The organism is Pelomonas parva (assembly GCF_043555835.1).
GTDB lineage: Bacteria > Pseudomonadota > Gammaproteobacteria > Burkholderiales > Burkholderiaceae_C > Pelomonas > Pelomonas parva.
The window spans coordinates 1-57,671 of the sequence record NZ_JBIGHV010000002.1 but is presented as its reverse complement, the minus strand read 5'-3'; the positions used below and the strand labels follow the sequence as shown (position 1 = coordinate 57,671).

The 57,671-nt window shown below is 67.6% G+C and carries 36 protein-coding genes (1 of these 36 running past the window's edge); 24 read left to right on the top strand and 12 right to left on the bottom strand.

The window, feature by feature from the left end:
• The 6 genes from ACG00Y_RS04135 to ACG00Y_RS04110 form a co-directional block, all read right to left on the bottom strand.
• Positions 1-819, bottom strand: partial view of a ribonucleotide-diphosphate reductase subunit beta gene (locus ACG00Y_RS04135; protein WP_394476260.1) — the 5' portion only. It extends 354 nt beyond the left edge of the window; 819 of the gene's 1,173 nt are visible here — the first part of the coding sequence; it begins with the start codon at positions 817-819; its stop codon lies off the left edge, out of view.
• Positions 820-975: 156 nt separating this feature from the next.
• Positions 976-3,885, bottom strand: coding sequence for a ribonucleoside-diphosphate reductase subunit alpha (locus ACG00Y_RS04130; RefSeq protein WP_394476258.1), 2,910 nt, complete (start codon positions 3,883-3,885; stop codon positions 976-978).
• Between the two features lie 497 nt (positions 3,886-4,382).
• Positions 4,383-5,840, bottom strand: coding sequence for a sigma-54-dependent transcriptional regulator (locus ACG00Y_RS04125; protein ID WP_394476256.1), 1,458 nt, complete (start codon positions 5,838-5,840; stop codon positions 4,383-4,385).
• Positions 5,837-7,522, bottom strand: a complete 1,686-nt coding sequence (locus ACG00Y_RS04120) for a sensor histidine kinase (protein ID WP_394476254.1) — start codon at positions 7,520-7,522, stop codon at positions 5,837-5,839. The genes ACG00Y_RS04125 and ACG00Y_RS04120 overlap by 4 nt, the downstream gene beginning before the upstream one ends.
• Before the next feature lie 3 nt (positions 7,523-7,525).
• Entirely contained in the window at positions 7,526-7,780 is a 255-nt protein-coding gene (locus ACG00Y_RS04115) for a PP0621 family protein (RefSeq protein ID WP_394476253.1), read from the bottom strand.
• Positions 7,777-8,643 carry a cytochrome C assembly family protein gene (locus ACG00Y_RS04110; protein ID WP_394476251.1) on the bottom strand — a complete coding sequence of 289 codons (867 nt, stop codon included), beginning with the start codon at positions 8,641-8,643 and terminating at the stop codon, positions 7,777-7,779. Before ACG00Y_RS04110 ends, ACG00Y_RS04115 begins: the two co-directional genes overlap by 4 nt.
• A gap of 55 nt (positions 8,644-8,698) precedes the next feature.
• Between ACG00Y_RS04110 and ffh the strand changes: the two genes are divergently transcribed.
• Positions 8,699-10,081 (top strand): signal recognition particle protein, encoded by a 1,383-nt coding sequence (ffh, locus tag ACG00Y_RS04105; protein ID WP_394476250.1) that lies wholly within the window; start codon positions 8,699-8,701, stop codon positions 10,079-10,081.
• Between the two features lie 65 nt (positions 10,082-10,146).
• Here the strand turns inward: ffh and ACG00Y_RS04100 are convergent, their stop codons facing one another.
• Positions 10,147-11,670, bottom strand: a complete 1,524-nt coding sequence (locus tag ACG00Y_RS04100) for an MBOAT family O-acyltransferase (RefSeq protein WP_394476248.1) — start codon at positions 11,668-11,670, stop codon at positions 10,147-10,149.
• A 13-nt stretch (positions 11,671-11,683) separates the two neighbouring features.
• Positions 11,684-12,823 (bottom strand): hypothetical protein, encoded by a 1,140-nt coding sequence (locus ACG00Y_RS04095; RefSeq protein ID WP_394476246.1) that lies wholly within the window; start codon positions 12,821-12,823, stop codon positions 11,684-11,686.
• Between the two features lie 558 nt (positions 12,824-13,381).
• On the opposite strand from ACG00Y_RS04095, the gene ACG00Y_RS04090 reads away from it, so the two are divergent.
• Positions 13,382-13,912, top strand: coding sequence for a hypothetical protein (locus tag ACG00Y_RS04090; protein WP_394476245.1), 531 nt, complete (start codon positions 13,382-13,384; stop codon positions 13,910-13,912).
• Here the strand turns inward: ACG00Y_RS04090 and ftsY are convergent, their stop codons facing one another.
• Complete coding sequence (ftsY, locus tag ACG00Y_RS04085) at positions 13,913-15,037, bottom strand: signal recognition particle-docking protein FtsY (protein ID WP_394476243.1); 1,125 nt, start codon at positions 15,035-15,037, stop codon at positions 13,913-13,915.
• Positions 15,038-15,161: 124 nt separating this feature from the next.
• Between ftsY and ACG00Y_RS04080 the strand changes: the two genes are divergently transcribed.
• The 5 genes from ACG00Y_RS04080 (at position 15,162) to ACG00Y_RS04060 (ending at position 24,563) form a co-directional block, all read left to right on the top strand.
• Positions 15,162-19,073 carry a beta-galactosidase gene (locus tag ACG00Y_RS04080; protein WP_394476241.1) on the top strand — a complete coding sequence of 1,304 codons (3,912 nt, stop codon included), beginning with the start codon at positions 15,162-15,164 and terminating at the stop codon, positions 19,071-19,073.
• 37 nt (positions 19,074-19,110) lie between these two features.
• On the top strand, positions 19,111-20,274 hold the full coding sequence (bglB, locus tag ACG00Y_RS04075; RefSeq protein ID WP_394476239.1) for a beta-galactosidase BglB: 1,164 nt from the start codon (positions 19,111-19,113) through the stop codon (positions 20,272-20,274).
• A gap of 98 nt (positions 20,275-20,372) precedes the next feature.
• The gene (locus ACG00Y_RS04070; protein ID WP_394476237.1) at positions 20,373-22,034 is read left to right on the top strand and encodes an MFS transporter; all 1,662 of its coding nucleotides are present in this window, start codon (positions 20,373-20,375) and stop codon (positions 22,032-22,034) included.
• An 11-nt stretch (positions 22,035-22,045) separates the two neighbouring features.
• Entirely contained in the window at positions 22,046-23,299 is a 1,254-nt protein-coding gene (locus tag ACG00Y_RS04065) for a rhamnogalacturonan acetylesterase (RefSeq protein ID WP_394476236.1), read from the top strand.
• 16 nt (positions 23,300-23,315) lie between these two features.
• Positions 23,316-24,563, top strand: coding sequence for a serine hydrolase domain-containing protein (locus ACG00Y_RS04060; protein WP_394476234.1), 1,248 nt, complete (start codon positions 23,316-23,318; stop codon positions 24,561-24,563).
• A 308-nt stretch (positions 24,564-24,871) separates the two neighbouring features.
• Here ACG00Y_RS04060 and ACG00Y_RS04055 read toward each other — a convergent pair whose 3' ends face one another.
• The gene (locus tag ACG00Y_RS04055; protein WP_394476232.1) at positions 24,872-26,017 is read right to left on the bottom strand and encodes a M12 family metallopeptidase; all 1,146 of its coding nucleotides are present in this window, start codon (positions 26,015-26,017) and stop codon (positions 24,872-24,874) included.
• 300 nt (positions 26,018-26,317) lie between these two features.
• On the opposite strand from ACG00Y_RS04055, the gene ACG00Y_RS04050 reads away from it, so the two are divergent.
• Entirely contained in the window at positions 26,318-28,144 is a 1,827-nt protein-coding gene (locus tag ACG00Y_RS04050; RefSeq protein WP_394476230.1) for a rhamnogalacturonan lyase B N-terminal domain-containing protein, read from the top strand.
• A 164-nt stretch (positions 28,145-28,308) separates the two neighbouring features.
• Complete coding sequence (locus ACG00Y_RS04045; protein ID WP_394476228.1) at positions 28,309-28,974, top strand: hypothetical protein; 666 nt, start codon at positions 28,309-28,311, stop codon at positions 28,972-28,974.
• A 429-nt stretch (positions 28,975-29,403) separates the two neighbouring features.
• Here ACG00Y_RS04045 and ACG00Y_RS04040 read toward each other — a convergent pair whose 3' ends face one another.
• Both ACG00Y_RS04040 and ACG00Y_RS04035 read right to left on the bottom strand, forming a co-directional pair.
• Positions 29,404-30,774: an FGGY-family carbohydrate kinase gene (locus ACG00Y_RS04040; protein WP_394476227.1), complete on the bottom strand. Its 1,371-nt coding sequence runs from the start codon at positions 30,772-30,774 to the stop codon at positions 29,404-29,406.
• A gap of 20 nt (positions 30,775-30,794) precedes the next feature.
• A complete protein-coding gene (locus tag ACG00Y_RS04035) occupies positions 30,795-31,673 on the bottom strand; it encodes a DeoR/GlpR family DNA-binding transcription regulator (protein WP_394476225.1) in 879 nt (292 codons plus the stop codon).
• A gap of 461 nt (positions 31,674-32,134) precedes the next feature.
• Here ACG00Y_RS04035 and ACG00Y_RS04030 point away from each other — a divergent pair, with 461 nt between their 5' ends.
• The 15 genes from ACG00Y_RS04030 to ACG00Y_RS03960 all read left to right on the top strand — a co-directional run bounded on the left by ACG00Y_RS04030 (position 32,135) and on the right by ACG00Y_RS03960 (position 57,267).
• Positions 32,135-34,243: a bifunctional rhamnulose-1-phosphate aldolase/short-chain dehydrogenase gene (locus ACG00Y_RS04030; protein WP_394476224.1), complete on the top strand. Its 2,109-nt coding sequence runs from the start codon at positions 32,135-32,137 to the stop codon at positions 34,241-34,243.
• Positions 34,244-34,257: 14 nt separating this feature from the next.
• On the top strand, positions 34,258-35,556 hold the full coding sequence (rhaI, locus tag ACG00Y_RS04025) for an L-rhamnose catabolism isomerase (protein ID WP_394476223.1): 1,299 nt from the start codon (positions 34,258-34,260) through the stop codon (positions 35,554-35,556).
• Positions 35,556-36,938, top strand: coding sequence for a glycoside hydrolase family 28 protein (locus tag ACG00Y_RS04020; RefSeq protein WP_394476222.1), 1,383 nt, complete (start codon positions 35,556-35,558; stop codon positions 36,936-36,938). The genes rhaI and ACG00Y_RS04020 overlap by 1 nt, the downstream gene beginning before the upstream one ends.
• Before the next feature lie 18 nt (positions 36,939-36,956).
• Positions 36,957-37,280, top strand: a complete 324-nt coding sequence (locus ACG00Y_RS04015) for an L-rhamnose mutarotase (protein WP_394476220.1) — start codon at positions 36,957-36,959, stop codon at positions 37,278-37,280.
• Positions 37,244-37,999, top strand: coding sequence for a DUF6250 domain-containing protein (locus tag ACG00Y_RS04010; RefSeq protein ID WP_394476219.1), 756 nt, complete (start codon positions 37,244-37,246; stop codon positions 37,997-37,999). Before ACG00Y_RS04015 ends, ACG00Y_RS04010 begins: the two co-directional genes overlap by 37 nt.
• Entirely contained in the window at positions 37,996-39,531 is a 1,536-nt protein-coding gene (locus tag ACG00Y_RS04005; protein WP_394476217.1) for an alpha-N-arabinofuranosidase, read from the top strand. Before ACG00Y_RS04010 ends, ACG00Y_RS04005 begins: the two co-directional genes overlap by 4 nt.
• Entirely contained in the window at positions 39,528-41,363 is a 1,836-nt protein-coding gene (locus tag ACG00Y_RS04000) for a glycoside hydrolase family 2 protein (RefSeq protein ID WP_394476216.1), read from the top strand. Before ACG00Y_RS04005 ends, ACG00Y_RS04000 begins: the two co-directional genes overlap by 4 nt.
• A 99-nt stretch (positions 41,364-41,462) precedes the next feature.
• Entirely contained in the window at positions 41,463-44,186 is a 2,724-nt protein-coding gene (locus ACG00Y_RS03995; RefSeq protein WP_394476214.1) for an exo-rhamnogalacturonan lyase family protein, read from the top strand.
• Complete coding sequence (locus ACG00Y_RS03990; RefSeq protein WP_394476212.1) at positions 44,183-45,562, top strand: glycoside hydrolase family 28 protein; 1,380 nt, start codon at positions 44,183-44,185, stop codon at positions 45,560-45,562. Before ACG00Y_RS03995 ends, ACG00Y_RS03990 begins: the two co-directional genes overlap by 4 nt.
• A gap of 664 nt (positions 45,563-46,226) precedes the next feature.
• Complete coding sequence (locus tag ACG00Y_RS03985; RefSeq protein WP_394476210.1) at positions 46,227-49,217, top strand: glycoside hydrolase family 2 protein; 2,991 nt, start codon at positions 46,227-46,229, stop codon at positions 49,215-49,217.
• Positions 49,214-51,607, top strand: coding sequence for a glycoside hydrolase family 95 protein (locus tag ACG00Y_RS03980; protein ID WP_394476208.1), 2,394 nt, complete (start codon positions 49,214-49,216; stop codon positions 51,605-51,607). The genes ACG00Y_RS03985 and ACG00Y_RS03980 overlap by 4 nt, the downstream gene beginning before the upstream one ends.
• A complete protein-coding gene (locus ACG00Y_RS03975) occupies positions 51,604-52,644 on the top strand; it encodes a glycoside hydrolase family 43 protein (protein ID WP_394476207.1) in 1,041 nt (346 codons plus the stop codon). Before ACG00Y_RS03980 ends, ACG00Y_RS03975 begins: the two co-directional genes overlap by 4 nt.
• On the top strand, positions 52,641-53,411 hold the full coding sequence (locus ACG00Y_RS03970; RefSeq protein ID WP_394476205.1) for an alpha/beta hydrolase: 771 nt from the start codon (positions 52,641-52,643) through the stop codon (positions 53,409-53,411). The genes ACG00Y_RS03975 and ACG00Y_RS03970 overlap by 4 nt, the downstream gene beginning before the upstream one ends.
• A gap of 176 nt (positions 53,412-53,587) precedes the next feature.
• Positions 53,588-55,807, top strand: coding sequence for a type I secretion system permease/ATPase (locus ACG00Y_RS03965; protein WP_394476203.1), 2,220 nt, complete (start codon positions 53,588-53,590; stop codon positions 55,805-55,807).
• Between the two features lie 26 nt (positions 55,808-55,833).
• Positions 55,834-57,267 carry an HlyD family type I secretion periplasmic adaptor subunit gene (locus ACG00Y_RS03960; protein WP_394476201.1) on the top strand — a complete coding sequence of 478 codons (1,434 nt, stop codon included), beginning with the start codon at positions 55,834-55,836 and terminating at the stop codon, positions 57,265-57,267.
• Positions 57,268-57,671 lie beyond the last annotated feature (404 nt).

Sequence of the window (57,671 nt, the reverse complement as noted above, 5' to 3'; positions counted from 1 at the left end):
GCAGTGCATGGACTCGTCGCGAAGGATGTATTGGTACTGCTCCGCGGCACCGGTCATCTTGTTCTGGCGACCCATCGCGAGAATCTGCGTGAAGCCAACGTAGAAGAACATGCCCTCCATCAGGCAGGCGAAGACGATCAGGCTCTTCAGCAGCGTCTGGTCGGTCTCGGGCGTGCCGGTGTGGAAGTGCGGGTCCATGATCGCGCCGATGAAGGGGATCAGGAACTCGTCCTTGTCACGGATGGACTGGACTTCGTTGTAGGCGTTGAAGATCTCGCTCTCATCCAGCCCGAGCGACTCGACGATGTACTGGTAGGCGTGCGTGTGGATCGCTTCCTCGAAAGCCTGGCGCAGTAGGAACTGGCGGGCCTCGGGTGCCGTGATGTGGCGGTAGGTGCCCAACACGATGTTGTTGGCGGCCAGCGAGTCGGCAGTGACAAAGAAGCCGAGGTTGCGCTTGATGATGCGGCGCTCGTCTTCGGTCAGGCCGTTGGGGTCCTTCCAGAGCGCGATGTCGCGGCTCATGTTCACTTCCTGCGGCATCCAATGGTTGGCGCAGGTGGCGAGGTACTTCTCCCAAGCCCACTTGTACTTGAACGGCACCAGCTGATTGACATCGGTCTGGCCGTTGATGATGCGCTTGTCGGCGGCCTTCACGCGACGCGCGGTGACGGGTTCCCCGGACAACTGGGGAGCAGGGATAGCGACGCTGGGGGCTCCGTGCGCAGACGCCGATGCAGGCGTCGCCGAAGGCGTGACCGCGAGAGGTTTCGCGGTGTGGGTATCAGTGGACTTCAGGTCTTCGTCCCAATCCAGCATGGTGTCTTTCCAATCACTTCGAATTATCGGTAGCGCTTGCTTAAATCAACAAGGTCTGGCTACAGCTATTTGCATCTATCGCGCAATGTTTGTTGCGCGAGGGCATCGAAACACAGGGTGCGCACTTGTCTATACAAGTTCGCACCCCTACCTCATTTACTGGCAAGCCTCGCAGTCCGGATTGTCGATCGAGCAGAACTTCATGTCCGTCGCCGGCAGTTCGGGCTCGACGACAGCGACAGGCGCAACCGGTGCAGCGGCCATCGCTGCGGTGCTGTTGGACACCGAGTTCAGCTGACCCGAGCGCGTGACCGTGCTCTTCTCGGCCTGCGTCGCGCTGGTGGTGCGCAGGTAGTAGGTCGTCTTCAAGCCGCGTTGCCACGCGAGTTTGTAGGTCTCGTCGAGCTTCTTGCCCGAGGCGCCGGCCATGTAGATGTTCAGACTCTGCGCTTGGTCGATCCATTTCTGGCGGCGTGCGCCGGCTTCGATCAACCAGCTGGTGTCAACTTCGAAGGCGGTCGCGTACAGCGCCTTGATCTCTTCGGGCACGCGGTCGATGCGGCGCAGCGAGCCGTCGAAGTGCTTGAGGTCCATGACCATCACGTCGTCCCACAGGCCCAGCGCCTTCAGGTCACGCACCAGCGATTCGTTGATGACGGTGAACTCGCCCGACAGGTTGGACTTGACCGACAGGTTGCCGAAGCAGGGCTCGATGGACGCGTCCACGCCGATGATGTTGGAGATGGTCGCGGTGGGCGCGATGGCCACACAGTTGCTGTTGCGCATGCCGTAGGTGGCGATGCGGCCGCGCAGCGCGTCCCAGTCCAGCGTCGTCGAACGGTCCACGTCGACATAGCCGCCGCGGGCGTCGGCCAGCAGGTCGAGCGAGTCGATCGGCAGGATGCCGCGGTCCCACAGCGAGCCCTTGTACGAAGAGTAGCGGCCGCGCTCTTCAGCCAGCTCGGTCGAGGCCCAGTAGGCGTGATAGCAGACGGCTTCCATCGAACGGTCGGCGAACTCGACGGCGGCCTGCGATGCGTAAGGCGTGCGCAACTGGTACAGCGCATCCTGGAAGCCCATGATGCCCAGCCCCACCGGGCGGTGGCGCAGGTTGGAGTCGCGGGCCTTCTTGACGGCGTAGTAGTTGATGTCGATGACGTTGTCGAGCATGCGCATCGCCGTGCGCGTCGTCTTCTTCAGCTTGGCCTGGTCGATCTGACCGTCCTTGATGTGCTGGGCCAGGTTGACCGAGCCGAGGTTGCAGACGGCAATCTCGCTGTCGTTGGTGTTCAGCGTGATCTCGGTGCACAGGTTGGAAGAGTGCACGACGCCGACGTGCTGCTGCGGGCTGCGCACATTGCAGGCGTCCTTGAACGTGATCCAGGGGTGGCCCGTCTCGAACAGCATCGACAGCATCTTGCGCCACAGGTCCTTGGCGGGCATGCGCTTGAAGAGCTTGATCTCGCCACGGTCGACCTTGGCCTCATACGCCGTGTAGGCCACTTCGAAGGGCTTGCCGAACAGGTCGTGCAGGTCCGGGCAGGTGGATGGGCTGAACAGCGTCCAGTCGCCGCCTTCGATGACGCGGCGCATGAACAGGTCGGGAATCCAATTCGCCGTGTTCATGTCGTGCGTGCGGCGGCGGTCGTCGCCGGTGTTCTTGCGCAGGTCCAGGAACTCTTCGATGTCCAAGTGCCAGGTTTCCAGATAGGCGCAGACGGCGCCCTTGCGCTTGCCGCCCTGGTTCACGGCGACGGCCGTGTCGTTGACGACCTTCAGGAAGGGCACGACGCCCTGGCTCTTGCCGTTGGTGCCCTTGATGTGCGAGCCGAGCGCGCGCACCGGCGTCCAGTCGTTACCCAGGCCGCCGGCAAACTTGCTCAGCAGCGCGTTCTCTTTCAGCGCCTCGTAGATGCCGTCCAGGTCGTCGGCCACGGTCGTCAGGTAGCAGCTGGACAGCTGCGAGCGACGCGTGCCGGCGTTGAACAGCGTCGGCGTGCTGGACATGAAGTCGAAGCTGGACAGCACTTCGTAGAACTCGATGGCGCGGGCTTCGCGATCGATCTCGCCCAGCGCCAGGCCCATGGCCACCCGCATGAAGAAGGCCTGCGGCATCTCGATGCGCTCATCGGCGATGTGCAGGAAGTAGCGGTCGTACAACGTCTGCAGGCCAAGGTAGTCGAACTGCAGGTCGCGCTCGGCCTTCAGTGCAGCGCCCAGCTTGGCCAGGTCGTACTGGCCCAGCTTCTCATCCAGCAGCTCGGCCTTGATGCCCTTCTTGATGTAGCCGGGGAAGTACTCCGCATAGCGCGCGGTCATCTCGCCCTGCAGCACTTCACCACCGAGGATCTCCCGGCGGATCGTGTGCAGCAGCAGGCGGGCCGTCGCGCGGCTGTAGCCGGGGTCCTTCTCGATCAGCGTGCGCGACGCCAGGATGGCGGCCTTGTAGACCTCGTCGATGGCAACGCCGTCGTACAGGTTGCGCATGGTCTCGGCCAGCACGGGGGCGGGCTTCACGTCGGCGCCGAGGTTCTCGCAGGCCGAGGTGATCAGCGACTTCAAGTGTCCCAGGTCCAGCGGCCGGCGCTCGCCGCGGTCCACCACCATCAGCGCCGGCTCGGCGGCGCGCGAGGCTTCACCCTGGGCGGCGCGTTCCTGCGCGCGACGTTCGCGATAGAGGACGTAGGCACGGGCGACTTCGTGGTTGCTGCTGCGCATCAAGCCCAGCTCGACCTGGTCCTGCACGTCCTCAATGTGGAAGGTGCCGCCGCTGGGGCGCGAACGCAGCAGCGCGCGCACGACGTTCTGCGTCAGCTGCTCGACCGTCTCGCGCACGCTGGCCGAGGCCGCGCCGGTCGTGCCATGCACGGCCAGGAAGGCCTTCATCAGCGCCACGGCGATCTTGCTCGGCTCGAACGAGACCACGGCGCCGTTGCGGCGAATGATCTGGTAGGCCTGATAGCTCGACGGCGTGGGCGCTGCTTGAGACGGCGCGTCGGACCCAAACGCGGTCGGGGAGAGAGCGGCGGCGGGGGCGGCCTGGCCCGTGGCGGCTTCATGCAGCATGAGGAATCCTTGTCAAGAAATTCGAGAAATGACGGGCAAACGCGCGGCAACAACCCTGGGGAGGGTCGACGCATCGTGCGTTGCTTCAATGGGGGTATTTCGTCCCTGCCGGTCCATTGCCCGACCGGCATTCCGGCGGGGTCCTCGGCTGCGCTGCTGCGGGCGGCAAGCCACGTCAAACAGCGATTCCAAGGGGAGGGTCATGGGGTCGACTGGGTTAGCAGGATATCACGAAGGGACACTATATCTATGGCCCGACGCCCCCTCAAGCACTACCCCTAGTGTCAAACCCTGTCGGCGATTCCGCTGGAAAAACGCTCTGCGCGCGCCGTGGGCCGATCAGATCGGGGATGTCCGTGCGAGACCCGCATCAGCACTGGGCTGGCGGGCCGAACCTGCCCGCAAAGCCGCGCCGATGCTGGCGTTGCGGCGACGCGGCCACAGCCGTGCTCGGTGGCCGAGAAGTTCAAGCAGGGCAAATACCGAGCAGGGATTTCTCAGCTGTCGTCTGCGGAAATCGCCAGCCGCGCCATGCGGTAGCGAATCTGCCGCAGCGACAACCCCAGGCTGGCCGCCGCCGCCGTGCGGTTGAAGCGGTGCGCCTCCAGCGCCCGCAGCAGGATGGCGCGCTCGACCTCGTCGAGGTAGCGCGCCAGGTCGCTCGGCAGTTGCTCGGGCAGCGACAGCCCTTCGGCCACCGGCGCGGCTGCCAGCGGCGTGTCCAGCGCCGCGAACTGCGACTCGCTGCGGCCCTCGTCCAGCAGCGTGTCCGGCAGGCCCAGGTCGTCGGCGTCTATCCACTCGCCGCCGGCCAGCGCCAGCGCGCGGTGCAGCAGGTTCTCCAGCTCGCGCACATTGCCCGGGAAGGCATAGCGCGCCAGCGTCTGCAGCGCGCCGGTCGTCAGCCGCGGCGTGGGCGACACGCCGGCATCCTGCGCGATGCGGGCCAGCACGCGGTTGCTGATCAGGCCCAGGTCCTCCAGCCGCTCACGCAGCGGCGGCACGCGGATCTGGATGACGTTAAGCCGGTAGAACAAGTCCTGGCGGAAGCGGCCCGCCGCCACCTCGGCTGCCAGGTCCTTGTGCGTCGCGCTGACGATGCGCACATTGATCGGCGTCTCGGCCGTGGCACCCACCGGCCGCACCGAACGCTCCTGGATGACGCGCAGCAGCTTGCTCTGCATCGCCAGCGGCAGGTCGCCGATCTCGTCGAGGAACAGCGTGCCGCCGTCGGCCGCCTGGAAGAAGCCTTCGCGGTCCTCATTCGCGCCGGTGAACGCGCCCTTGCGGTAGCCGAAGAACTCGGCCTCCAGCAGGTTCTCGGGAATGGCACCGCAGTTGACGGCGACGAAGCGCTGGCCGGCGCGGGTGCCATGGTCGTGGATGGCGCGGGCCACCAGCTCCTTGCCGGTGCCCGACTCGCCCTGCACCAGCACCGGCGCCATGCTGCGGCCCACCTTGTCGACCAGGGCCCGCACGGCGCGGATGGCCGGCGACTCGCCCACCAACCGCAGCGCCGAAGCGGACGCCGTCGACGCGGCCTCGGCGGCCGGCGCGGGGTCCGGCGCGCGCGCTGCCGGCTGACGGCCCAGCGCCGAGCCGACGACGAGGCGGAACTGGCGCAGGTCCACCGGCTTGGTCAGGTAGTCGAAGGCGCCGGCCTTAAGCGCCTCCACCGCGTTCTCGGCCGAGCCGAAGGCCGTGATGACGATGGCCTTCTCGGGCCGGCCCGCCTGATCCAGCCAGCGCAGCAGCGACAGGCCGGAGCCGTCGGGCAGCTTCATGTCCGTGATGACGGCGCCGTACTGCTCCGCCTGCAAATGCGCCAGCGCCTCGGCGACGGAGCCGGCGCTGTCGATCTCATAGCCCTCGCGCAGCAGGGTCAGCTCGTACAGCGTGCGCAGGTCCGGCTCGTCGTCGACGACCAGCAGGCGCGCAGGGGAGGCAGCGTTCATGTCGGCTCGGACTCGGGGATGGGCTTGGGCGTGCGCAGCCGCACGCAGAACTCGTTGGCCGCCGCATCGGCAGCGCGCCGGAACTCGATGCGGGCACCATGACGCTCGCACAACTCGCGGCAAATATAGAGGCCCAGGCCCGAGCCGCGGCTGCGCGTCGAGAAGAAGGGCTCGAAGAGATGCCGCTCGACATCCGCCGGCACCGGCGCGCCGGCGCTGCGCACGACGAGATCCAGCGCATCGCCCTGGCGCTGCAGCGACACGCGGATCGCACCCGCGCCGTCATCGGCATGGCGCTGCGCGTTGTCCAGCAGGTTGACGAGCACGCGGCGCAGATGCTCGGCATCGAACAGCCCCGTCAGGCCCGCTGCGGCGATCTGCAGGCGGAAGCGGCTTGTCGCACCGGCCTCGATGCCGTTGACCACGACCCAGTCCACGCAGGTCTCGTGCACCAGGGTGCTCACGTCCAGCGCCTGCGTGTCGGGCTGCATGCCGGGCGCGATCTCGGTCACATCGTCGACCAGCCGCTTCAGCCGCTGCACGTTCGACGCGACCATGCGCGTCAGCTGCTCGGCGCGCATGCCGGCCACGTCCTCGGCGATCAGCGCATTGGCCTGGGCGATGGCCGCCAGCGGATTGCGGATCTCGTGCGCGATGCCGACCGACACGCGGCCCATCGCGGCCAGCTTTTCCTGCCGCGTGCGGGCCAGCAGCGCGCGGTTGTCCTCGACGAACATCACGCACAGCTCCTCGCTGCCCTCGCGCTGGCGCGTGAAGCGCAGCCGCAGGCGCAGGCTGCGCGTGACGCCGCCGTCCAGCGGCAAGGCCACGTCGATCTCGGTGCCCGCGCTGGTCGCGCCGCCCGCATAGGCCCGCTCCAGCGCCTGCACCAGAGCCTGCCAGTCGGCCCGGCCGCGCAACTGCCAGCTCAGTTCACCGTCTGCGGCGCACAGCAGCGCGCGCGCCGCCGGGTTCATCGCCCGCACGCGGCCGCGGCGGTCGACGACCAGCACACCCTCCTGCATCTCGTCGATGACGAGGCGGTTCAGCGACTCTTGCTGGCGGGCGAGCGCCAGGCTGCCGCGCGCAGCCTTCTCCTCGCGGGCCAGGCGGGCGCTCAGCTCACCGGCCAGCAGGCTGACGGCGAACAGGCCGCTGCCCACCAGCCCAGCCTGAGTCGTCTTCAGCCCCACATCCACGCCGCTCAGCAGCGACCAGGCCGCCGCCGCCAGCAGGCCCAGCGTGGCCATCGCCGCCGTCGCCAGCGCCAGCCGGCGCGGGCACAGCACGGCGGCCATCAGCACCGGCATGACGAACAAGGCGCCGTAGTTGACGCCGCTCGGGTCCAGCGCGTGCAGCACGCCGAACAGGATCAGGTCCATGCCGACGGCGCTCCACCAATGCGGGCTGCTGATACGCGCCAGGCTGCGCGCCGATGCGCCTCGGCGCAGTTGCGGCAGCAGCCACAGCGCGACGGCGGCGGCGGCATAGGAGGCACTGAGCGCCAGCGTGGAGGGTGCAGGCGGCGCCGACAGTACCGAGGCGATCAGTTGGGCGCCGATCAGCGCCAGGCCCAGCGCCGCGCGAGCGGCCAGGAAGGCGCGGTAGAGGCGGTCGAAGGCAACGCTGCTCTCGGCCGGCTCGGCCGGCGGGGCTTCGACGAACCAGCTGCCCGGGACCACCCTTCAGCCCCGGCCCTCGCGGGCCTCGAAGCTGTTGCGGTGACCCGCGCTGCAGAACACACCGCCCTTGCCGGGCAGGGACTCGTCGGCCGGCAGGTGCATGCCGCACTCGGCACAGCGCAGCATGGCCTGCGGCGCATCGGCTGCCTTGGGCGAGGGTGGCTTGCTGCGCACCTCGGGCTCGCGCGGCCGACCGCGCTTGACGCCGATGATGAAGATGATCAGCGCCAGCACCGCCAGCCACAGCAGGTACTTCATGCGCCCCCCCCCCCGCCCAGGCCGCGCTGCAGGATGACTTCGAACACGAAGCGCGAACCGGCGTAGGACAGCAGCAGCAGCGCCGCGCCGGCATAGAGCCAGCGTGTCGCACGACGACCGCGCCAGCCGTAGATGCGCCGGCCGACCAGCAGGCCGGTCAGCACCAGCCAGCCCAGCACGGCGAGCAGGTTCTTGTGGTCCCACTTCCAGGCCGGCGTGAACCACCAGCCCAGCAGGATGGCCAGCGACAGCACGCCCACGCCGGCAGCGACGAACTGGAAGGTCAGCCGCTCCAGTTGCAGCAGCGGCAACCCCCCGGGCGTGGCCTGCTTGTGGCGCAGGCGGTTCTCGGCGCGGTTCATCAAGGCCGCATGCAGCACCGCCACGCCGAACAGGCCGTAGGACGCCAGGCCCAACACCCAGTGCAACGGCGCCCAGGGCGAGGCCGCCTGCGGCCGGCTCTCGCCCGGAAAGCCCCAGGCCAAGAGCACGGCGGCCGCCGCCAGCCAGGCCAGCACGCGGCGAACGCTGTGCAGCGGCAGGAAGCGGCTTTCGATCAGATAGACAGTCAGCACCAGCCAGGCCGTCATCGACAGCGCGGGCGCAAAACCGAAGCGCGCGCCCGGCGTGGCCAGGCCGAAGCCGCTGATGTCGATGAACAGGGCGACGAACTGCGCCGTCCAGGCCAGCGCCATCGGCGGCACCGAGCGCAGCGGCGGACGTGCCGCTGAGTCCACCTCACCGGCACGGGCGCGCAGCAGGCCGACCCAGACATAGCCCAGCAGCGCCAGGCCGCTGGCGACGGCCAGCGCGACGCCCGGCCCGACGACGGGGTCTCCTGGGAGAGCGGGCGATAAACTCATGGCCGCAGTGTACTTTTGGGCTCCGCGCGTTCTGCCGGACCGCCCCTCCAATTCCATGGCTTCCAACCTCACCGACCGCCTGAGTCGCCTCGTCAAGACGATGCGCGGGCAGGCCCGCATCACCGAGACCAACGTGCAGGACATGCTGCGCGAGGTGCGCATGGCCTTGCTGGAGGCCGACGTGGCCCTGCCGGTCGTGCGCGACTTCATCGCCCGCGTGAAGGAGAAGGCACTCGGCCAGGAGGTCGTCGGCTCCCTGAACCCGGGCCAGGTGCTGGTCTCGGTCGTCCACAAGGAACTCGCCGCGACCATGGGCGAGGGCGTGGCCGACATCAACCTGGCCGCCCAGCCGCCCGCCGTTATTCTGATGGCCGGCCTGCAGGGCGCCGGCAAGACGACGACGACGGCCAAGCTGGCCAAACACCTGATCGAGAAGCGCAAGAAGAAGGTGCTGACGGTCAGCGCCGACGTCTACCGCCCCGCCGCCATCGAGCAGCTCAAGACCGTCACACGCCAGGCCGGCGCCGAGTGGTTCGAGTCCACGCCCGACCAGAAGCCGCGCGACATCGCGCTGGCCGCGCTGGACTACGCCCGGCGCCACTACATCGACGTGTTGCTGGTCGACACGGCCGGCCGCCTGGCCATCGACGACGTGTTGATGGCCGAGATCAAGGACTTGCACGCCGTCCTGAACCCGGTCGAGACGCTGTTTGTCGTCGACGCGATGCAGGGCCAGGACGCGGTCAACACGGCACGAGCCTTCAAGGAAGCGCTGCCGCTGACGGGCGTCATCCTGACCAAGCTGGACGGCGACTCGCGCGGCGGCGCGGCGCTGTCGGTGCGGCAGATCACCGGCGCGCCGATCAAGTTCGCCGGCGTTTCGGAAAAGATCGACGGCCTGGAAGTGTTCGACGCCGACCGCCACGCCGGCCGCGTGCTGGGCATGGGCGACATCGTGGCCCTGGTCGAGCAGGTCACGGCCAACGTCGACATGGCATCGGCCCAGGCCATGGCCGAAAAGCTCAAGAGCGGCAGCGGCTTCGACCTGAACGACTTCCTGCAGCAGATTGCGCAGATGAAGAACATGGGCGGCCTGGGCGGCCTGATGGACAAGCTGCCGCAGAACATGATGGGCAACAAGCAGCCCGGCCAGGCCGACATGGACCGCGCCGAGCGCGACATGAAGCGCATGGAAGGCATCTTGCGGGCGATGTCGGCCAAGGAGCGCCGTCAGCCCTCACTGCTGATGGACGGCAAGAGCAAGGCCAGCCGCAAGCGCCGCATCGCCGCCGGTGCCGGCGTGCAGATCCAGGACGTCAACCGCCTGCTGAACCAGTTTGACCAGATGCAGCAGATGATGAAGAAGATGAAGGGCGGCGGCCTGATGAAGATGATGAAGCGCATGGGCGGCATGAAGGGCTTGCCGGGCATGGGCTGACGGGCACGCAGCGTTGGGCTAGCGACGCCGGCATGGCCGCATGCCAACGGCGGAAACGCGCTGGATCAGAACTGAAAATACAGAAACTCGCGCACCCGGTTGATCAACAGGCAGCACGGGAGCGCAAGTCCCACGACGATCACCAGCCGCCACGTGTCGTGCTGAAACGCCGCAAGCGCGGCCCGACGCACGCGGCCGCCCGCGCCATCCGCTCGGTCAGCCACAAGCCCCGCGAGAGCCTGAGCGTTTGGCAGGAACAGCGCGACCCAGGCTGCCACGGCAACCAGCACCGGCTGTGCAGGCCAACTCAGCGCCAGTGTTCCGCCATATCGCTGCGCCAGATCGACCGGCAGAGCACTCAACAAGCCGATCGGCAACACGACGCCATGGAGCCCCGCCATCCCGCCCAGCACCATCCACGCCCGGTCGATGGAGTCCGCGCGGAAAAACACCCAGCCAACAACCACAGCCAGGAAGGTCAGCGCCCAGAACACCCAGCGCGCGAGCGGGCCATCGCCGGCCTGTGCGGGCCACCACCGAGACTGCACGGCCCGCCAGGCGTGATTGACCAGCAGGTACGAGCCATGCAGGCAGCCCCAGACGAGGAAGGTCCAGCCGGCACCGTGCCATAGACCACCGAGGACCATCGTGATCATCAAGTTGCGATAACGCGTCAGCGCCCCCTTCTTGTTGCCTCCTAGCGGCACGTACAGGTAATCGCGCAGGAAGGTGGAGAGCGTGATGTGCCAGCGCCGCCAGAAATCAATGATGCTGACGGATTGGTAGGGCGAGTCAAAGTTGAATGGCAATCGAACGCCAAAGATCAACCCAAGCCCCACAGCCATGTCGGAGTAGCCCGAGAAATCGAAGTAGAGCTGGAACGTGTAGGCCAGCGCCGCCGCCCAAGCGTCAATCAGATTGGGGGCTACGGGCACGTCGAACACCGGGCCGACGAAGACCGACAGTTCATCGGCAAGCAACAGCTTCTTCGCCATGCCGATGACAAACAGCGTGACTCCGAGATCGATGCGGCGCCAGTCCACCCGGTAGGTGTCGTCGCTCTCGAACTGCGGAATCATCTGTGCGTGATGCAGGATAGGCCCCGCGACCAGATGGGGGAAATAGGTCACGAACAGCGCATAGTGGATCGGGTTGCTGTGCTTGACCTTCCCTTGATACGTATCGACCAGGAAAGCGATCTGGGTGAACGTGAAGAAGGAGATGCCGACAGGCAATTCGGGCGCCGGCGGGATGCCCGAGAACAGACCCACCGACGCCAGCGCGCTCGCCGCAAACGCGACATACTTGAACCAGCCCAGCAGCAGCAGATTCCCGATGATGGCCACCACCAGCGCAAAGCGGCGCATGCTGCCGGAGGCGGCAGCGATCCAGTGGCCAAGCGCGAAGTTCGAAATGATCGATGCGACGAGCAGCGGCAAGCTCTTTGCATCCGACAACGCATAGAAGGCGAACGAGCACAGGGCGAGCAGCGCCGCTGCCCATGACTTCGAATGGCGACCCACACCGTAGTGGCAGATGAGGGCAATCGGAAGGAAGACGAACAGGAAGTCAAACGAGTTGAAGAGCACGTCGACGCCCCTGTCAGTGTTTCCGGACGACCGACAACTGCTCCGGACGCGTCGCCAGGAAGGCAGCGCGGTCCAGGGCCAGTCGGCTCAAGTAGCGGTCAATGTTGTTGGTGCCAAGTTGCAGTGGCCAGCCGAAGCTGTCTGGCGCCATCGACTCCAGGATGGGTTGCAGTGCCAATCGCCCGAGTTCGGCCTTGAAGTGCGAGGTCTCGACATGCCACTTCATCGTGCCGCTCACATCCGTCTCGGCAGGAATCGGCTCCATGCTTCGTTCGTCGTAGGTGAAAGCGGCCCACAGACGAAACTTGCTGCGCGACTGGCAGTCGGCCGCTGCTTGGTCACGCACGTCCAGAAGTGTTCTAAGCAAGCTTTCGAAGAAGCGCGCGCCATACGCGTAGTTGAATGCTTCCTGCAGTCGCACGTGATAGGGCATGACGAGCAGGTCGACGGAGACGCCGCGCCCGCACGACAGACTCAGCATGCGTTTCAGCGCATCGACATTGGCCTGCACCCTCGGCTGCATCGCATGCGCCGGTATCGGCACAAGGGACTTCTCTGCTCTCAAGCTCGCATGCCGGACATTGCGCTGGCCCGTACCGGGCGCAGCCTCCGAACCGAGCGGAATCGCATTCAGCCGATGCTCCAATTCGGCCCAAACCATCACGCCATTGATGGACAGCTTCAACGCACGCCACATGTCCAGCGCCGGCCCGCCAGGCTCGCCGATGTTCAGCGTTCTCAGTTGAGGCAGGACGCTTTTCGTGGTGAACATCTGCGGATCGAGACCGACGATCAGCCGGCTCGGCGCATGACGCAACAACATTTCGCGGAACAGCAGTTCCGTTTCGACCAAGTTGAAACCTGGTGCCGCTACGTTAAGCATGCCGCCAGCCACATGCTGGTCTTCCGCGCGAAAACCCACACTAGACCTTGAGTTTCCCAACACAAAGGTGTCCGCCGATGCGCCTCGAATCTGCTGGATTGAACGCGCCGCAAAGTCAAACGGAAACTTCGCCGGCCGCACGGCCCTGACCTGCCAGGGCAGCAGCCCATAGGCGTTGAAATAGGCATTCACCGCACACAGCAAGCCTGCGAAGAGGACAAACGACAGCGTCACGATCCACACAAGACGGCGTGAAGTCGCTGCACCCATCGAGGGCGCATTAGCGAGTGTCTGTTCTGGTGGTTGCCGATGCATTGCCGCCCGTCCCGCCGCTGGATGCGCCGGGCAATGAATGTGTCGTCCGCTCGTCTCGGCGCGCTTACAGCCCGATGCGAATCTCAGTTGTCGCAGTCCTACGACACGATTCTATGAGTGATCGAATCTGGTCCAGTGCTAGCTGCGCGCAATATATCGCAAGGTCTCAGAGCCATCCCTTCCAAAGTCTTTCGAGCTTGATCTTCTAACCTACTGATTGCATGGGATCTTCGTTCGAAGCCGGAGCTAAAGATCTGGCAGGAAGTCATTGAGCGATTCGAGCAGCAAGCGCGGGGAGTCAACCGCCTGCTGAACCAGTTCGATCAGATGCAGCAGATGAGGAAGAAGATGAAGGGCGGCGGCCTGATGAAGATGATGAAGCGCATGGGCGGCATGAAAAGCTTGCCGGGGATGTGACCCGCAGCGGGGACCTTGGTGGAAACACCTGACCCCCACGCTTGAAGGCGGGCTGTGCATGGTCAAGCGGCACCAACGCCGCTACCGTCGCGCGCCATGCTGAACCTCCACCTGCCCAGTGCCGTCGGCGCCTGGCTGAGCCGCTTCACCAAGCCGGCCGACGCGCGTCATGCAGACCTTGGCGACACCGTCGTCCGCTGGCCACCCACTGCCGCCCGCGTGCTGGCGAGCGCGGAGCGCCATGCCCACAAGTGCATCGCCCAGGCGCTGGTACTGGAACACCCCAAGGGCTTCCTGCTCGCGCATGTGCCGCTGCACAAGCTGGTGCGCGTGCCGGCCCATTCCTACCGCGAGTGGCTGTCCCGCACGGGGCTGCTGACGGTGGACTTCGCGCTGTGCGACGAGCACGGCGTGGTGCGCTCGGTCGTGCTCATGCCCATTGCCGACGAGCAGGCCCGCCACCTGCGCAAGCGCGAGCGACTGCTGCGCGTGCTGGCGGCTACCGAGCTGACGGTCACCCAGTGGGACCGCGAATGGCAGAGCGAGGAGGCCGGCCCATTGCGCGACCGGCTGTTTCCCAGGCTGCGCGGCGCCGGCTACTACGCCGACACGCCGCACGCGCACTGACTATTCGAGCAGCGCCCGCGCGAACTCCCGCGCGCTGAAGGTCTCCAGGTCTTCCAGCTTCTCGCCCACGCCGATGAAGTAGACCGGCACCGGCCGCTCACGCGCGATGGCCGCCAGCACGCCGCCCTTGGCCGTGCCGTCGAGCTTGGTGACGATCAACCCCGTCAGGCCCAGCGTCTCGTCGAAGGCCTTGACCTGGTTGAGCGCGTTCTGGCCGGTGTTGCCGTCCACCACCAGCAGCACCTCGTGCGGCGCGCCTTCCTGGGCCTTGGTGATGACGCGCTTGATCTTCTTCAGCTCCTCCATCAGGTGGTTCTGTGTCGGCAGGCGGCCGGCGGTATCGGCGATGACGACATCGGCACCGCGCGCGCGGCCGGCGTTGACGGCGTCGAACGAAACGGCCGCTGGGTCGCCACCCTCCTGGCTGATGATCTCCACCTTGGCGCGGTCTGCCCAGACGCCCAACTGCTCACGCGCGGCCGCGCGGAAGGTGTCAGCGGCGGCCAGCAACACCTTCTGGTCGGCCTCGGCCAGGTGGCGGGTCAGCTTGCCGATGCTGGTGGTCTTGCCGGCGCCGTTGACGCCCACGACCATCATGACGGTGGGCTTGTGGCGGCCCACTTCCAGGCCCTTCTCCAGCGGTGCGAGCAGTTCGGCCAGCGCATCGATCAGCAGCGCGCGCACGGCCTGCGGGTCGCTGGCCCTGGCGTCCTTGACGCGGCGCTTCAGGTCGTCGAGCAGGAACTGCGTGGCCTTGACGCCGGCATCGGCCATCAGCAAGGCCTCTTCCAGCTCCTCGTAGAGCTGGTCGTCGATCTTGGTGCCGGTGAAGACGCCGGCAATGCTGCTGCCGGTCTTGCGCAGGCCGGCGCGCAGGCGGTCCAGCCAGCCCTGGCGCGGGGCGGCGACCGGCTCCGGCTCCGGCTCCGGCTCCGAGGCCGGTGGTGGCGGGGCGGTGGGCCGGGCAGGCAGCGGCGCGGCCGGGGCGACAACGGGTGCGGGCACCGCAACCGGCGGCGGCACCGGCGCCGGGCTGGCCGGCTTGGTGACCCATCCCTCGGGCAACAGGGTCGGCGCCTCGTCGATGGGCGCAGGCGCGGGCGCCTTCTTGAAGAAACTGAACATAGGCAGCCATTGTCCCTTGCCGCCGCGACAAGCCCTTGACGCCGGTTTCTCGCACGCGCTTGATTTTTTGCCGGCATGGAACCGGGTGAAACTGCCGGAAGCTCCCCGCACTCCCGGTCCGCTCATGCCTGCTGCTTCCGCCTTGTCGCCCCGCTCCGCCCTCCGGTTGGTCTCGCTGGCCGCCCTGTTGCTTTGTGCAACCGTGCAGGCGCAGGACCTGCCCGGCCAGCAACCGCCCACCGCCGTCAGCACGCCGGCGCTGCCGGTCAAGCCGGTCGTCAAGGGCGAGAAGACCTTCCTGATGTCGGCCTTCATGGCCACGTCGCAGAACAAGCTGAGCCTGTTCTCGTCCACCGACGGCGTCACGTTCACGTCGCTGGCCTCGGAGGCGTACCAGCCGCCCAAGGACTTGCTGCGCGACCCGTCCATCATCCGCGCGGCCGACGGCCTGTACTACATCGCCTACACGACCAACTGGGACGGCTCCTCCTTCGGCATCGCCAAGTCGGCCGACCTGAAGAGCTGGACGCACGTGGGCGACGTGAGTGTCAAGCTCCCCGGCGTCACGAACGTCTGGGCGCCCGAATGGTTCCGCGACGCGGATGGCAGCCTGAAGCTGGTCATGAGCCTGTCCAAGACCGGCACCAAGGGCCCGTTCGCCGCCTACTACGTGAAGGCGCTGGACGCGAGCTTCACGAAGTTCTCCGACCCCGTGCCCATGCAGGGGCTGGAGAAGAACTTCATCGACACCTTCGTCGTGCTGGACGGCGGCCGCTACACCGCGTTCACAAAGAACGAGACCACCAAGCACATCGAGCTGGCCACCGCGCCGTCGCTGGACGGCCCCTGGACGCTGCAGAAGACCGGCGACTGGGCCGGCTGGGGCAACTGGACCGAAGGCCAGGCGCTGGTGCCCATCAAGGGCGCGGACGGCAAGCCGGGCTGGCGCATCTACTTCGATGAGTACACGACCAAGCGCTACTGGTACTCGGACAGCTTCGACGGCTTCCAGACCTGGACGGCCAAGAAGGAACTGGGCGGCGTGTCGGGCACCGTGCGCCACTTCACCGTCATCTCGGAAGACACCGCGCAGCTGGAGCGCGCCACCGCCCCGAAAGCCAAGCCGAAGAAGATCGCCTGGGACCGCCACTCGCTGATCATCGACGGCAAGCGCGAGATGATCTTCGGCGGCGAGTTCCACCCCTTCCGCCTGCCCTCGCCCGCGCTGTGGCGCGACGTGCTTCAGAAGATGAAGGCCTCGGGCCTGAACACGGTGGCCTTCTACTTCGCCTGGGGCTACCACTCGGCCAAGCCGGGCCACTACGACTTCACGGGCATCCGCAACGTCGAGCGCGCGCTGGAGATCGCCAAGGAAGAGGGCATGTACGTCATCGCCCGCATGGGGCCTTACGTCAATGCCGAGCTGACCGCCGGCGGCTTCCCCGGCTGGCTGCTGCGCCAGCGCGCCGAGGCCCGCACCGACGCCGCCGACTACCAGGCCGCCACCGACGAATGGATGACGCAGATCAACGCCATCCTCGCGCGCCACCAGATCACCAACGGCGGCGGCAACATCGTGGCTTACCAGTTGGAGAACGAGCTGTTCGCGGTGAACCCGAAGAACATCCGCCACATGCAGCACCTGGCGGACAAGGCGCGCGCCGATGGCATCACCGTGCCGCTGTTCCACAACGCCGCGTCGCGCCTGCCGGACTGGACGCCCAAGACCTCCACCGCGCCCTTCGCCAACCCCGGCCCGACGGACATCTACGCCTTCGACGGCTATCCCGGCGGCGTCTGCGACGTGTTCGGCACGCCCGGCACGCCCGCACCGGCGCCCGACTGGGGCATCTACGGCAAGAACTTCCCCAAGGTCGGCTCGCTGGCCTCGCCCAACACGCCGGGCTTCGTGGCCGAGATCGGCGCGGGCTGGTTCGACTACTGGGGTTCTAACGGCACCTATGAGTGCACCGCCAAGCGCCAAGGCCCGGGCTATCAGCGCGTGTTCTATGGGTCAAGCCTCATCAACTCGCTGACCATCCACTCCATCTACATGGCGTTCGGCGGCACCAGCTGGGGCTGGCTGGCGGGCCCGGTGGTCTACACCAGCTACGACTACGGCTCGCCCATCAACGAGAGCCGCGTGATGCGCGACAAGGCCTATGTGCTCAGGCAGATGGGCAGCTTCGTGCAGGCCGCCACGCCGGTGCTGGCGGCGCAGGACAAGGCCGAGCCCATCGACCCGGGCAACGCCAAGATCCGGCTGTATCACAACATCAACAAGGCGCTGGGCACCCACGTGCTGCTGGCCCAGCACAACCACCTGAGCGGCACCGAGGCCTTCAACATCAAGCTGCAGACGCGTGACGGCAGCTACGCCATCCCGCAGGCCGGCAAGCTGACGCTGACCGGCCAGGACGCCAAGATGCTGCTGGCCTCGTATGCAATGGAGCGCCAGCACCTGGTCTATTCCACGTCGGAGATCCAGACCCACCTGCAGCAAGGCCCGCGCGATGTGGCGCTGCTGTACGGGCGAGACGGTGACGACGGCGAGACGGTGCTGCGCTACTCGGCCAAGCCGACCGTGAAGTTCCTGCGCGGCAACGCGCAAGTGAACTGGGACGCCAAGAGCGGCGACCTGCGCCTGAACTATGCGCACAAGGGATTGATCGAGGTGCTGATCAGCGGCGGTGGCCGCGCGCCGCTGTTGCTGCTGCTGGCCGACGAGAAGACCGGCTGGGAGTTCTCGCGCCTGAAGGTCGGCGAGCAGGTCGTGCTGGTGCGCAGCCCGGCGCTGGTCCGCACCGCCGCCATCAACGGCAAGACGCTGGCGCTGACCGGCGACACGACGCAGACCAGCAGCCTGCGCGCCTGGGTGCCCGAAGGCATCACCGGACTGAGCTTCAACGGCCAGGCGGTCGCGGCGAGCGCTCAAGACAGCAGCCTCGTCGCCCGCGCCACGCTGGCCGGCCCCGACGCCGTCACGCTGCCCGACCTGGCGAAGACCGCCTGGACGCGCCGCTTCGACTCGCTCGAAGCCGACCCGAAGTTCGACGACAGCGCCTGGCGCAAGACCGACGCGCCGGTCTCGGCCGCCAACGTCTACACCGCCACCGACAAGGGCCAGCCGGTGCTGGCGATGAGCGACTACGGCTTCCACCATGGCGATGTCTGGTACCGCGGCCGCTTCAAGACGCTTGAGGCCAAGCCGCTGCAGCTGGAGCTGTTCTTCGGCGGTGGCGGCGCGGGCGTCATCCAGGTCTGGGTGGACGGCAAGTTCATCGGCCAGCAAGACCTGGACACCGGCCGACCCTTCCCCGAGACGACCGACACCTTCCGCCAGACGTTGAAGGACCTGGCACCGGGTGAGCACGTCATCGCCGTCGTCGTGCGCAACAACTCGCACAACTGGGACTTGTTCGCCGACGACGTGCACAAGGAGGCGCGTGGCCTGATCTCCGCCTCCCTCACGCCCAAGGGCGGTACGCGCTTCGGTACGCCCATCGCCTGGAAGATCCAGGGCAACAAGGGCGGCGAGGACATCGCCGACCTGGTGCGCGGCCCGATGAACAGCGGCGGCCTGCATGGCGAGCGCATGGGCTGGCACCTGCCCGTCGACCCGGCCAAGCCACAGCAAGGTTGGGACAGCACGACACCGAATGCCGCCCCGCCCGCACCCGGCACCTACTGGCTGCGCACGACCTTCAAGCTGGACATGCCGCAAGGCCATGACGTGCAGCTGGGCCTGGCCTTCGGCGACACGAGCAAGCCGCGCTCCGAGGTGGAGAACCGCGCGCTGATCTTCGTCAACGGCTGGAACATGGGCCAGTTCATCGCCCACATCGGCCCGCAGCGCGTGTTCGTGCTGCCGCCGGGCATCCTCAACCCCAACGGCGACAACACGCTGACCCTGGCCGTCACGACCGATGGCGCGGCAGCCAACGCGCTGGAGGCCGTGCGCCTGGTGCCGCTGGCCGTGGCCCGTGGCGGCGTGCCGCTGGAGCCGGTGCCGCAGCCGCGCAACCTGCAGCGCTGACCTCTTTACCCAAGCAGTACCCGAGAGAGACAACACCATGTCCAACCAGATCCTCAAGCCCGTCGACTCTTCCAAGATCCATCCGCTGCTGGCCCACCACACGGCACACCTCGGCGCGGACCGTGACGACATCCGCGGCGCCATTGACCGGCTGATCCACAACCTCATCAACATCGAGGACAAGGACGGCAAGTTCCTGCTGCGCCTGGACGACGGCCGCGTGCTGGACACCAAGGGCTGGAACGGCTTCGAGTGGACCCACGGGGTGGGCCTGTACGGCGTCTACAAGGTCTGGGAGCTGACGGGCGACCGCAAGGCCTGGGACATCATGACCAGTTGGTTCGAGGCGCGCTTCAAGGAGGGCATGCCCAGCCGCAACATCAACACGGTGGCGCCCTTCCTGACGCTGGCCTACCTGTTCGACCGCACCGGCGACCGCCGCTTCCTGCCCTACATCGACCGCTGGGCCGAGTGGGTCTACCACGAGCTGCCCCGCACCGAGGAAGGCGGCTTCCAGCACATCGTCTACAACAGCGTCAACCATCAGCAGATGTGGGACGACACGCTGATGATGTCAGTGCTGCCGCTGGCCAAGTTCGGCCTGCTGCTGAACCGCCCGCACTACGTCGAGGAAGCCAAGCGCCAGTTCCTCGTCCATATCAAGTACCTCGCCGACCGCAAGACGGGGCTGTGGTTCCACGGCTGGACTTTTGACGGCCGCCACAACTTCGCGAATGCGCTGTGGGCGCGTGGCAACTCGTGGGTCACCATCGTCATCCCTGAGTTCCTCGAACTGCTGAACCTGCCCGAGGGCGACGCCTTCCGTCAGCACCTGGTTTCCACGCTGGAGGCGCAGGTCAAGGCCCTGGCGCAGTTCCAGTCGCCGTCGGGCCTGTGGCCGACGCTGCTGGACGACCCGACCTCGTATGACGAGGCGGCAGCTTCTGCGGGCTTTGCCTACGGCATCCTGAAGGCCGTCCGCAAGGGCTACATCTCCAAGGACTACGAGGCCTTTGGCGTGAAGGCGGCGCTGGCGGTGCGCAAGCACATCAACGACGCGGGCGAGCTGACGCAGGTGAGCTTTGGCACGCCGGTGTTCAACACGCTGCAGGAATACAAGGACATCCCGCTGACGTCCATGCCCTTCGGCCAGGCCATGGCGCTGCTCGCGATGGGTGAGCTGCTGGTCCGCTTCATCTAAACCCTGTAGGGAGGGTCGCGACCCGCCAACACGGGCGGCCAGCCGCCACCAAACGGCGGGTCGCGACCCGCCCTACACCCTTCATCCAAGAAGATGTGATGCAAAAGAACCTCCACCCCGCCGCCCGCCAACCCACCTGGATCAACTACTGGGGCTGGGGCTCCGGCGACATGCTCGGCGCCGGTGCCCAGGCCGTCATCACCGGCTGGCTGTTCTATTTCTTCACGACCTTCTGCGGCCTCAGCGCCGCCGAGGCCGGCATGGTGCTGGGCCTGCCACGGCTGATCGAGGCCATCACCTGCCCGCTGATCGGCTATGTGTCCGACAACCTGCGCCACACCTGGGTGGGCCGCAAGATCGGCCGGCGCAAGATCTTCCTGCTCATCACCATCCCGCTGCTGCCCAGCTTCGCGCTGATCTTCCGCACCGGCCACACCTTCTACTACTACCTGCTCGTCTTCATCTTCTTCGAGCTGCTGTACACGATGTTTCTCATCCCCTGGGAGACGCTGGCAGCCGAGATGACCAAGGACTACAAGGAGAAGGCCAAGTTCGCCGGCGCCCGCATGATCGTGGCGCAAAGCTCGGCCATCCTGGCGTCCTACCTGCCCACGCTGCTGATCAGCCACTTCGGCGGCAAGGACTCGCCGGACACCTTCTTCTGGATGGCGGCGATCTTCGGCTGCATCTTCTCGGTCGTCGTCACCATCGTCGTGCTGACGAGTTGGGAGCGACCCTATGGCACGCGTGAACAGGCCGTCATGTCGCAGACCTATGGCGGCTTCAACCTAAAGGCGGCGCTGGCCATCCCGGTCAAGATGTTCCGCGACCTGTTCTCGACGCTGAAGATCCGCGCCTTCCGCCAGCACCTGTCCATCTACCTGGGCGGTTATCTGTCGCAGGACATCTTCAACAGCGCCTTCGCCTTCTTCGTCGCGACGGTGCTGATGGGCGCGACGCTCGTCATCTCGCAGCTGATGACAGTCATGTACGTGGCCCAGCTGGTCTCGGTCATGGTGGCCATCCAGATCGTCATCCGCACCGGCCCCGTGCTGGCCTACCGGCTGGCCGCCTCACTGTTCGGCGCCGCGCTGCTGCTGTATGCCGTCTTCTATCTGGTGCGACCCGAGGGCTTCGACGCGGGCTTCAAGGCGCTGGGCACCAGCGTCTTCGCCTCGCTGGACCCGACGCGCCCCGAGTTCTCGCTCAGCCTGCTGTTCTGGCTGTTCATTCCCATCGTGCTGGCGGGCCTCGGCCGCGGCACGCTGAACTTCGTGCCCTGGTCGGTCTACAACTACCTGCCCGACGTCGACGAGGCCGTCACCGGCCAGCGCCGCGAAGGCATCTTCGCCGGCGTGATGACGCTGGTGCGCAAGCTGGCCCAGAGCGCCGCCATCATGGCCAGCGGCTGGATCATCGACTGGGGCGGCTACATCAAGACCAAGCCGGGCGAGGTCGTCGTGCAAAGCGCCGAGGCCGTGCAGACCGTCACCGCGCTGATGGTCGGCGGGCCGCTGCTGATGCTGGTGCTGGGCGCCATCGCATCCTGGTCGTTCCGCCTCAACGCCAAGACGCATGCGGTGCTGGTGCACGAGGTCGAGCGCCTGCGCAACGGCGCCACCGAGGCCGAGACGGACGAGAACCGCAAGATCGTCGAAGACCTGACCGGCTGGCCCTACGACAAGCTGTGGGGTCGAGGCAGCGGCCACGTCGCAGACTCCACGCTGCACACGCCGCAGGACAACCCGACCCGGCCGTGAGGGACTGACACATGCGCTTGCTTCTCCCCTTGCTCCTCAGCGCGCCTCTGTACCTCAGTGGCTGTGCTTCGCCGCCGCCCGCAGCCGCCAACGCGCTCAACTTTGACCTCGCCACCACGCCCGAGCCCACCTACAGCCGCGAGCGCGGCAGCGGCTTCGAGCCCGGCGCACCGCGCAACGCGGCTGGCCAGCCGAGCTTCTTCACGGTAGATGTGCCCGCCGAGGGCAACTACCGCGTCACGGCCACGCTGGGCGGCCCCACCGCCAGCGACACGACGATCAAGGCCGAGCTGCGCCGCCTGATGCTGGACGGCGTGCAGGTGCCCGCCGGAGCCATGCAGACTCGCAGCTTCGTCGTCAACGTGCGCACGGCCAACATCGCTGCGGCGCCCGGCATCGAAGCCGGCGTCGTCAAGCTCAAGGCCCCGCGCGAAACCAAGGACGAGATCTGGGCCTGGGACCAGCGCATCACGCTGGAGATCAACGGCAGCCAGCCCGCGCTGCGCAAGCTCGTCATCGAGCCGGTGAACGTGCCGACCATCTTCCTGCTGGGCGACTCCACGGTGGCCGACCAGTCGCGCGAGCCCTACAGCAGCTGGGGCCAGATGTTCACCGCCCTGTTCAAGCCGACCGTGGCCGTGGCCAACCATGCTCAGTCGGGCGAGACCTTCCGCGACTCGCTCTCGCGCCGGCGCATCGACAAGATCCTGTCGCAGCTGCAGCCCGGCGACACGGTGCTAATGCAGTTCGGCCACAACGACCAGAAGCAGCAGAAGGACGGCAGCGGCAACGCCGAGACCTACAAGGCCGAACTGCGCACGCATGCCGAGCGCATCCTGGCGCGCGGCGGCGTGCCGGTGGTGATGTCGTCGATGGAGCGGCGCAACTTCGACGCCGAGGGCCGCCTCAAGCCCAGCCTGCTGGAGTACGCCGACGCCGCGCGCGCCGTGGCCAAGGACATGAAGCTGGCCTTCATCGACCTCAATGCGATGAGCCAGCAGTTCTATGCGGCCTTGGGCGTCGAGCGTTCCAAGGCGGCGCACCCGATCAACGCCGGCAAGATCGACAACACCCACCACAACAACTACGGCGCCGATCAGTTGGCGCGTTTGGTGGCACTGGGCCTGAGGCAGGCCGGCGTGCCGGTGGCGGCGCAGCTGAGGGATGATCTCGGCCCGATTGACCCGAGCAAGCCGCAGCCGCCCGAGCAGTACCGCGTGGCCACCAGCCCGGGTTTCACGCAGCAACGCCCGCTGGGCGATTGAAGAACACCCAAACCGCATGAAGTTCCACGTTCTCGCCCTGGCGCTGGCCTGCGCCGCGCTGACCCACGCGCCCCTCACGAGCGCCGCGCCGCCCAAGGCCACCGCAGCCGTCAACGCGCAAGGCTTCTCCCCCGAGCGCCTAAAGCGCCTGGACGCCGCCATTGACGAGCAGATCGCCAGGCAGCAGCTGGCCGGCGGCGTGATGGCCGTGCTGCGCGACGGCAAGCCGGTCGTCTTCAAGGCCTTTGGCCAGCGCGACATCGAGAACGCCCAGCCGATGCGCACGGACACCATCTTCCGCATCGCCTCCATGACCAAGGCGCTGACCTCGGTCGCGGTCATGATCCTGTACGAAGAAGGCCGCTTCCTGCTGAAGGACCCGGTCGCCAAGTTCCTGCCGGCCTTCGCCAACGTCCAGGTCGCCAAGGCGGACGGCGGCACCGAGAAGCCGCGCCGGCCGCTGACCATCCACGACCTGCTGACCCACACGTCCGGCATGAGCTACGGCGCCGGCCCGGCCAAGGCCGCCTACGAGGCAGCGAGCATGAAGGACTGGTATCTCGTCGGCAACGACGAGACGCTGGAGCAATGGACGAACCGCTTCGCCGCCCTGCCCTTGCAGAGCCACCCGGGCGAGCAGTTCATCTACGGCTATGCGACCGATGTGCTGGGCCGCCTGGTCGAGGTCGTGTCCGGCCAGCCACTGGATGCGTTCATCAAGGCCCGCATCACCGACCCGCTGCGCATGCCCGACACCGGCTTCTCGGTGCCGCCCGAGAAGGTGGCGCGCCTGGCCAATGTCTACGGCCTGGAGGGCGGGCAGCTCAAGCTGATGGAGACATCTGCCAAGAGCGACTTCGTCAACGGCCCGCGCAAGCTCATGTCCGGCGGCGCCGGCATGGTGTCCACGGCGGGCGACTACACACGCTTCCTGCAGATGCTGCTGAACAAGGGCGAGCTGGACGGCGTGCGCGTGCTGGCGCCCAAGACGGTGGCGCTGATGACGGCCGACCACCTGCGCGACAAGTCGCGCGGCGACGCGGACGGCTTCGGCCTGGGCTTCTGGGTCAACGTGAAGACGGGTGGCTTCAGGGAGCTGGGCAGCGAAGGCGCATTCGGCTGGGGCAGCGCCTACTTCCCGCAGTACACGGTGGACCCGAAGGAGCGCCTCATCATCCTGCTGATGACGCAGCTGCGCCCGGCTGGCAACTCCACCCTGGCCTTGCGCGTGCGCAACCTGACCTACCAGGCGCTGATCAAGTAGAGCCTAGATCCGGCAGTCGGGCATGCCCGAGGGGCTGAGGCCGGACACAAGGAGTCCTGAGGACTGCTTGTGCCTGCCGAAGGACGGAGCGTCTCGCTCCGGCATGGCGAGGCGGGCCGGTGGCAAGGCGCGCCGACGAAGTGGGCTGATGCCCACGAGGAGAAGCAACGCAGCCAGCGGCTCGAAGCGCCAGACCAGCGGGCGTGCAGCGGTGGTCACCGAAGTGGTGATGGTCGACAGGTGCGCACGGTCTTTAGTCGCCGAGACTTTCGATGTGTAGCAAGCGGTCGACTGCCGGGTCTAGGCTCCTACCACCACATCACGGCGGTCTCACCGGCGGCCGCTGCGTAATACATCCGCACCCGCAACACATAGCGCCGCCCGCGCTGCAGCCGCAGCTTGATCTGCGCGTTGCGGTCCTCGCCGCTGTCGTCGTCGCCGCCACGGAACTTCAGCTCGCCGGCCACGTCCTCGAACAAGGCCAGCAGCGTGTCGGACTCACCGAAAGTCGCGAGCTGGTAGTTGCGCGTGCGCGGCGGTGCGATGCGCAGGTCGATCTGCTGGCCGGCCGCGATCTTCAGCCGGCGTGACTCGGCCAGCACCAGGTCGCTCAACTCCTCCACCGGCGGCTGCGCCGGGTAGATCTTGCGCACCTGGGCCACGTCGCGCGCAGACAGCCCACCGGCCGGCTGCAGCGGCTCGACGCGGAACTTGGCCGGCTGCTGGATGAGCCCGGCGCCGAAGGGGTAGTGCATGACCGAGTCCGGGTCCCACGAGGTGCCCTCGACGGTGGACTCGTCGAGCTTGCGCAGGATGTTGAAGTGCGTCTTCTGCCGCGACCAGTTGTTGGGCGGCGCAGCCAGCGCGGCATAGACCTTCTCCTCGTCCCAGACGATGCCGGAGAAGGGGTTCTGGTGCTCGTGGTTGAAGCCCAGCGTGTGGCCGATCTCGTGGACGGCGGTGTCGAGGTCCCGCGTCACGTCCCAGCCGATGTTCATCGTCCGCTCGCCGGCCGCCACGTCACGCACCGCGCGGCCGAGGTAGGACCAACTGCCGTCACCGGCCATGAAGCCGATCCGCACCATCGCCTGCTCGCGGCTGGCCACCTCCTTGAAGCGCACGCCCAGGCCCAGCTTGGCCCAGACGTCGAAGGCCTTGCGCACCGCCTGCTTCTGCTCGGCCGGCCCGGCCCAGGGCACGAAGCGGCTGCTGCCGTCGGCCAGCAGCACGTTCTGGCCGTCGCCGGGCTTGTCGTAGAAGTAGTAGGTCAGCTCGGTGCCGTTCAGCCACTTGTCGCGCATCGTGTTGATGGCGGCGGCGCGTTCGCCGGACAGCAGCGGCCCGGTCGCAGCCGGCAAGCCCGGGCGCACATTGCAGTAGTGGAAGGCATAGCGCGGCGCTTGCGCGGCCTCGTCGGGCGCGGCGCGGCGTGCGGGGTTGGGTGAAGTGGCCATGAGGGGCTCCCTTGAATCAAGTGGTGGCCTTTGACCTTAGGCGCTGGCCGCGCCGACGCGAGCCACAAACTTGGGGGCAACCCGGGGTCGGCGTCCTTCCGATGCAGGAGGAGACATGGCCATTTAAGCGCCCGGAGCGCCAATGCGATCGTGTGCGGTTATCGCTCGGCTGCCTCGCACCGTACCTGCATGAAACGCTCAAGCGATTGACCACCCGCGCGGCAGTCCCCTCCCTAGAGTCCGCCCCGGCTGAGCGCAAAGCCTCAGACCGTGAACAACGACACAAGACCAGGAGACTTCATGAACACGACAAGCACGCGCCTGCCTTTGGCGCGCTGGCTGGCCGCAGGCCTGCTCGCTGCAGCAACACCTGCAGCGATGGCAGCCTTCAGCATCACCACCGTCCACGACAGCAACAACGCGGCCCGGCCGCAGTACATCATCGACACCGATGGCGGCCTGGTGTTCAAGGTGCGCGGCTGGGACGCCAGCAGCACCACGGCCATCGGCGACATCTCCAGCATGGTCTACAAGGGCGTGGAATACGCCGACCCGTCGCGTGGCACACAGCTCAACTCCGGTGCGGACTGGCTGTACACCGGCGTCGGCGCCGTGGGCCTGAAGGTGGAAGCCGTCAATGCCGACGGCACCGTCATTCCTGCCTCCACCGTCAACCGAGGCGTCGTCAACGCGACCGACTACATCCGCGTCACCCTCACCAGCACCAGCACCAAGGGCGGCGTGCTGACGCACTACTACGTGGTGAAGCGAGGTGAGACCAACATCCACATGGGCACGCACTTCACCGAGCAGCCCGACGTGCACGGCCTGGTGCGCTTCATCGCCCGCATCCCCGTCTCCAAGCTGCCCAACGGCGGCCCGGCGCACGCCGCCGGCGGCCTGATCAACTACGGCGGCCAGAGCTTCTGGGCCGAAGACCTGCGCGGCACCAGCGGTTCCATCGAAGCCAGCGATGTGTTCGGCTTCCCGAGCACCGACCCGCGCGCTGGCCAGACCCGCTCCAAGCACTACGCCAACCGCCGTCTGAAGGACTGGGAGTTCGTCGGCGGCAGCGGACCCGGCGTGGGCATCTGGTTCTGGCGCGACAACAACGAAGGCGGCTCCAGCGGCCCGTTCTACCGCAGCCTGCTGCAGCAGATCACCAGCACCACCAACGAGTTGACCTACATCGTCAACTACGGCGAGGCGAAGACGGAGCCCTTCCGCCTGAACGTGCTGAACACGTACACGATGATCTTCAACGACGGCACGGCGCCGACGGCAAGACCTGACACCAGTTGGTACGGCCAGGTGGGCCTGGTGGGCTATGTGCCGCCGGTGGGCCGAGGCTCGGTCAGCGGCGCGGGCCTGACGGGTCGCCTGGCGGGCCTGCCTTACACGGTGGGTTTTGCCAACGCGCAGGCGCAGTACTGGGCCGATGCCGACCCCGTGGACGGCCGCTTCACGGCCACCGGCATGCTGCCGGGCGAGTACACGATGACCGTCTACAAGGGCGAGCTCGCTGTGCAGACAGGGTCGGTCACGGTCACCGCCAATGCCAACTACGCGATGAACCCGGTGGCCATCACGGCCGACCCCGAGACCACGCCAGCGCTGTGGCGCATCGGCCGCTGGGACGGCACGCCGCAGGAGTTCATCAACGGCGACAAGCTGACTTTCATGCACCCGAGCGACGTGCGCATGGCGCCGTGGACGGTGGCCCCCTTCGTGGTGGGTCAGTCCAACCCCGCGATGCACTGGCCGGCCTACCAATGGCAGAAGCACAACAACGGCCTGCAGGTGCGCTTCGTGCTCAGGCGCGGTCAGAACACCGCAGCTCTGCGGCTGCGCCTGGGCGTGACGGCGGACTTCAACAGCGCCCGGCCCGTGGTGACGGTCAACAGCTGGTCCTCGGGTATCCCACCGGCGCCGCCCAAGGTGTCGCGCAACCTGACCGTGGGCACCTATCGCGGCTTCAACCGCACCTACAGCTTCGACATCCCGGCCAGCCAGCTCGTCGTCGGTACCAACACGCTGACCATCAACATCGCCAGCGGCACGGGCGGCGACAACTTCCTGAGCCCGGGTCTGTCCTTTGACGCGATCGACCTGGTCGCCGTGAACTGAGGCCCCTCGCCTGGTCTGGCCGCGCTGAACGCGGGCCAGCCCAGTCGGTCCCCCGAGGGGACGGCGATGCCTGCGGCATTGAGCCGCATGCACATCGCCATCGCGGGCCGGCTTGGGAGCGGCCCGGCGCTTGGCCCGAATACAACAGAGATCACCACACCATCATGAAAACCAAGCTTCTTTCTGTTATCGCCGCACTGATCGCTGCGCCCGCCACCGCCGCCGTCGTGCAGACCACCGGCTTCGGCAGCGCCACGCCGGGTGCGAAGCACCTGACCTATACCGCCGACTTCGCGGCCAACACCAACCTGGACAGCCCCTGGTCCGAAGGCGGCCTGATGTTCACGCACACCGGCTTCGCGAACGACAACGGCGGCTGCGGCTATGCCGGCGAAGTCTGCGTGGATGTGCCGGCCGGTCAGAAGTACAGCGAGTCCTTCTCGGGCAACTACTTCGCCACGGCGGGGACGAATGCCTACCTGTCCATCAAGAGCGAAGGCCCCACGCTCCACGGCATCGAGTTCGCCGTCGACTCCGGCTACCTCAACATCCATGTGCTGTGGCAGACCTGGCTGGACGGTGCGTTGACCGGCAGCGGCAAGGTCTCGCTGGGCGCAGCAGGCATCGGCGATGTGCTGGGACTGAGCGACATGGCGGGCTTCACCGAAGTGCGCGTCTTCGCCTTCGACAGCGCCAGTGACAACAGCGGCTACAGCACACCGGCGATCGACAGCGTGAGGGCGTTCACGGTGTCGGAGCCGGGGTCGTTGGCGTTGGCGTCGCTGGCCGGGCTGGGCCTGCTGGGCGCACATCGCCGCAAGCGCGGCTGATTTCGCCCACGCAAGTCAGAAGGGCCGGTCTCGCAAGAGGCCGGCCCTTTGTCGTTGAAGCGGCTGATGTGCCGACCGGTGTAGGGCGGGTCGCGACCCGCCGTTTGCATGCCTTGCACCGATGCTGGCGGGTCATGGCCCGCCCTACACGGCTGTTCGGCTGTTCCGGGGCCTCCCCTTCAAAACCGCCGAGAAGCGCAGAAGCCCAGGGCGTGCGCGCAGCGCACTTCAAGAACTGACTCGCGACGCTTGTCTGAACGGAGCGTAGCGAAGTGAGTTCGGCGCGGCCCTGGGCTTTGAGCATCGCAGGGGAGCCCGCAGGGCCGGTTTTGCAGGGGAGAGCTTTTTGCTTACTTTTTGGCGGCGCAAAAAGTGAGTCGGCCGCCGGGACGAAATCCCGGCTGGGCCTTGCCACAAAGCCCCCGTAAGTTAAACCGCGCCCGACCTCAACCGCCAAGCGTCCCGATACCCCCGCCATCCCGCCGGCTCCCACGCCACGACCGGCGCCGCAGCCGCCCCGGCTTCGCTGCCCCAGGCATCCAGCAGCCAGGCGCCGCAAGTCGTGCCGCTGCTGTCATCCGACACCGTCACGTCACGCCCTTCAGAAAGCCCCGCCAGCAACGGCCCGAACCACGGATTCGCCGTGAAGGCGCCTTCGACGACCACGCGACCACTGGCGCCCAACGACGACAGGCAGTAGTCCGTCATCAACACCACGTACAAGGTCGCCAGCGCCGCGCGCTCGGCGTCGGTCTCCGGCACGGCGCCATCGACGCGCCCGATACGACCGGCAAAAGGCCCGCCCGTCTCGGCAAAGCAAGGCAAGGCCATCGTCTGCCGTGCAATCAACTTCTCCACATCCGCCGCAACAAACGTCGCCGGCTGCGTCCCCGCGATCGAGCCAAACTCCCGCCCGCCCATGAAGCGCATGCAGGGCACCGCGTCGCCAAAGACATCGCAGTTGGCCAGCATGTCCTGCGCCTCGACCAGCGGCTTGGTCGCCGAACCCAGCGCCGCCGCGATGACCCAGGTGCCGGTGGACAACACCGTGCAAGGCCCGCTACGTTGCAGCGTCAGCAGATGGCGCAGCAGCGAGGCATTGCTGTCGTGGATGCCGCAGACGATCTCGCAGTCTGCGGGCAGCCCGGTGTCCGCCACCAGCTCGGGCCGCAGCGTGCCCAGCCGCGCCCAGGCATCGCGACGCGGCGGGAACAGGCCTTGCCAACCCTGGCTCTCGACCAATGACGACCACGCACCCTCGCTCGGCCGCCACAGGTCGGTGTGGCAACCCAGCGAAGTGACCTCGCTGGCCGCGACACCGCTGAAGCGCCAGGCCCAGTACTGCGGGTACATCAGCACCTGCCGAGTGCGGGCGAACTCCGCCGGGAACTGCGCCTGCAGCCACTCCAGCTGGCGCCCGAGGTTGAGGCCGGCAGGCAACTGCGGCGAGCCGCTCTCCTCGAACGAAGGCCGCAGCGCCGCATAACGCGTTGCATCAGCGGCGTCGCCGGGCACGTGCTCGTAGTCCAGCACCGGCAACACCAGGCCCGCGTCGTCGATCAGCGCCGCCGTCGCGCCATGCGTGACCGGCACGATGGCGCGGATGTCCGCCAGCGCCGACATCTGGCGCAGCTGCACCAGCATCCACTTCCACAGCCCCTCGGTGTCGTGGTGCGGGTAGGGCGCTATGCGGCGCACGGTGTTGGGCGTGCGCGCCTCCGCGAGCGTCTTGCCCGCCGTATCGATCAACGTCAGCTTGGCGTTGGTCTTGCCGATGTCGAGGACGACGGTTCCTGACACCCGATCTCCGGCCGGTGCGCTCAAGAGTGCAACACCGCGTGGGGATAGGCGCCGGACTCCAGCACCGCCGCGTAGTCACGCGAGCTCATCGCCGAGGCCTCCATCACGCGGGGGTCCACGGCTTCGGGCTCCACGGTGATGACGCGCACGCCGTAGTGCTCCAGCAGTTGCACGGCGCTGTCGGACGCGCCGGTGTCGGTGATGACCGTGGACACGCGGTTCAGGCCGCACAGCACCAGGCCGGCCTTGCGCGCGAACTTGGAGCTGTCCACCAGCACGACGAGTTGCTCGGCCTGGCCGATGAGGCGCTTCTCGGCCTGGATCAGCAGCGGGTCGGCCTCCATCAGGCCCAGGATGGACAGGCCGTAGACGCCCATGAACATCTTGGCGGCGTAGTGGTGTTGGGCGACGTCGTTCTCGAACGGGCTGAGGATGACGTTCTGCTCGCGGTAGACCTTGCCGCCGGGCAGGATGATCTCGTTGTCGCTGGTGACGAGCAGGCGCTCGGCCATCAGGAAGGAGTTGGTGAGAATCTTCAGCTGCTTCTCGACGAGAAACTCCGCCATCATGAAGGTGGTGGTGCCACCGTTGATGATGATGGTTTCGCCGTTATTGCACATCGACGTGGCATACCGGGCGATGGCGCGCTTGGCGGCAGTATTCTGCTGCGCGTTGTTTTGAAAAGTCTCGCTGCTCAGCGTATATGACTTTTTCTTCTGCTCAAGCCTTTGAGCCCCGCCGCGGGTGCGCGTCAGCTGGTTTTTGGTGGCCAGCCAGGAAATATCCCGGCGCACGGTGGCGGCCGAGGCCGACAACCATTCCATCAATTGCTGGACGCTGGCGTGCTCGCGCTCGTCAAGGAGTTTGAGCAGACGCTTGTGACGCTTGTGATTGATCATGAGGAACACCTTTATCGGGCGACCTGCCGTGAGGGCGGCGACCGTTGTCTCGTCGTTATGTCACCCAACCCTCGATTGCATTGCCGGGGCGGGCGTCGCTTGCGTTCGGCAGCCTGGCTGAAGGCCGGTCGCCTGAGCACGGCCGGTGGGCGAAGGCACCGGCCGCCGGTGCCTGCTCACCCAAGCTCAGAATCGATCAGAGTCTGGGTGAAACACCGTTTCAAGTGCAGGTTACGTCAGTCGCTCGCCGAGGTCAATCAGAAAACGCTCACGGCCGTGAGCGTTTCGTGAGCGAAGCCAGGGAGCCACGCGCTTTCGCTCATCCTTTTGATTTCCTGAGCCGCCCCCGAGCATGGGCTGGCGTTTCGCTTCACACTGCGTTCCGCTGACCCGCGAACGACGGGCGCCGGGCCGCACGCTGCGGCCGAGGTGACGAATACCGACTGAATACAGGCAAGCTGATGACTGCAAATTCCCAAACCCCTGCGCAAACTCCCATTGTCTCCAAGTGGGACGACGCCGTGGCGGCCAAATTGAGCGAACCGGAGCTGCTGCTCTATCGCTCAAATCTGCTGGGCTCTGATTTGCGCGTGACGAATTTCGGCGGCGGCAATACCTCGGCCAAGGTCAAGATGCGCGACCACCTGACCGGCGACGATGTCGACGTGCTGTGGGTCAAGGGTTCGGGCGGAGACCTGGGTTCCATCAAGCTCGATGGTTTCTCCACGCTCTACATGGACAAGCTGAATGCGCTGAAGAAGCGTTATCGCGGCCTGGAGCATGAAGACGAGATGGTGGATTACCTGCCGCACTGCACGTTCAACCTGAACCCGCGCGCCGCGAGTATCGATACCCCCCTGCACGCCTATATCCCGAAGGCGCATGTCGACCACATGCACCCGGACGCGATCATCGCCATCGCAGCTTGCGCCGACAGCCGCCGCCTGACCGAAGTGATCTTCGGCGGCCAGCTGGGCTGGCTGCCCTGGCAGCGCCCCGGCTACGACCTGGGCCTGAAGCTCGAAGCGCTGGCCACGTCGCAGCCCAACCTGAAGGGCATCATTCTGGAAGGCCACGGCCTGTTCACCTGGGGTGACACCGCCAAGAGCTGCTACGAGATCACGCTGGACATGATCCGCCTGGCCGAGCAGTGGCTCAACGAGAACATCAAGCAGCCGGTGTTCGGCGGCGTGAAGACCGTGACGCTGGCCGCCGAGCAGCGCGCCGCCATTGCCGCCAAGCTCATGCCCGCGCTGCGCGGCCGCATCAGCGCCGACGAGCGCAAGCTGGGCGACTTCAACGACAGCGCCGCGGTGCTGGAGTTCGTCGGCAGCAACGACCTGGAGAAGCTGGCCGCGCTGGGCACCTCCTGCCCCGACCACTTCCTGCGCACCAAGATCCGCCCGCTGGTGCTGGACTTCGACCCCAGCAACCCCGATGTCGACGCCGTGCTGGCCGGCCTGGATGCCGCGCTGGAAGCCTACCGCGCCGACTACCGCGCCTATCACGAACGCTGCAAGCGCCCGACCAGCCCGGCCGTGCGCGATGCCAACCCCATCATCTACCTGATCCCGGGCGTGGGCATGCTGTCCTTCGCCAAGGACAAGGCCACGGCCCGCATCGCCGGCGAGTTCTACATCAACGCCATCAACGTGATGCGCGGCGCCAATGGCGTCGACAAGTATGTCGGCCTGCCCGAGCAGGAAGCCTTTGACATCGAGTACTGGCTGCTCGAAGAAGCCAAGCTGCAGCGCATGCCCAAGCCCAAGAGCCTGGCCGGCCGCGTGGCCCTGGTCACCGGCGGTGCCGGTGGCATCGGCCAGGCCGTCGCCCGCCAGCTGCTGCAGGAAGGTGCCTGCGTCATGCTGACCGACATCGACGCCGGCGCGCTGGAAGAAGCCAAGGCCAACCTGCTGAAGGTCGGCGGCAAGGACGCCATCGCCACCGTGCAGGGCAACATCACGTCCGAAGCTGAAGTCGAGGCCGTGTTGTCGGCCACCGCGCTGCGCTTCGGCGGCCTGGACATCCTCGTGTCCAACGCCGGCATCGCTTCGGCCGCGCCGCTGGAAGACACGACGCTGGAAATCTGGCAGCGCAACCAGGACATCCTGGTGACGGGCTACTTCCTGGTCGGCCGTGGCGCCTTCCGCCTGATGAAGCAGCAGAAGACCGGCGGCTCCATGGTGTTCGTGGCCAGCAAGAACGGCCTGGTCGCCTCCGCCGGTGCATCGGCCTACTGCACGGCCAAGGCAGCCGAGATCCACCTGGCCCGCTGCATCGCGCTGGAAGGCGCGTCGGTCGGCGTGCGCGTCAACGTCGTCAACCCCGACGCCGTCATCCGCGGCTCGCGCATCTGGGACGGCAAGTGGAAGGAAGAGCGTGCCGCGTCGAACAAGATCGACAGCGACAACATCGAAGAGTTCTACCGTCAGCGCAGCATGCTCAAGCTCAGCGTGCTGCCCGAGGACATCGCCGAAGCGGTGTACTTCCTGGCCAGCGACAAGTCCGGCAAGAGCACGGGCAACATCCTCAACGTCGACGCGGGGAATGCCGCCGCGTTCACCCGTTGAGGCAGGAGATTTCCATGACCAAGCACATCATCGACGCCGGCCAGGTCGAGCAACACAACGCCAAGCAGCGCGCCGAGCTGCAGGCCGACTACGACGCGCTGGGCGGCATGCTGTCCCGCCGCGGCGTGGACATCGAGGCCCTCACCGCCAAGGCCCAGACCTTCGCCGTGGCCGTGCCCAGCTGGGGCGCGGGCACCGGTGGCACGCGCTTCGCGCGCTTCCCCGGCAAGGGCGAGCCGCGTGACGTGACCGAGAAGCTGGAAGACTGCGCCGTCATCAACCAGCTGACCCGTGTCACGCCTGCCGTGTCGCTGCACTTCCCGTGGGACAAGCCCAGCGACCCCAAGGCCCTGCGCCAGCAGGCCGACGAGCTGGGCCTGGGCTTCGACGCCGTCAACTCCAACACCTTCCAGGACCAGGCCGGCCAGGCCCACACCTACAAGTTCGGCAGCCTGACGTCGACGAGCCAGGCCTCGCGCGAGCTGGCCATCCAGCACAACATCGACTGCATCGAGCTGGGCAAGACGCTGGGCTCCAAGGGCCTGACGGTGTGGGTGGGCGACGGCGCCAACTTCCCCGGCCAGAGCAACCTGCGCGGCGCGCTGGAGCGCTACATCGACAGTGCCAAGGGCATCTACGCCGCCCTGCCTGCCGACTGGCAGATGTACATCGAGCACAAGCTGTTCGAGCCGGCGTTCTACTGCAGCGTCATCGCCGACTGGGGCACCAGCTTCGCCGTCGCGCAGACGCTGGGCGAGAAGGCCAAGTGCCTGGTGGACCTGGGCCACCACGCGCCCAACACCAACATCGAGATGATCGTTGCCCGCCTGGCGCAGTTCGGCAAGCTCGGCGGCTTCCACTTCAACGACAGCAAGTACGGCGACGACGACCTGGACTCGGGCTCCATCGACCCCTTCCAGCTGTTCCTGATCTTCAACGAGCTGGCGGATTCGCAAGCCCGTGATGGCGCCGGCTTCAACCCGTCGTACATGCTGGACCAGTCGCACAACGTGACCGACCCCATCGAAAGCCTGATGAGCAGCGCCGTCGAGGTGCAGCGCGCCTTCGTGCAGGCCGCGCTGGTGGACCGTGCAGCGCTGGCGGGCTTCCAGGAAAGCAACGACGTGCTGCAGGCCGCGCAGACGCTGAAGAAGGCCTTCCGCACCGACGTGAGCCCCATCCTCGCGATGGCCCGCCTGCGTTCGGGCGGCGCGGTCGATCCGGTGGCGGCGTATCGCGCCAGCGGCTACCGCGAAACCGTTGCAGTGAAGCGCCCCCCGAAGGCAGGCGCCTCGGGCAGCGGCATCGTCTGATGACGCGGGCTTGCGTGCAAGCGCAGGCCTACGGTGCACTCGGTGACGGGTGCACGCTCAACACCCGCGCCCTGCAGGCCGCCATCGATTCGGCGGCTCTGCAGGGCGCGGAGTTGCGTGTGGGCCCCGGCGTCTACCTGACCGGCGCGCTGTTCCTGAAGAGCGGCATGACGCTGCGCCTGGAACGCGGCGCCACGCTGCTGGGCTCGCGCGACCTGGCCGACTACCCCCTGCTGCCCACGCGCGTGGCCGGCATCGAGATGCGCTGGCCGGCGGCGCTCGTCAACATCTACGGCGAGCAGGACGTGGCCCTGCTGGGCGAAGGCTGCATCGACGGCGATGGCAAGGTCTTCTGGGACAGCTACTGGGCGCTGCGCGCGACCTACGAGCCACGCGGCCTGCGTTGGGCGTCGGACTACGACTGCCAGCGCCCCCGCCTTGTGCAGGTCTTTGAGTCCGCCCGCATCACCATCGGCGAGGGCCTGCTGCTGCGCCGCTCCGGCTTCTGGACGCTGCACCTCTGCTACTCGGAAGACGTGACCGTCGACCGCGTCACCATCCGCAACAACGAGGACGCGCACGGCCCGTCCACCGACGGCATCGACATCGACTCCTCGCGCCGCGTGACCATCCGCCATGCCGACATCGCCGTCAACGACGACGCGCTGTGCCTGAAGGCCGGCCGCGACGCCGACGGCCTGCGTGTGGCGCGCGTCTGCGAAGACATCCACATCAGCGACTGCATCGTCCGCGAAGGCGCTGCGGGCCTCACCTTCGGCAGCGAGACCTCCGGCGGCTTGCGCCGCATCAATGCCCAGCGCATCGCCGTGCATGCGCCGGTGCCTGTGGGCCTGCTGTTCAAGAGCGCGCCGACGCGGGGCGGCTTCGTCGAGGACGTGTCCATCAGCGACCTGAGCCTGCATGGCGTGCCGGTCGCCATGCGCGCGACGATGAACTGGAACCCCGCCTACAGCCAGGCGCAGATCCCCGACGCCGAGCGGCTCGCCGCCCCGCCGCATTGGCTGGCGCTGGCCCGGCCCGTGCCGCGCGAGCAAGGCCGCACAAGGGTCGAGGGCGTGCGCATCCAGCGCCTCACGGCGCGCGGCGCCCGCGTCGCGTTCGAGGTCGATGCGACGGCCGAGGTGCCCCTGCGCCGCTTCGACTTCCGCGGCATCGCCATCGAAGCGCAGAGCGGCGGCCACGTGCAGGACGCCCTCGGCTGGCACTTCGATGACGGCTGCCAGCTGCAGCTGGGCACCCCCATCACCGTGGGCAGCAGCTGCCAGATCGCCGGCCTGCCCGCAGCCCACTGCCGCGTCGATGCCGAACTGCAGCGCCGCGACGTGTCGGCCCTGCCCATGGCCGAACAAGACGTTCAATAAAGACAAGGAGACAAGACGATGAGCGACGAGATTCGCGCCTTCAAGATGCAGCTCAAACCCGGCGTGGTGCCTGAGTACAAGAAGCGCCACGACGAGCTGTGGCCCGACCTGGCCGAGGCGCTGCGCGGCGCCGGCATCCACGACTACTCCATCTTCCTGGACGAGAGCACGCTGAGCCTGTTCGCGGTGTTGAAGCTCAAGCCGGGCTATCCCATCGACGAGCTGCCGACGCTTCCCGTCATGCGCCGCTGGTGGGACTACATGGCCCCGCTGATGGACGTCGAACCTGACAACAAGCCGCGCCAATGGGACTTGCCCTCCGTCTTTCACTTTGCGGGCTGATCCTCGCTACGCCGCTGCTTGCAGCGGCCTGGTGCGAGGCGCCCAAGAAGCTGGAGCAAGTCGCCACTGACGACTTCCGCGCCGGCCTCGCCCGCTGGCGGCTGGAGGCCGAGGACGCCCGCGCCGTCGTCACCGCCGCGAACGGCGTGCTGGACATCGCCACACCTGCCGGCCTGTCGCTATGGTGGCGCGAGCCGCTGAGCGGCGACTACGCCATCCGCTTCACCGCCCTCGCCCTGCCCGCGCCCGCCACGGCCGGGCCGCACTCAGGCCGCCTGTCGGACCTCAACATGTTCTGGAACGCGCTAGAAGCCGACGGCAGCCCGCCCTACCCGCGCAGCGGCAAGTTCGCTGGCTACGACACGCTGCCAACCTACTACGTGGGCTTCGGCGCCAACGCCAACACCTCCACGCGGCTGCGCCACTACAACGGCAGCGAGCGCCGGCTGCTAACGGGTTTTGCAGACGGTGCCATCGCCGAGCCGGGTGAAGCCCCGATGACCGCGCAGACCCGTCTGCATGCGGGCCAACCGCTCACCGTCGAGATTGTTTCGCGCCAACCGACGCCTGACAACGCTGTTCACCTGCGCTGGCATGCCGGCAGCAACGAACTCTTTACACGCGCCGATCCCAATCCGCGCCTGCACGGCTTCTTTGCGCTGAGGACAACGGCCAGCCGATTGCAGATCAGAGATTTCCAAATCCTCCAATGCCGATGAAACACCTGCTCGCCACGCTCGCCCTTGCCGCCTCAACCGCCCAGGGGGCCGAGCCGGTGAGGGTGGACATCCAGACCGGCCAAGCCGGCCCCGTGATTGCACGCCAGATCTACGGCCAGTTCGCCGAGCACCTGGGCGCCGGCATCTACGAAGGCCTGTGGGTGGGCACGGACAGCAAGATCCCCAACGTGCGTGGCTGGCGCAGCGACGTGGTGAATGCACTCAAGGCCATCAAGGTGCCCGTGCTGCGCTGGCCGGGCGGCTGCTTTGCCGACGAATACCACTGGCGCGACGGCATCGGCCCGCAGTCGCAACGCCCGCCACGCGTCAACACCAGCTGGGGCGGCGTCATCGAGCCCAACAGCGTGGGCACGCACGAGTTCATGGACCTGGCCGAACAGCTGGGCACCGAGGTCTACATCAACGCCAACCTCGGCTCCGGCACCGTGCAGGAGATGGCGCAGTGGCTGGAATACCTGACCGCCGAGGGCGACACCGCCCTGGCCCGCGAGCGCCGCGCCAACGGCCGCGACAAGCCGTGGAAGGTCCAGTACTGGGGCATAGGCAACGAGAGCTGGGGCTGCGGCGGCAACATGAAGCCGAGCTACTACGCCGACCAGTACAAGCAGTGGGCCACCTTCGCCAAGGCCCCGCGCGGCAACCGGCCCAAGCTCGTCGCCAGCGGCGGCCAGGAGCTGGAGCTGCACTGGACCGAGACGCTGAGCGCCGAGATCAAGCAGATGAGCGCCATCACCCACCACCAGTACTCGCTGCCCACGCGCGACTGGAAGAAGAAGGGCGCGGCAATAGGCTTCCCAGAGAGCGAGTGGATCTCCACGCTGGCCGTGCCGCAGACCATCGACGGCTACCTCGCCAAGCACCGCGAGATCCTGGACCGCAACGACCCGGCCAAGAAGTTCGCCATCTACTTCGACGAATGGGGCAGCTGGTACGACCCCGAACCCGGCACCGACCCCGGCTTCCTCGTGCAGCGCAACACCCTGCGCGACGCGGTGCTGGCGGCCCTGCACTTCCATGTCTTCCACCGCCATGCCGAGCGCGTGAAGATGGCCAACATCGCGCAGATGGTCAACGTGCTGCAGGCCGTGGTCATCACCGACAAGGAGCGCATGGTGCTGACGCCCACGTATCACGCGTTCGCGATGCATCTGCCCTTCATGGATGCGACTTCGCTGCCGGTGCAACTGAGCGGTGTGCCAACCTATGCACTGGGCAAGTACAGCATCCCGGCCGTGAGCGCCAGCGCGGCCAAGGGGGTGGACGGCAAGCTGCTGCTGAGCCTGACCAACACCAATCCGAACCAGGCGCTGCCGCTGCAACTCGCCGTGGGCGGCAAGGGGGTGCGCGCCGTCACCGGCCAGTTGCTGACGGCTGCGGCGATGGACGCCGAGAACCGTTTCGAGGCGCCCGACCGCGTCAAGCCCCAGCCCTTCAAGGCGCAAGCCAAGGACGGCACGCTGAATGTCACGCTGCCGGCCAAGTCCGTCCTCGTGCTGGAAGTACAGCCATGATCACTCGACTCCTCGCCCTGCTCGCGCTTGTCGCGGCGCCCGCCTTCGCCGCCGACAACCTGCGTCCGCCGTTGCTGCTGACCGGCCAGCGCGCCGACGTGCAAGACCTGTCCGGCCGCTGGACCTACTCCAAGGACTATTACCGCACTGGCCTGACCGACATCAACGGCTGGGTCGCCAAGAGCCGCATGCAGCGCCACCGCGACCTCGACATCGCCGCCGAGGAGGCCAAGCCCGGCACGGCCTTCTTCGAGTTCGACCTCGACCGCGGCCCGGCCATGCAGATCCCCGGTGCATGGAACTCGGCCGAGCCCGAGCTGCGCTACTACAACGGCCTGATCTGGTTCCAGCGCCGCTTCGACATCCCCGCGCCCAAGGCGGGCGAGCGCAGCTTCCTGCGCTTTGAGGCCGTCAACTACCGCGCCTATGTCTACGTCAACGGCAAGGAAGTCGGCCGGCATGAAGGCGGCTTCACGCCCTTCGTGCTGGAGGTGACGGACGCACTGCGCGCGCAAGGCAACCGCCTCGTCGTCGGCGTCGACTCCAAGCACGACGCGCAGAGCATCCCGGGCGAAATCACCGACTGGGACCTGTACGGCGGCATCACGCGGCCGGTCAAGCTCATCCGCACGCCCGCCACCTTCATCGACGACGCAACGCTGCGCCTGACCGACGCCGGCCGGCTGGTGGGCAGCGTGCAGCTCAACGGCGCGCAAGCGGCAGGACAGCCCGTCAACGTGCAGATCAACGCGCTGGGCATCAAGGCTCAGGCGACGACGGACGCCAACGGCGAGGCCCGCTTCGACGTCGCCGCACCGGCCACGCTGAAGCGCTGGACGCCCGAAGCGCCGCAGCTCTACGCGGTTCGTTTTGCGAGTGGCACTGACGCCATCGATGACCGCATGGGTTTCCGCACCATCGCCGTCAAGGGCAGCGAGATCCTGCTGAACGGCAAGCCGGTGATGCTGCGCGGCGTGTCCATCCACGAGGAGGAACTGGGCGCCAACCCGGCCCGCCGCCTGACCGACTCCGCCGCCCGCGCGCTGCTCAGCGAGGTCAAGCAGGGCCTGAACGGCAACTACGTGCGCCTGTCGCACTACCCGCACTCCGAGACCATGCTGCGTGCGGCCGACGAGCTGGGGCTGCTGGTGTGGAGCGAGATCCCCGTCTACTGGACGGTGGACTGGGACAACCCCGCCGTGCTGCTGAAGGCCAAGCGCCAGCAGGCGGAAACCATCTACCGCGACCGCAACCGCGCGGCGCTGGTGATGTGGAGCGTGGGCAACGAGACGCCCGTGGCCGACAACCGCACGCGCTTCCACGCGGCGCTGGCCGCCACCGTGCGCGAGCTGGACCCCAGCCGCCTGATCAGCGCCGCGCTGCTGGTCAAGCGCGACGGCGACACGATACAGATCGCCGACCCGCTGCTCGCCCACCTGGACGTGATGGCCGTCAACACCTATGCCGGCTGGTATGGCGACGACAAGCTGGAAGACCTGGCCCGGCTGAAGTGGGCGCTGCCGACCGACAAGCCGCTGATCGCCTCCGAGTTCGGCGCCGATGCGCTGGCGGGGCATCACGACGGCAGCGCCGCGCCGAAGAAATGGTCGGAAGAGTTCCAGGCCGCGTACTACCGCGAGACGCTGGCCATGCTGGCGCGCATCCCCAACCTGCGCGGCCTGTCGCCCTGGGTGCTGAAGGACTTCCGCTCGCCGCGCCGCGAGCACCCGGTCTTCCAGAACGGCTGGAACCGAAAAGGGCTGGTCTCCGAGACAGGGCAGCGAAAGCAGGCCTTTGACGTGCTGGCCGAGCACTACCGCCGCCCGAATTGAAAACCAACCCGTAGGGCGGGTCGCGACCCGCCGTTGGGTAGAGCAGCGCCACACCACCAAACGGCGGGTCATGACCCGCCCTACACCGTCAAGGTTCCCATGAAGCTCTCTCCGTTCTCCCGCCGCGGCTTCCTGCAGACCACGGCCGCCGCGTCGCTGGCTACATCGCTGCCCGCCGCACAAGCAGCCACCGCCAACCTCCCCGGCACGCCCGCGCCCGTCGCAGACACGACTCTGCGCTGGCTAGACGGCCAGGCGCCCGCGCGCTTCGAAGGCGCGACCTTCGGCGTGCCCTGGCCGCGCGGCCAGGTGCGGTCTGGCGCCAAGGCGCTGGACTTCAAGCTGGGCAACCACGCCATCCAATCCTGGCCACTGGCCTACTGGCCCGACGGCTCGCTGAAGTGGACGGCCCACGCGCTCGCAGGCGGCGTGCCGGCGGGCGAGCTGAAGCTGGAGAACGGCAAACCCGCAGCGGGCGGCCTGACCGTCAAGCAATCGGCGGCGCAGATCGTCATCACCGCCGGTGACCTCGCCTGGACCGTGCCCACGCGCGGCGCGGTGCTGATCGAGCAGGCCACGCGCGGCGGCCGCGTGACCATGCAGAACCTCAAGCTCATCGCGCTGCGCCAGGACGGCGCCGAGCCCGAGCTGGACGGCAAGACCGCCCGCCAGGCCTTCAGCAGCAAGGTCACCGCCGTCACCGTCGAACAGCAAGGCCCCGTGCGCGCGGTGCTCAAGCTCGACGGCACCCACAGCGGCAACGGCCGCGACTGGCTGCCTTTCTCCGTGCGCCTGTACTTCTACGCCGGCGCCGAGAGCGTGCGCATCGTCCACACCTTCGTCTGGGACGGCGACCCGGCCAAGGACTTCATCGCCGGCCTCGGTGTGACGGCGCAGGTGCCCATGACCAACGCCACGCATGACCGCCATGTGCGCTTCTCCGGCGAAGGCGTGGGCGTGTGGGGCGAGGCGGTGCGCCCCATCACCGGCCTGCGCCGCGACCCCGGCAAGGCCTATCGGGACGCCCAGGTCGCCGGCCAGGCACTGCCGGCGCTGTCGGGCATGGCCAAGACCGTGCAGGACGGCCTGAAGTGGATTCCCGAATGGGGCGACTTCTCGCTGTCGCAGCACAGCGCCGACGGCTTCACGCTGAGGAAGCGCACGGCACCCGGCCATGCCTGGATCGACAGCAACAGCGGCGGCCGCACCAAGGGTCTTGTCTATACAGGCGGCGCGGCGGGCGGCGTGGCGCTGGGCTTCAAGGACTTCTGGCAACGCGCGCCCGTGCGGCTGGACGTGCGCGGCGCGGCCAGCGAGCTGGCCGAGGTAACCGCCTGGCTGTACTCGCCCTCGGCGCCGGCGATGGACATGCGCTCCTACCGCTCCGCCGGCGAGATGGACACGCACGCCGAGCAGATCGAAGGCCTCAACATCACCTACGAGGACTACGAGGCCGGCTGGGACACGTCCGTCGGCGTGGCCCGCACGAGCGAGCTGCAGCTGTGGGTGCTGGCCGCCACGCCGTCGCACCAGGCCTTCTCGGACATGGCCGAGCAGGTCGCCAACCCGGCGCGGCCAGTGCTCACGCCGCAGCGCCTGCACGCGGCCGCCGTGTTCGGTGATTGGGACGTCGTCGACACACGCACGCCGGCCCGCAAGCTGATCGAAGACCGCATGACGGTGCAGCTGGACCAGTACCTCAAGGAAGTCGAGCAGCACCGCTGGTACGGCTTCTGGCACTACGGCGACGTCATGCACGCCTACGACGTGGACCGCCACATGTGGCGCTACGACATCGGCGGCTATGCCTGGGACAACTCGGAGCTGTCGACCGACCTGTGGCTCTGGTACGGCTATCTGCGCACCGGCCGGGCGGACATCTTCAAGCTGGCCGAGGCGATGACGCGGCACACCGGCGAGGTGGATGTGTATCACCTCGGCCAATTCAAGGGCTTCGGCACGCGCCACGGCGTGCAGCACTGGTCCGACTCGTCCAAGCAGCCGCGCGTGTCCAACGCGGCCTACCGCCGCATCTACTTCTACCTGACCGCGGACGAGCGCTGCGGCGACCTGATCCGCGAGCTGCTGGAGTCGGATGCCGACATCGCCAAGGTCGACATCTCGCGCAAGCTGGCCAAGGACCCCTCGCGCGAACCCGCGCCCGGCCTGCCCAACGCGTCCTTCGGCACGACCTGGGGCTCGTGGATCGCCGCCTGGCTGACCGAGTGGGAGCGCACCGGCGACAAGCGCTGGCGCGACAAGCTCGTCAACGGCATGCAGAGCATCGGCGACCTGAAACGCCGCTGGTTCGCGGGCGGCGCGCCCTACGACGCCAAGACCGGCAAGTTCGCCGGCCCCGGTGACCATGTCTCCATCTCGCACCTGAACGGCGTGTTCGGCGTCATCGAGATGAGCTCGGAGCTGCTGACGCTGGTGGACGTGCCCGCCTACCGCAAGGCCTGGCTGGAGTACTGCCGCTACTACAACGCCCCCCGGACGGAGCTGACCGCGCTGCTGGGCAAGGACCCGGGCCGGGTCAACCTGGCCGACACCGGCTCGCGCATGACGGCCTATGCCGCCTTCCACGAGAAGGACCGCGCGCTGGCGCTGCGGGCGTGGCGGGAGTTCTTCTCGTCGAGCGCGCTGAAGGGCGATGGCCGCACGCGCCGCATTGGCGGCGTGGACGTGCTGCGGCCGCTGGACGAGCAGCCGGGCATCAGCACCAACGGCTCGGCGCAATGGGGGCTGGCGGGCATCCAGAACCTGGCGCTGATCGGCGACTCGCTGGACGAAGCCGCCAAGGCGGCCGGGCTGGTGCAGTGACGCTGTCGCGCCGCGCCGTCTTGTCCGCTGCGGCAGGCCTGGCTGGTTGCGCGACGGCCAGCGCGAGCTTCCCGACGCAGACGGTGGCCGTCGAGGGCACGCCCTTCGACATGCCGCCGCTGCGCCTGCCGGTGTTTGACGGCCGGCCTCGCTTCGCCATCACGGACTTCGGCGCCAGTGCCGACAGCCAGGCGAAAACCTCGGCCGCCATCGCCAAGGCGATCAGCGCTGCGCATGAAGCCGGCGGCGGCATCGTCGTCGTGGCGCCTGGCAGCTGGCCCACCGGCCCGGTGCACTTGAAGAGCCGCGTCAACCTGCACTTGGACGCCGGCGCCCTGCTCCGCTTCTCGCCCGACCCGGCCGACTACCTGCCCGCCGTGCTGGCGAGTTGGGAGGGGCTGGAGTGCATGCTGCATTCGCCGCTGGTCTATGCGCACGACTGCGAGGACATCGCCGTCACCGGCGCGGGCACGCTGGAGGCGCGCATGGAGGTCTGGCAGCAATGGTTTGGCCGGCCCAAGGCGCACATGGATGCGCTGGTGGCGCTGTACCGCATGTCGGTCGACGGCGTGCCTGCACGCGAACGACGCATGACCGATGGCGACGCCCATCTGCGCCCACCCTTCCTGCATTTCAACCGCTGCCGGCGCGTGCGCATCGAAGGCGTGCGCATCGTCAACAGCCCGTTCTGGACGGTGCACCCCTTCCTGTGCGAGGACGTGCTGATTCGCAACGTGAGCATCCGCGCCCACGGCCACAACAACGACGGCGTGGACCCCGAGATGAGCCAGCGCGTGCTGGTCGAGGACTGCACGTTCGACCAGGGCGACGACGCGATCTCCGTCAAGTCCGGCCGCGAGCGCGACGGCTGGCGCTTGGGGCAGCCGTCGCGGCACATCGTCATGCGGCGCTGTCGCGTGCTGAATGGCCACCAGCTGATGGCCATCGGCAGCGAGCTGGCGGGCGGTATCTCAGACGTGCTGGTGGAGGACTGCGAGGTCGACAACAGTGCCAGCACGCACAAGGTGCAGCTCTTCAACCTGCTGTTCGTGAAGACCAACGAGCGGCGGGGTGGATACGTGCGCAACATCCACATGCGGCGCGTGAAGGCGCATCGGCTGGCGGGCAGCGTGCTTGACGTGGACACGGATGTGCTCTACCAGTGGCGGACCTTGATGCCGACGTTGGAACGGCGGTTGACGCCGGTCGAGGCGTTGTTCGTGTCGGATGTCGAGGTAGTGGAGGCGAAGCATGTGAGCCGGCTGCGGGGCGAGGCGGCGTTGCCGATTCGCGGTGTGAGCGTGCAACGCGTGAAGGTTGGAACGCTGACTGGCGAAACGCATGACCATCGCAATGCGGCCGAGGTCAGCGTGTGAGTTCCAGCGGTGGGTTGTCGCCACAGCCCAGCCGGGATTTCGTCCCGGCGGCCGACCTACTTTTTGCGCAGCCAAAAAGTAGGCAAAAAGCTCTCCCCTGCGAAACCGGCCCTGCGGGCTCCCCTGCGATGCTCGAAGCCCAGGGCCGCGCTGAACTCGCGCCGCTACGCTCTGCTCGAACAGTCATCGCGAAGTCAGTTCACGAAGTGCGCTTCGCGCACGCCCTGGGCTTCTGCGCTTCTCTGCGGTTTAGAAGGGGAGGCCCCAAACAGCCTACGGCTCGGCTGCGCCATCGCCTCGACACGAAAGCACCATGCCGTCGCGCCGCCCGAGCGGCGCTGCATTCACCTGATGAGCCCGGCGTGCAGCCGGCGTTAACCGGCGTGAAGGGGCGATGGATGGCGCTGGTCACAAAGACAGCAGCGAGAGCGCAGCGGCTCGCGTCTGCGCGCCATGCCATCGGACGTTTTCGCGCGCCATCGACGGCGGCGTCGCGATGGTGTGCGGTTCAGCGCCTCTTCTTTGGTGACTTTGGCTTCGCCGCAACTTCGTTGTCTTCTGGTCCGCAGAAGAAAACCGAAGGTTTCGCCAAAGTTACCCCGCCGCCGGGCGGGACTCCCGGCATGGGCCTAGCCACAAACCAACACCAACGAGAGGCCACCCAATGAAGCACCTCCTGCTCATCGCCGCGCTGCTGGGCGCCACGCAAGCCCACGCCACCCGCGAGGTCTACAACTTCAACCCCGGCTGGCGCCTCCACGTCGGCGACGCCGCCGGCGCTGAAAGCCCGACGTTCGACGACGTCAAGTGGAAAGCGGTCACCCTCCCCCGCGCCTGGAACGAGGACGACGCCTTCGCCAAGGACATCGTCGACCACAGCACCGGCATCGCCTGGTACCGCAAGCGCTTCACGCTGCCTAACGACGTCACCCAACGCAAGGTTTTCATTGAATTCGAGGGTGCAAGGCAAGCCGCCGAAGTCTGGGTCAACGGCCAGCGCATCGGCCTCCACGAAAACGGCGTCACCGCCTTCGGCTTCGACCTCAGCCAGGTCGTGAAGACCGGCGAGAACCTCATCGCCGTGCGCACCGACAACCGCTGGGACTACCGCGAACAAGCCACCAACCAGCGCTACCAGTGGGCCGACCGCAACTTCAACGCCAACTACGGCGGCCTGCCCAAGAACCTGCGGTTGCACATCACCGACAAGCTCTACCAGACGCTGCCGCTGTACTCCAACCTCGGCACCACCGGCGTCTACGTCCACGCCACCCACTTCGACATCCCCGCCGGCAAGGCGACCATCACCGCCGAAGCCCAGGTGCGCAACGAGAACGCCTCGCCGCAGCGCTTCGGGTACGACGTGACGCTGCGCGACACCACTGGCCGCGTCGTCGCGACGTTCAAGGCACCGGCGCAGACCGTTGCAGCAGGCGCCACCACCACCGTCAGTGCCAAGGCGCCGGTCACCGGCCTCGACTTCTGGAGCTGGGGCCACGGCGCGCTGTACGACGTGCACACCACGCTGACCGTCAACGGCAAACCCATCGACACCGTCGTCACCCGCACCGGCTTTCGCCAGACCGAATTCGCCAACGGCATGGTCAAGCTCAACGGCCGCGTCATCCAGTTGAAGGGTTATGCGCAGCGCACCAGCAACGAATGGCCCGCCATCGGTCTGTCCGTGCCCGCCTGGCTCAGCGACTACAGCAACGGCCAGATGCTGGCCAGCAACGCCAACCTCGTGCGCTGGATGCACACCGCGCCGTGGAAGCAGGACGTGGACTCGCTGGACCGCATCGGCCTGATGCAGGCCATGCCCGCGGGCGACTCCGAGGCCGACGTGACCGGCCGGCGCTGGGAACAGCGCATGGAGGCCATGCGCGACGCCATCATCTACTTCCGCAACAGCCCGAGCATCCTGATGTACGAGGCAGGCAACCGCGGCGTCAGCGCCGAGCACATGGCCGAGGTGAAAGCCATCCGCGACCGCTACGACCCGCACGGCGGCCGAGCGGCGGGCAGCCGCGAGATGCTGTCCAAGGCGCTGCAGGACGTGGCCGAGTGGGGCGGCGAGATGCTCTACATCAACAAGAGCGCGCGCCGCCCGCTGTGGGCCACCGAGTACTCGCGCGACGAGGGCGCCCGCAAGTTCTGGGATGAACTCTCCCCGCCCTTCCACAAGAACGGAGACGGCCCGCCGCACAAGGGCCAGCCGGCGCCCAGCTACAACCACAACCAGGACTCGCACGCGCTGGAGAACGTGCGCCGCTGGGCGGACTACTGGCGCGAGCGGCCCGGCACCGGCACGCGCGTGTCATCGGGCGGCGTCAACATCATCTTCAGCGACAGCAACACCCACCACCGCGGCGCCGAGAACTACCGCCGCAGCGGCGAGGTGGACGCGATGCGCATCCCGAAGGACGGCTTCTTCGCGCACCAGGTGATGTGGGACGGTTGGGTGGACATCGAGAAGCCGCGCGCTCATATCCTGGGCCACTGGAACTACGACGCAGGCAGGCTCACGACGGCATCGGCGATGGCCGCCGCACATATGCTGGAGCAAGATTTGACCTTCGTCGGCCGCACGTTGAAGACGGTCACCGTCATTTCCAGCGCCGACCGCGTGCTGCTGACGCTGAACGGCAAACCCGTCGGCGCGGCTGCGGCCAGCGAGCCCTTCGTCTTCAACTTCCCCGGCGTGGCCTTCGAGCCCGGCGAGCTGCGCGCCATCGGCCTGGACAAGAACGGCCACAAAGTCTGCGAGGACGTGCGCGTCACGGCCGGTGCGCCGGCAGCGATGAAGCTGACCGCGCAGACGCACCCGCAAGGCCTGCAGGCCGATGGCGCGGACCTGGCGCTGGTGCAGGTCGAGGTGGTGGACGCGCAGGGCCGCCGCAACCCGATCGCGCTGGACACGGTGAAGTTCACGCTGGACGGCCCGGCCGAATGGCGCGGCGGCATTGCGCAGGGGCCGGGCAACTTCGTGCTGGCCAGGGAGCTGCCGGTGGAAGGGGGCGTCAACCGCGTGCTGGTGCGCAGCACGACGGAGGCGGGTGTCATCAGGCTGCGCGCCGAAGCGGCGGGCCTGGCACCCGCGACGCTGGAGCTGCGCTCGCAAGTCGTCAAGGTCGCCGGCGGCCTGAGTGCGCGCTTCCCCGCCGACGGCGTGGCGCCGCAGTCGGCCCGCGGTGAAACGCCGGCCACGCCGTCGCTCACCGTCAGCCGCATCGCCGTGCCCGTCGCCGCGCTGGAAGCCGGCAGCGGCGTACCGGCCCAGGCCATCGACGACGACGAAACCACCGCGTGGACCGGCAAGGGCCCGCTACGCTTGCGCCTCGCCGAAGCCGCCACGCTCAGCGAGATCACGGTGAAGCTCGGCGGCTGGCGCGAGCGCCAGTACCCCTTGCGCATCAACGTCGACGGCCAGGAAGTCTGGCGTGGCGTCACGCCGCGCAGCCTGGGCTACGTGACGCTGCCACTCAAACCGCATCGCGGCCAGAACGTCACCCTCGAACTGACCGGCGAAGCACAAGGCGGTGCGGCCACCGCCAACACCGAAGTCGCCAACCAGAAGATCGTCGACACCGGCGCTGCCAGTCTCGGGCGCGGAGTCCTGTCCATCGTCGAACTTGAGCTCTATCGCCAACCATGAGCAAGCAACCCACCCGTCGAGACTGGCTGCAACAGCAAGCCGCCCATGCCAGCCTGCTGCGCTTCGGCGCACCGCTCACGCCGCTGCTGGCCGCCCCCACCGCGCTGGCCCAGGACGACAAGCCACAGCCCCACCGCCTCTGGTACCGCCGCCCCGCGGACGAATGGGTGCAGGCGCTGCCGGTGGGCAACGGGCGCCTCGGCGCGATGGTGTTCGGCGGCACGCACACCGAGCGGCTGCAGCTCAACGAGAACAGCCTGTTCTCCGGCGGCCCCTACGACACGACAAACCCGAAGGCGCGCGAAGGCCTGCCCAGGGTGCGCGAGCTGATCTTTGCCGGCCGCTATGCCGAGGCCGAGAAGCTGGCCAACGAGACGCTGCTGGGCGTGCCCAGCCGGCAGATGGCCTATCAGCCGCTGGCGGAGCTGCTGCTGGTCTTCCCCGGCCTGGACGGCGTGCGTGGCTACGAGCGCAGCCTGGACCTGGACGAGGCCGTCGCCACGACGAGCTTCCGCGCCGGCAGCGCGACGCTGACGCGCGAGGTGTTCGCGTCGGCGGCCGACCAGCTCATCGTCGTGCGGCTGACGGCCGACAAGCCGAAGTGGATCACCACCGACCTCACGCTGACCGCGCCGCACCAGAAGAGCAGCGGCGGCGAGGGCCAGCACACGCTGTGGGTGGCCGGCACCAGCCCCACCGTGGCCGGCATCGAAGGGCGCCTGCCATTCGAGTGCCGGCTGCAGGTGATCGCGCGCGGCGGCAAGGTCAGCGCGCGCAATGGCGGGCTGTTCGTGCAGGGCGCCGACGAAGTGCTCATCCTCATCGCCGGCGCCACCGGCTACAAGCGCTTCGACGACATCTCCGGCGACCCGGCAGCCCTCAACAAGGCGACGCTGGCTGCGGCCGTCGCACGCGGCCCCGACGTGATCCGGCAAGCCCACCGCGACGACCACCAGAAGCTGTTCCGCCGCGTCGCCATCGACCTCGGCGCTGGCCCCAACGGCAAGCTGCCCACGGACGAGCGCATCGCCCGCTTTGCCGAAGGGCAGGACCCCGGCCTCGCCGCGCTCTACCTGCAGTACGGCCGCTATCTGCTGCTCGCCAGCTCGCGGCCCGGCTCGCGCTTCCCGGCCAACCTGCAGGGGTTGTGGAACGAGAAGACCAATCCGTCGTGGGGGTCCAAGTGGACCATCAACATCAACACGGAGATGAACTACTGGCCTGCCGAGCTGTGCAACCTCGGCGAGACGGTGGAGCCGCTGTTCGCGATGGTGGAAGACCTCGCCATCACTGGCGCCAGGGTGGCGCGCGCGATGTACGACGCGCCCGGCTGGGTCACCTTCCACAACACCGACGGCTGGCGCGTGGCCGCACCGACCGATGGCGCGAAGTGGGGCCTCTGGCCCATGGGCGGCGTGTGGCTGGTGAACACGCTGTGGGAGAGCTGGCTGTTCCGTCGCGACCCCGCTTTGCTGAAGCGCCTGTACCCGCTGATGAAGGGCGCGGCCGAGTTCCAGCTCGCCACGCTGGTGAAGGACCCGAAGACAGGCCACATGGTCACCAACCCCAGCAACTCGCCGGAGAACAGCCACCCGCACGGCTCGTCCGTCTGCGCCGGCCCGGCCATGGACAGCCAGCTGCTGCGCGACCTGTTTGCCTACGTGGCCGAGGCCGCGCGCGAGCTGCGCACCGACCGACCGTTCGCCCGCGACTGCCTGGCCATGCGCGACCGCCTTCCGCCCGACCGCATCGGCAAGGCCGGCCAGTTGCAGGAATGGATGGAGGACTGGGACATGGAAGCGCCCGAGCTGCAGCACCGCCACGTGTCGCACCTGTATGCGCTGTACCCGTCCGACCAGATCACGCCGGACGACACGCCGGCGCTGGCCGCCGCCGCGCGCAACGTGATGGAACGACGCGGCGACGACACCACCGGCTGGGGCATAGGCTGGCGCATCAACCTGTGGGCGCGGCTGAAGGACGGCGAGCATGCCTACTCGACGCTGCAGCGCCTGCTGCACCCCAGCCGCAGCTACCCCAACCTGTTCGACGCCCACCCGCCCTTCCAGATCGACGGTAACTTCGGCGGCGCGGCGGGCATCGCCGAGATGCTGGTGCAAAGCCACCGCGGCCGCATCGAGCTGCTGCCGGCGCTGCCCTCTGCCTGGCCTGCCGGCAGCATCAGCGGCCTGCGGGCGCGCGGTGGCTTCGAGCTGGCGATGACCTGGCAAGGCGGCGAGGTACAGGCCCTGACAATCGCGAGCGCCGTCGGCGGCAGCACCGAACTGCGCCGGGCTGGCCAGAAGCTGCCGCTGCGCCTGAAGGCCGGCGAGACTGCCCGCTTCGAGCGCCGCGACGGCAAGCTACAACGCATGGAGACCTCTGCTTGACTCACCCGATCTCGCGCCGCACGGCGCTGGCTGCGGCCCTGCTGGCCCCCACCCTGCCCGCTCTCGCACAAGCGCCCGCAGCACCCGCCCCCACGCCCCTGCCCTGGCCCAACCCGCTGATCCCGCAGCGCGCCGACCCGCAGATCCTGCGCCACGGCGACTGGTACTACCTGATGGCCACGGTGCCCGCCTACGACCTGCTGGAACTGCGCCGCGCGCGCAGCATCGCCGGCCTGGCGACGGCCGAGCCCAAGGTCGTCTGGCGCAAGCACGACAGCGGCCCGATGAGCCGCCACATCTGGGCGCCGGAGCTGGCCTTCCTCGACGGCCGCTGGTTCATCCACTTCAGCGCCGGCGAGGCCAAGGAGCCGTGGAAGATCCGCATGTGGACGCTGGAGAACGCGTCGGCCGACCCCATGCAGGGCACCTGGACCGAGCGCGGCCAGATCAAGACCGCGTGGGAGAGCTTCACGCTGGACGCCACCGTCTTCGAGCACCGCGGCAAGCGCTACATGGCCTGGGCGCAGAACGACCCGGCGAGCAAGAACCACAGCACCAACATCTATCTCTCGCGCATGAAGAGCCCGACCGAGCTGGCAGGCCCGCAGGTGCTGCTGACCCGGCCCGAGTACGCGTGGGAGAAAGTGCGCCACCAGGTCAACGAGGCGCCGGCCGTGCTGGTGCACGGCGGCCGCGTGTTCATGACCTACTCGGCCGCCGGCACCGGTGCCGAGTACTGCCTCGGCCTGCTGTGGGCCGATGCGAACGCCGACCTGCTCGACGCCAAGAGCTGGCGCAAGTCGCCCGGCCCGGTGTTCGCCACCAGTGCCGAGAACAGCCAGTACGGCCCGGGCCACAACAGCTTCCTCGTGGAACCGGACGGCACGGTGCTGAATGTCTTCCACGCCCGCAACTACCGCGACATCGCCGGCGACCCGCTGAAGGACACCGGCCGCGCCACACGCGTGCAGCCGTTGAACTTCACCGCCGACGGCATGCCGGACTTCGGCCTGCCGCTGAAGGAGACGCAGCGATGAGCAACGTGATCGCCCTGTCGGACGGCGCGCCGAATGTGTTCGACGGCGAGTCCCCCGACCGCATCTGCCGCCGCCCCACACGCGCCGAGCTGCACGCCTACCCTTCGCCCACACCCGCCCGCGGCCGAGCGCTCGTCTACGCCGGCGGCGGCTATCTGCAGCTGATGCACGACAAGGAAGGCGTCGAGATCGCCCAGTGGCTGAACACGCTGGGGCTGGACGCCTACGTGCTCGTCCACCGCCTGCCCGGCCAGGACGGCCACGCCTTCGACATCGCACTGCAGGACGGCCTGCTGGCGCTGGACCACCTCGCCACGCTGCCGCCACTGCCGCTGCTGCACGTGGGCCTGTCCTCCGGCGGCCACCTGGCCGGCGTGATGGCCTGCCAGCGGGAATCGGCCGGCGCCGTCATCGCCTACGCGCCGCTGAACGCCAACCACCGCGACCACAAGTTCCCGGCAGGCAAGCCCGACTTCCCGCCGCCCGAGAAGCAGGCCTTCTACGACGCCTGGCCCATCGGCATCGCCGGCGAGCCGCACGGCCTGCCCAAGTGCCCGGTGTTCCTGGCCTATGCGTTGCACGACCCGATCGTGCCGGTGCAGCACGCGCTCAACCTCATCGTGGCGGCGCAACAGCACAAGCTGGACGTGGAGGCGCATGTGTTCCCGCAGGCAGAGCACGGCTTTGCGATGCGCTTGCTGGACGGCACGCAGGACCAGTGGCCGGGGCTGGCGGCGCGGTGGATGGACGCCAAGCTGAGCCCTTGACTGCCCGGCAATCGATCAAATCCTTGATTGATTGCCCCCCCCCTTCTCGAAATCCCTAGCGCCCACACAAGCTGGACGCATGCGGCGACGCCGCGCATCGACTAGATTTCCCCCGCCCATAACAAATCAAACGCCGGTCATGCATCAGCAGGCACGGCACCAGGGGGAGACAGCGAGTGCGGACCAACGTCCAGCGCAGCGACCAAGGCGGAGACACGCCCGGCGACGCGCAACCAGATCAGACCCAAGCTCAGCAGAGCCCTTGCACGCTGCAGGCGCTGTGCGTCGTCGCACGGCTGCACCACATCGCCGCCGAGCCGCACGCGCTGCGCCATGAACTGGGCCTGGGCGAGACCGCCGAGGTCAGCGAGCAAGACCTGCTGCTGGCGGCCCAGCGCATCGGCCTCAAGGCCAAGGTCTCGCGCAGCACGCCCGACCGGCTGACGCTTGCGCCGCTGCCCGCGCTGGCCAGGCTGCATGACGGCCGCCTGGTGGTGCTGGCGCAATGCGACGGCCAGCGCGTGCTGTTCGTCGACCCCAGCACGGCCAGCGGCGCCCAGGCCGCCCGGCCCACCATCGAGCCGCTGGAGGTATTCGCCGGCCAATGGAGCGGCGAACTCATCCTCGTCACGAGCCGCGCGTCACTGGCCGGCGCGCTCGCCAAGTTCGACTTCTCCTGGTTCATCCCCAGCATCGTCAAGCACCGCAAGCTGCTGGGCGAGGTGCTGCTGGTGTCGCTGTTCCTGCAGCTGTTTGCGCTGGTGTCGCCACTGTTCTTCCAGGTAGTGATGGACAAGGTGCTGGTACACAAGGGCGTCACCACGCTGGACGTCATCGTCATCGGCCTCGTGGTCATCATGCTGTTCGAGAGCGTGCTGACCGTGCTGCGCACCTATGTGCTCAGCCACACCACCAGCCGCATCGACGTGGAGCTGGGCGCCCGGCTCTTCCGCCACCTGCTGAACCTGCCGCTGGCCTACTTCCAGGCACGCCGTGTGGGCGACTCCGTGGCACGTGTGCGGGAGCTGGAGAACATCCGCCAGTTCCTCACCGGCAATGCGTTGACGCTGGTGCTGGATGTGCTGTTCTCGGTCATCTTCATCGCCGTCATGTTCAGCTACAGCGTGCCGCTGACGCTGATCGTGCTTGCGTCGCTGCCGCTGTACCTGATCCTCAGCCTGACCATCGTGCCGGTGCTGCGTGGCCGCCTGAACGAGAAGTTCGCTCGCGGTGCCGAGAACCAGTCCTTGCTCGTGGAGACGGTCACCGGCATCCAGACCGTCAAGGCCAGCGCGCTGGAGCCGCAGATGGCCCGCCGCTGGGACGAGCAGTTGGCCGCCTACGTCGGCGCCTCGCTGCGCACCCAGACGCTGGCGCAATACGGCCACGAGGGCATCAACCTCATCGGCAAGGTCGTCAACGCCGCCACGCTCTGGTACGGCGCGCACCTGGTCATGGACGGGTCCTTGACAGTCGGCATGTTCATCGCCTTCAACATGTTCGCCGGCCGGGTGGCCCAGCCCATCATGCGCATCGCGCAGATGTGGACGGACTTCCAGCAGACTGGCCTGTCCATGGAGCGCCTGGGCGACATCCTCAACACCCGCACCGAGCTGCCACCGCAAAGCGTCAGCCCGCTGCCGCGCCTGCAGGGCCGGGTGACGCTGGACAACCTGAGCTTTCGCTACCGGCCCGACGCCCAGCCCGTGTTGCACGGCGTGAGCCTGGATGTGAAGCCCGGCGAGGTCATCGGCATCGTCGGCCGCAGCGGCTCGGGCAAGAGCACGCTGACCAAGCTCATCCAGCGCCTCTATGTGCCCGAGAGTGGCCGCGTGCAGGTCGACGGGCACGACGTGGCCCTCATCGACGCCGCCCAGTTGCGCCGCCAGGTGGGCGTGGTGCTGCAAGAGAACATGCTCTTCAACCGCAGCGTGCGCGAGAACATCGCCATTGCCGACCCGGCCGCGCCGCTCGACACCGTGATGCAAGTCGCCAAGCTGGCCGGTGCCCACGAGTTCATCACCGAACTGCCGCAAGGCTACGACACCACGGTCGGCGAGCAGGGCAGCAGCCTCTCCGGCGGCCAGCGCCAACGCATCGCCATCGCGCGGGCGCTGTTCAGCCAGCCGCGCATCCTGATCTTCGACGAGGCCACCAGCGCGCTGGACTACGAGAGCGAGGCCATCATCCAGCAGAACATGCGTGCCATCTGCCAGGGGCGCACGGTCTTCATCATTGCCCACCGGCTGAGCGCTGTGCGCCACGCCCACCGCATCATCGCGATGGACAAGGGGCGCATCGTGGAGATGGGCAGCCACGAAGAACTGCTTGCCAAGCCGCAAGGCCTGTACGCACACCTGTGGCGCATGCAGGGCGGCAGCGAGGTGGCGGAATGAACACGAGCGCTGCACCCAAGCCACCCGTGAGCATCGAAGCGCCGCGCCATGCCTTCATCGAGCTGCTGGCCCGCTACCGCGCCATCTTCAAGGCCGCCTGGGACCGCCGCGACGAGCTGGCCGGCCCCCGGCGCATGCAGGACGAACGGGCCTTCCTGCCGGCGGCCATCGCCCTGCAGGAGACCCCGCCGCACCCTGCCCCACGCCGGGCCATCCTCGCCATCTGCGCCTTCTTCACCCTCGCGCTGCTGTGGGCCTGCTTCGGCCACATCGACATCGTGGCCGTGGCGCAAGGCCGCATCATCGTCAGCCAGCGCAGCAAGACGATTCAGCCGCTGGAGACCAGCGTGGTCAAGGCCATCCATGTGAAGGACGGCGACAAGGTGAAGGCCGGCGACCTGCTGATCGAACTGGACGGCACGCTCACAGCGGCCGACAGCGCGCGCGTGGGCGAGGAGCGCAGCGCCGCTGCCTCCGAAGGGCTGCGCAGCCAGGCGCTGCTGGCCGCCTTGACCCGAGGCAACGCGCCCGGCCTCGCCGCATCGTCATTGCAGGCCCTGGGCGCGACCGACCGCGCCAGCATCCAGACGCAGCTGCAAAGCGAATGGGCCGACATCAGCGCCAAGCTGGCCAAGTTCGCGGCCGAGGCGGCCCGGCGCCGGGCCGAGATCGCGACCGCCGAGCAGTTCGTGGCCAAGCTGCAGGCGACGCTGCCGCTGGCTGAAGCGCGCGAGAAGGATTTCAAGTCGCTGACGGAGCAGGGCTTTGTCGCCAACCACGCCGGCCAGGACCGCACGCGCGAACGCGTCGAGATGGAGCGCGACCTGGCCATGGCCCAGGCCCGGTTGCAGGAAGCCAAGGCCGCCCTGGCGGAGACCGCGCAGGGCCTGCAGGCCTACCGCGCCGAGACGCTGCGCGGCCTCAAGGAACAAGAGACCCAGGCGGGGCTGAAGTCACGCCAACTGGCGGAGGAAGGTACCAAGGCCGACAAGCGCAACGCGATGACCCGCCTCACCGCGCCGGTCGCCGGCACTGTGCAGCAGCTGGCCGTCCACACGTCCGGCGGCGTGGTCACCCCCGCCCAGGTGCTGCTGGTGCTGGTGCCCGACGACGGCGCGGTCACGGCCGAGGTGGTGCTGGAGAACAAGGACATCGGCTTCGTCCAGGCGGGGCAGAGCGCGACGATCAAGCTGGAGACGTTTCCGTACACGCGCTACGGCACGGTGCAAGCCACGGTGAGCAGCATCACGGCGGACGCGGTGCAGGACGAAAAGCGCGGGGCGATCTTTCCGGTCAGCCTGGTGCTGGGGGAATCACGCATCAGCGTGGATGGCAGGCGCGTCAGGCTGGTACCGGGGATGAATCTCACGGCTGAAATCACTACCGGCAGGCGGCGGATTGTTGACTACCTGTTGAGTCCGGCGAGGCGGCATTTAAACGAGAGCATGAAGGAGAGATGAAACATGCCTCCCAGAAGAGAGTGCTGACAACCACCTATTAAACCAGCGGAACGCAGAACCAAGCCTCCTCATAGCAAACAAAGGAAACCTTGTACAGAGAAGAATCGCATTCATTGAAATCATTTGGCATGAAAATCACCAACCCATTCATTAGTCGGCCCTGCAGAACCCCGCCAACCCGCATGAACACTGGGGATTCGGGGTGATCGCCGATGGTCAGAACTCCCAGGAAGATATTCAATCCATAGCAGTTGCTGGGAGTTTTTGGGAGGCGAGGCGATGGCCACGGACGACTTCTTCAGGGCGCGGCTGGACGGCATGGTGGACCCACGCCACCCGCTGGCAGTGCTGGCCCGCCGCATGCCCTGGGCGCAGATCGAGTCCACGCTTGCGCCGCTGTTCGC

Coding starts and splice junctions, on each gene's coding strand:
- ACG00Y_RS04130 (WP_394476258.1), bottom strand. CDS start 3,885: ATGCTGCATGAAGCCGCCACGGGCCAGGCCGCCCCCGCCGCCGCTCTC.
- ACG00Y_RS04125 (WP_394476256.1), bottom strand. CDS start 5,840: ATGAACGCTGCCTCCCCTGCGCGCCTGCTGGTCGTCGACGACGAGCCG.
- ACG00Y_RS04115 (WP_394476253.1), bottom strand. CDS start 7,780: ATGAAGTACCTGCTGTGGCTGGCGGTGCTGGCGCTGATCATCTTCATC.
- ACG00Y_RS04110 (WP_394476251.1), bottom strand. CDS start 8,643: ATGAGTTTATCGCCCGCTCTCCCAGGAGACCCCGTCGTCGGGCCGGGC.
- ffh (WP_394476250.1), top strand. CDS start 8,699: ATGGCTTCCAACCTCACCGACCGCCTGAGTCGCCTCGTCAAGACGATG.
- ACG00Y_RS04095 (WP_394476246.1), bottom strand. CDS start 12,823: ATGGGTGCAGCGACTTCACGCCGTCTTGTGTGGATCGTGACGCTGTCG.
- ACG00Y_RS04090 (WP_394476245.1), top strand. CDS start 13,382: ATGCTGAACCTCCACCTGCCCAGTGCCGTCGGCGCCTGGCTGAGCCGC.
- ftsY (WP_394476243.1), bottom strand. CDS start 15,037: ATGTTCAGTTTCTTCAAGAAGGCGCCCGCGCCTGCGCCCATCGACGAG.
- ACG00Y_RS04080 (WP_394476241.1), top strand. CDS start 15,162: ATGCCTGCTGCTTCCGCCTTGTCGCCCCGCTCCGCCCTCCGGTTGGTC.
- bglB (WP_394476239.1), top strand. CDS start 19,111: ATGTCCAACCAGATCCTCAAGCCCGTCGACTCTTCCAAGATCCATCCG.
- ACG00Y_RS04070 (WP_394476237.1), top strand. CDS start 20,373: ATGCAAAAGAACCTCCACCCCGCCGCCCGCCAACCCACCTGGATCAAC.
- ACG00Y_RS04065 (WP_394476236.1), top strand. CDS start 22,046: ATGCGCTTGCTTCTCCCCTTGCTCCTCAGCGCGCCTCTGTACCTCAGT.
- ACG00Y_RS04060 (WP_394476234.1), top strand. CDS start 23,316: ATGAAGTTCCACGTTCTCGCCCTGGCGCTGGCCTGCGCCGCGCTGACC.
- ACG00Y_RS04055 (WP_394476232.1), bottom strand. CDS start 26,017: ATGGCCACTTCACCCAACCCCGCACGCCGCGCCGCGCCCGACGAGGCC.
- ACG00Y_RS04050 (WP_394476230.1), top strand. CDS start 26,318: ATGAACACGACAAGCACGCGCCTGCCTTTGGCGCGCTGGCTGGCCGCA.
- ACG00Y_RS04045 (WP_394476228.1), top strand. CDS start 28,309: ATGAAAACCAAGCTTCTTTCTGTTATCGCCGCACTGATCGCTGCGCCC.
- ACG00Y_RS04035 (WP_394476225.1), bottom strand. CDS start 31,673: ATGATCAATCACAAGCGTCACAAGCGTCTGCTCAAACTCCTTGACGAG.
- ACG00Y_RS04030 (WP_394476224.1), top strand. CDS start 32,135: ATGACTGCAAATTCCCAAACCCCTGCGCAAACTCCCATTGTCTCCAAG.
- rhaI (WP_394476223.1), top strand. CDS start 34,258: ATGACCAAGCACATCATCGACGCCGGCCAGGTCGAGCAACACAACGCC.
- ACG00Y_RS04020 (WP_394476222.1), top strand. CDS start 35,556: ATGACGCGGGCTTGCGTGCAAGCGCAGGCCTACGGTGCACTCGGTGAC.
- ACG00Y_RS04015 (WP_394476220.1), top strand. CDS start 36,957: ATGAGCGACGAGATTCGCGCCTTCAAGATGCAGCTCAAACCCGGCGTG.
- ACG00Y_RS04010 (WP_394476219.1), top strand. CDS start 37,244: ATGGGACTTGCCCTCCGTCTTTCACTTTGCGGGCTGATCCTCGCTACG.
- ACG00Y_RS04005 (WP_394476217.1), top strand. CDS start 37,996: ATGAAACACCTGCTCGCCACGCTCGCCCTTGCCGCCTCAACCGCCCAG.
- ACG00Y_RS04000 (WP_394476216.1), top strand. CDS start 39,528: ATGATCACTCGACTCCTCGCCCTGCTCGCGCTTGTCGCGGCGCCCGCC.
- ACG00Y_RS03995 (WP_394476214.1), top strand. CDS start 41,463: ATGAAGCTCTCTCCGTTCTCCCGCCGCGGCTTCCTGCAGACCACGGCC.
- ACG00Y_RS03985 (WP_394476210.1), top strand. CDS start 46,227: ATGAAGCACCTCCTGCTCATCGCCGCGCTGCTGGGCGCCACGCAAGCC.
- ACG00Y_RS03980 (WP_394476208.1), top strand. CDS start 49,214: ATGAGCAAGCAACCCACCCGTCGAGACTGGCTGCAACAGCAAGCCGCC.
- ACG00Y_RS03970 (WP_394476205.1), top strand. CDS start 52,641: ATGAGCAACGTGATCGCCCTGTCGGACGGCGCGCCGAATGTGTTCGAC.